The following is a 57,671-nucleotide window of genomic DNA, read 5'->3' on the forward strand; positions in this document are numbered from 1 at the left end:
CCCGAAAGATCGAATCCCGTACGACTTGCATGTATTAGGCCTGCCGCTAGCGTTCATCCTGAGCCAGGATCAAACTCTCCATTGTAAAGTTTGTGTGTGGGCCAATCATCCTTAAAAGAATGATCTTTCCACTGTATTTTCCAGATCGAATTGAATCGATTTGTCAGAATTTAAATTTTGCTATCTTACACTACTTCAAAGAACTTATCAGGTAACTTACTTACCCAATTGCTGAATTTCTTCAGTCATTTCAATAACTTATGCCAAACAGGATTGCAAATGTCGCCTTAAAATCTTGAATTTTCAAATTTAAAAGAGGAAAATTTTGGTATTTTATCGCTTTGTTTTTTCCGGAGAAAACCTAGAAATCAGAGTCTTTTCGCTTTTCCATTCAGGCTTTTCTCAAATGGGAATGCAAACATAGAGCCCTTTTACGAATTCACCAAAGAAGTGTGGGTTTTTATTTAAACAAAACCGTTAATTTCCTCAAAAACAGATGCATTTCTTTCTTAAACCTTCTTTTCTCTTGGCCGCTTGTATACCGGCACCGTGCTACATGGCTCCCCGAACATGATGTTTTTCACTACAGGTAAAATTAAGCGGATGACTTCCCCATAGGCATAATCAGGAACAGGCATTTTGCTGCAACCCTTGATCACCACTGGCCTGTCTTTCAACGCTTCCAAATCCAGGTTTTTAAGGGATTTCGCCATTAAATGAACCTCAAGCTCCTTCAGATCCCCTATAACCACCTCTTTTGCAACTTTCTGAAGATTAACTACAGCCAGCATCAAGGCCCAGGTAGGTACAATGGCATCAGCAGAACAGTGAACGGCTACCAGCTTGTCTTGATAAACAGACCAATCCAGTTCCTTCATTCTTTCCCGGTATTCCACTTCCCTTACCACCAATCCCTGATAAAGAAATGGTGCCAGATCAAATCGTACACGCTCTCCTTTCTCGTAAAAGTGCTCCAGATCTATGGTTACTATTGGACTGTTGGCTACCCGGTTTACAATATCACTCATGACAATAATGGATTTTTCTTTGACTTAAGAACCATAAACTCCTTCAAGTAGTTCGGCTCAAAGTAGGCGATATCTTCCATCAGCCCCAACTCATATTTTTCAAATGCTATTTCCCCTACACTCGTTGCCGAATTCAGTTTGTCTACAAAAATCGCATTGGCGGATTTCAACACCACGCTGGTTTTTTCATTGGCATTGCCTAAAAAATAAACCTTGCCCCGGGATAAATACTCACTAAATGAGTCCGCTTCCAACACCTCTGGTTTCAGGTCAACCAATGTTTGTCCCGAATGATCCAGTACCTTCATGTAAACTTCCATTCGCCTGGCATCAATCATGGGTACAATATAAGCGTCCTCCTCTATCCGGTGCACCAACTGACGGCCAAGTGCATCCAGGCTATCCACGCCAATAAGGGGCAAATCCAGCGCAAATGCCAGCCCTTTAGCTGTAGCCACTCCTATTCTTAAACCGGTATAGGATCCTGGACCCTGGGCCACCGCAATGGCATCAAGGTGCTTCAATTCAAATCCTGATTGCTCTATCAGCGATTTTATACAGGGTACCAATTTGCTCCCATGGACATTGTCCTGAAACAACTCCATCAATGCCAGAAGTTTCCCTTTTTCGTGTAAAGCCAGGGAACAAACGCCAATAGAAGTTTCTATAGAAAGGATTCTACTCATACTTGAAGAAAATTAGACCAGATTATCCGGATAGTAACCAAAAACCAATCCATACGTCCCAAATCCCAAAAATATATTGATCTCCTTAAATACCGGGATCCATTTGACTTTTCCCATGAAACAGGTATTCCGTCCAGACAACCCCTTTCGGCACCTGATTAATCCTATTTAGCAGACAAGATTTGGGTATAACGATCCATATCTCCCAATACTTCCATTGCCTGAAGCAATTCGGGATCATGGTCCAGAGAGGCAGCGATGATGCCTTCCTGATAATAGTACCTGGAAACAATCTCATCCTTCAGGGCATTCTTGATTTCATCCTTAAAGGTGATCAGGTCCTGTTCCTTACTATGGCTGACGCTACTTTTCAAAGAGGCCAATTCGTCTTTGATGTCTTCAAAATACTTCTCACGCTCCGCATACTTTTCCAAATCCTCAATGGTTTTTTCCACCCGCGTGGTGTAGTCATAATCTTTATCCTGAAGCCATGCCACAAATTGATCGTACAACTCATCGCTGACTTCAAACTTCCTGGCATCAGCTATGGATTCATTTTTCAGTGCAAATTCACTGGCAAACTCAAAGATCAGACTTCGGGTAACCAAGCTATAGGTAATCGGCGCAAAAGACCGGGAATCCAATTCAATGTCGGGTTCAATTCCTGCACCATCATAGACCTTCCTTCCATTTCTGGTCTTAAATTCCTTTCTCAGGGAGTCTGCTACATAGCTGCCATTCCCATTTTCATCCTTGGCACTATAATCAATGGCCTGAATACAGCGCCCGCTGGGAATATAATATTTGGCAGTGGTAAGTTTTACCTGAGAATTGTAGGACAGCGGCACGGTACTTTGCACCAAGCCCTTCCCAAACGACTTCCTGCCTACCAAAACCGCCCGGTCATAATCCTGCAATGAACCCGCTACAATTTCCGAAGCGGAAGCACTTCTTTCATTGATCATGACTACCAGTGGAATTTTCCTATCCATGGGAGACAATCTGGTTTTATATTCTGCATTGACATTTTCCAGCTTTCCAATTGTTTTTACCACTTCCCTGCCTTTGGGGATGAAAAGGTTTACAATATCAACGGCCTCATTCAGGATTCCTCCCGGATTATCCCTTACATCCAAGATGATTTTCTGAGCTCCGCCGTCTTTCAAGTTCTGTAAAGCTATGCCCACATCCTTTGAAGCGTTGGTAGTAAAATCTGTCAGCTTGATATATCCGGTCTCACTATCAACCATTCCATGATAGGGAACGTTGCTGATAACAATCTTTTTTCTGGTAAGGTTAAAAGAAAGTGTTTCTTCCCCACGCTTCACCACTACCTCCACTTCCGTATTTGCAGGACCTTTCAATAATTTGGAGATTTCCGCTGTGCTTTTTTCAACCACATCGACTCCATCCACTTTTATCAATTCATCCGCAACCCTCAAGCCGGATGCCTGGGCAGGGAAACCGCTGTAAGGCATCAGGATCATATTCGTACCTAACCTGTTACCGATTAAAGCCCCTACTCCGCCGTACTCACCCGTGGTCATCATCCTGAAATCATCGGATTCTTCTTCTGGAATATATTCGGTATACGGATCCAATTCAGCCAGCATGGCATTGATCCCTACGGTAACCAGCTCGTCAGGATCTATTTCATCCACATAGTAAGAATCCAATTCCCTGACCAATGAAGCAAAAATATCCAGATTTTTGGCTATACTAAAAAGTTTATCATTTTTCGGGTGAAATGAAACCAAAAGGGCTGCAGTTCCCAAGAGGAAGAGCAAGCTTAGGAATACTTTATTTTGAATTAATTTATGCATCTTTTTTTGTTTTTACCTGGAGAATTTTTTTGAGTACCCTTTTCACCTTAGGTTCCATGTCATGGAAACCCATCAAATCCTGAGAAACGTAAACCAGGGCCATAAGTTTCTTTGCTGTCTCATCATTCTCCAACATGCACTTATTCAAGCGGTAGGCTTCCTTCACCCTTCTCTTGATGTGATTCCTGTCTACAGCTTTCTTAAATTTCTTTTTTGAAACAGAAACCAGTAGCTGATTGTTGGAGAGCCCATCTTTTTCAAGGTAAATTACCTTAAAAGGATATAAAAAAAAAGAGGAACCTTTATCAAAAAGTTCCTTTATTAACTTTTTGGAATGTAATCTTTCCTGTTTTGAAAACTTACAATCCATAAAATGATATTTTAATAGCTACCTCATCAGGCCAAAATTAAAACGCATTACTTCTTCAGGGTTTTCTCTGAAGAAACCGATAACTTGTGTCTACCTTTAGCTCTTCTTGCTTTCAGTACTCTCCTGCCATTGGCTGTGGACATTCTCTCTCTGAAACCGTGCTTGTTTCTTCTTTTCCTTCTTGAGGGTTGAAATGTTCTTTTCATTATTGCTATATTTTAATGACTTGACTCTTATTTTAAAAGGAGTGCAAAGATAGATAGGATTTTTTTATTTACAAATCAGTGGCTTACTTTTGTTTAAGAGCTTTGTTATACTACCGATGAAATATACCTTTTCCATACCAAACCCTAGTTCTCAACTACTCCATATACGATTGGAAATTGACTGTGAGAAAGGAGAAAATATCCACCTGCAGCTTCCATCATGGAGACCTGGACGATACGAAATAGCAAACTATGCGCAATATCTGAAAAATATACTCATCACGGGACCCGTGGAACAGGTCTCTTATAAGAAAATAACCAAGGACCTTTGGGTATTCCGGGCAGAGGAAAAGGGTTCATACAAAATCAACTATGCCTACCATGCGGCACAACTGGATGCTGGAGGAAGTTGGGTAGACCCGGAACGTGTTTACATCAATTTCATCAATCTTGCCTTCAGCGTAAAAGGTCGTGAAGAAGAATCAATTGAGATAAAACTAAAACTGCCTTCGGAATACCAACTTGCCTGCGCGCTACCTCAACCAAAAAGACACCAGCTGCAATCCCAAAACTTTCAGGAGTTGGTAGACAGCCCCCTGATTGCTTCGGCCAACTTACAGCATCAAGCTTACAAAATCAACGGTACCAGGTTTCATATATGGATATCAGGACAGGTCAGATTCGACTGGAAACTCCTTATATCTGAATTTAAAAAATTTACTCTCCGGCAGATGCAAGATTTCGGAGAGTTTCCAGCCAACGATTATCATTTTTTGATTCATATACTTCCCTTTCCCCATTATCATGGAGTGGAACACCAATATTCAACGGTTATTACCATAGGACCAGATCATTGGATTGGAAGAAAGGAAGGAATGGACAGACTGATGGGTGTTTGCAGCCACGAATTATACCACTTCTGGAATGTATGCAGGATAAGACCCAAGGCCATACAACCTTATGATTTTTCGGTGGAAGCCTATCTTGCTGAAGGTGTGGTGGCAGAAGGGGTCACCACTTTTATGGGAGATTTCTATTTGCTTAAATCCGGGTATTATGGCATCCCCGAGTATTTGAAATTGTTGGAGAAATTATTTGAAAGGGGCTTTGAAAACCTGGGATGGGAAAATCAATCCATTTCTGATTCCAGTTGGGACCTTTGGCTAGATGGGTATAAAGCCGGTGTTCCGGATAAAAAAGTAAGCATTTACACCCATGGGGCATTGATAACACTGGCTCTTGACCTGATATTAATGAAAAACGGACACCGGATGCATGAAGTAATGAAGCAAATGTGGGTTAATTTTGGCTCTTCCGAAGACGGTTTCGATTTGCGGGATTTCAAAACCATTGTTTCATCGTTTACCTCAGCACCGGATGACATCAGCTCTTTTTTTGATCGTTTTGTCTGGGGAAAAGAAGACCTGTTTCCTGTCCTTGAATCTCTGCTCCCGTCTATAGGTCTGGAAATAAAGAAAGTCCCCAGGGAAAATAAACTGGAAACTGGATTTGGTATAAAAACCAATCAAAAGGGAAAAGTCCTGAGAATCCATCCCAAGGCTGAGGCCTACCAACACCTGATGATTGGGGACAGCATCCTTTACTACCAATACAGGGATAATGGCCTCCGGTTATCTTTTGATCGCTGGAATAAAGAAATGGAAATCTTTCTTCCGAATTCTACTTCGGACACCAGCTATTTTGTGGATTACAAGATTGTTCAATCCGGCCCTTCAGAAGCATTTAGCAGGTTTACCCATAGTTGAGGTATCAGAAAAGAAGCCAATTATAAAGTAAACCAATGGGTCAATTTTGCGTATAAAATACTGAAAACCAAACAGATTACGCTATGGACACCCTACATCAAATCGAACATTGGGCAGACCGGCATCATCCCCGGTGGATTGATTTCATTCGGGTTGCATTGGGCATATTTATCCTCTATAAAGGAATCATGTTCATTTCCAATACCGACGAACTATTGAACCTGATCCGGGAAATGGATATTGGATTTTTCCACATGGCGCTGGCACATTACGTTGCTTTTGCTCATTTGGTAGGGGGAATCCTGATTGCTTTGGGGCTGATCACAAGATGGGCTGTGGTGGTACAGATCCCTATATTGATAGGCGCTGTATTCTTTGCGAACATGGATTCGCAATTCCTTTCCGTAACCAATAGTGGGGAATTTTGGATTTCCCTGACGGTTTTGATTCTCCTGGTTGTATTTTTGATTTATGGATCAGGAAAATTTTCTGTGGATGAGTACATGGAAAATCACGCCAATGCCTGATAAGTAAGATCGACAAAATTTTGCCGATCTTACTTATTCAAACATAGAATTATCCAGGGTAGCATTGATTTGAATGTCAATCAACCTTGTTTCCAGGGGAACCGGAATCATGGGATTCGAAATGTTGATTTTCGTTGGAAAAAGAATGCCTTCGATTTCCTTATAATCCATGAATTCCACATCACCCGCAATATCCGTCATCATTTTTAATTTAAGCCCATTAGCCACGCTGTAATATTCTTTACTCTTCATCCCTTCTCCATTTGTCACGAGCACAGTATGGGCCTCTTCTCCATTGATTTCCTCATTTTCTCCCATGGTCATGGTAAATCCCATCCGTTCATAATGTAGCTCGGGAAAAGCGTAAATATTTGTTTTCAACGTTTCCAGCTGATCTGCCGTCAGATTCTGAACTTGGCCCATGGCACTCATGTAGCCCTCATTGTCTCGCACCACTGTTTTCTGGACCACATTTCCCTGCATGACAATTTGCTGCATCATACGCATACCTTCCATGTCCCGTATGGTGCTCATTTCCACATCCATACCTTGAACTGTAGCTTCCATCACCAGTATAAGAGTTTTAATTTGGTTGATTTTCTCTGCTCCGCCAATGGCCTGCACATAATCTCCGAGCACTTCCCCGGGAGTTTTTTCAAAAGATGTCTTTACAGGTGTCTTTTGTACCTCTCCAACTCTTCCAGCAAAAAGCATCACTCCCGAAAGGAGTAGAAAAACAAGTCTATTCACAGTAACCTTTTAAAATTATAATTTTATTCAAAATCCTGATCGGACAAAGATACATTTAATTCTAAATTATCCACTTTTGAATTCAGCGGAACTGGGATCATGGGACTTTTCAGAGACATTTCAACAGGAAATTTGACCCCTTCAAACTCCTGATAATCCGTATAAGTGGTTTCTCCTGAGATTTGATTTTCGCTTCTCAGCTTAAGTCCCGTATCCATACTGTAATAATTCGTGACCTCCCCTCCGGTTGGGTTTGAAATTACCACCTTGTAGGCTGATTCCCCTTCAATTTCGGATGCCCCGTCTAAAGTCAGGGTATACCCCATGTTTTCGTAATACAACTCGGGTATCAACCATAAGGAAGCCATTTTGACATCTTCATATTGCTCGTCGGAAAGGGTTTGTGACTGCCCCATTGAACTGACAGTTGCTTCTCCGTTTTTCAGTATGGTTTTGGAGGCCTCATTGCCCATCATCAAAACTTTTTGGATCATTCGTTGCCCTTCCATATCGTGTAAGGCCACCATGTCCAGCTTGGTGCCCTGTACTTCTGCCGACATTTCCAATTTGGCAGATTTAATGCTCTCTGCTGCATCCCTGCCTCCTATGGCTGACAGATAATCCCCGATAATGTCTGTGGCTGTTTTATTGGTATCGGACAATTCAATTTGTTGTACCTCATCTCCTGTTTCGTTGTATAGCCTGACTTCCCCAAACTGGGACAAACCTTCCCTGATTTCAGATCCGTTTCCAACTACTGTAATATACAGGTTCTCTGGCATCATGTATTTCTCGGCAACCTTATTGATATCTTCCACGGTCAGGGCATCGAGCCGTTGCAGGTAGTTGCTGTAATAATCATCGGGAAGTCCATACCTGGAAATATTAATGGCAAAAGAAGCGATGTTATTGGGGTTTTCCAGAGATCTCCCAAACCTTCCACTTAAATTGGCTTTTGCCATTTCAAGTTCATCCTCTGTTATCCCATTTTCAGCCAGGTTACGGATTTCATAGAGCATTTCATATACCGAAGAATCGGTAACCGCATTTCTGACAGAGGTATTGGCAGAAAATTTTGCGATCAGTTTATCTGAGCCAAAACTAGATCTGGCCCCATAAGTGTAGCCTTTGGTTTCTCTTAGGTTTCCATTTAATCTGGAGTTAAACCCTTCTCCCAAAATAAAGTTTAAAACTCTTGTAGCCATGTAATCTTCATTGGGAAGATGCATTTCCACAGGATAGGCCAGGTTAATCACAGATTGGACAGCAGATGATCTATCGAGTAAGGCCACATGGTTATCGGCAGGGGCGGATGGGGAGGGGTATTCAAACTCAGGCACATCTCCCCTTTCCCAGGATGCAAAATACTCGTCTACTAATTTCCGGGCCTCCGTTTCATCTATATCACCTACTATGGCCAGATAAGCCACGTTTGGTTTGAAAAAAGTTTCATAGTATTTCTCAACATCTTCCACTGTAACCTGCTCTACCGTCTTTTCCGTGAGGGGCTCCCCATAGGGATGATCCTTGCCAAAAACAAGTGCATTGGAAACGACCCCGGCCAAATAATCAGGGTCATCCTTGGAGGCAGCCAGGTTTGTCAGGGATTGTTTTTTCAGCTTATCCAACTCTTCCTCGGGAAATACCGGGTTATGCAATACGTCAATCATCAAATCCAATATTTTTTCCTGATGCTTTTTCAGTGATGAGGCCGAAATAGAAGTGGAACTCGCACTTAGGGAGGCTCCAATGAAATCTACTGCCTCATCTAGCTCATCCTTTGTTTTGGAGGCGGTACCTGCCATCATCAAATCTCCCACAAAACTGGTAAGCCCAGCTTTATCCCCTTCAAAAAGAGGGTCCCGGTCCAAAATCATATAGAAGGCAACCCTTGGCAGCTTGTCATTGGGAACCACAAAAACTTTCAACCCATTTTCCAGGGTAAAGGTAGCAGGATCCGTAAATTCTATGGTCGGAGCGGGTCCGGGTTTGGGTAAAACACTGCGGTCTACCTGAGCCTGCAGGTGAAAAACGAATAAGCAGGCTAAAAGAGATAAATATAGTTTTTTCATTGTTCTCGGCTTTTTGAATTATTCCTGGCTTGCAGCAGTTTGCTGTGATTTTGGCAAATAATATAGCACCACCCGTCCATCTAAAGTCAGGTATTCCCTGGCTACTCTCTGGATGTCCGCCCTACTCACTTCCCGGTATTTTTCCAATTCCCTGTTAATGTATCCGGTATCTCCATAAAACAATTTGGATTCAGCCAGATTTTGGGCAATACCTTCAATAGAGGAGTTTTTACTTACCAAATCGTTTTCAATAATGTTTTGGAGTTTCTGAAAATCCTGATTTGAAATTCCTTCCTCCTGAACCTTCTGAATCAACAAATCCACCTCCTTTTCCAGGTCTTCGGGTTCAACTCCCATATTGGCAATACCATACATGATAAAAATACCCCCATCTTCCAGGTCCAGTGGAATCGCTGCAATCACCAGGGCCTTTTGCTGCTTGTCTACCAATTCCTTCGTCATCAAAGAGGATTTCCCTCCAGTGAGATAAGTGGATAACATTTCCATCGCATATGCGTCAGGATGGTTTTTGGGAGGCAAATTGTAAGCCTGGATGATGGCAGGAATCTGAATGTTGTCATAAATCACATCCCTAATTTCTTCCGTCTTTCGGGGCTCCTCTATTTTTGGTCTATAGATTTCCTTTTCACCTTTTGGGACTTCAGAAAAATATTTTTTTACCCATGCCTCCGTTTGATCGTAATCAATGTCCCCCGCTATTGTAAGGATAGCATTGTTGGGCACATAAAAATCCTTATAAAATTGCATGAACTCATCCAGACTTGCTGCATTCAGGTGATCCAACGAGCCAATTGGCGCCCATTGATAGGGATGCTTGGTGTAGGCCCTTACCAGTGTTTCTGGTAGAATGGTACCATAGGGCTGATTGTCATATCGCTGTCTTTTTTCTTCCTTTACTACTTCTCTTTGTGTTTCCAAACCCACCTCATCGATTTTGGCATGAAGCATCCGCTCACTTTCCAGGTAAAGGGCCAGTTCCAGGTAGTTGGACGGCATTAATTCGTAATAATAGGTAATGTCATTGCTGGTGAAGGCATTCAATGCACCACCATTTCCTTCCACCAGATCGGTGTATTGACCCCTTTCTATGTTCTCTGAACCTTCAAAAAGCAGGTGTTCAAAGAAATGGGCAAATCCGGTTCGTTCAGGATCCTCATTCTTTGACCCAACATGGTACATTACTGAGGTGACCACTATGGGTGTCTTGTTGTCCTTATGCATGATCACATGAAGACCGTTATCCAGGGAAAATTCCCTGAAATCAATATTGGTCTGACCAAAAGCTGCGGCATGATAGAAAAACACACCGATTAGCCAAATAATATACTTTTTCATAGGCAAGTAAATAACTATAGTTATGGTTTATGCTTTGTGTTGTTTCGTTACCCCCTAATTTAAACGTTTATCCGTTAATATTTTCGTTTAGGGCAAATTTCCTACTATTATAAGCATGAAATTTCAGGACTTGATTCTCCCTAATAACGCTTTAATGGCGGCAAGGTTTTTTTCGTTTTGTTCTTTCAGCAGGGTATAAAAAGTTTCTGAAACCAATTCAGGATTACGAAGTAAAATATCAAATTCCTTGGTTGCTTTTTTTTCTGCATCCAGGCAGTATTTTGCGATTTCTTTCTGATTGTCATGATCCAAAGAGGTTTTAAAGTTTTTCCAGGACCTTTGAAATAAATTCAGAAAACTTCCCTCTTCAATGGGCTTCCCCTCCAATCGGTATATTTCTTCATTGAGGCCATCCCGCAATACCATCTTTTCCTTTGCCCTCTCAATGAAAAAGTCCTTAAGGGAACCCTCCTCTATATTCCTTGCGGCATCTTTATATCCTTTGATTCCGTCATGGGTATGTTTGAGTACTTCGTTTAGATATTTGATTAGCTTTTGTTGGATTGCCATAAATAATTTAGGTCAGCTTGAAAGCCTAAATATACCAAAATGCTTTCATCCTACCTATCTGTGCGGGTATTAGGTTGTGCTGAGATTTGATTTTAAACAGGGTTTCAATATATTCACCACCTCAATCAACATGATATTACCATGCTTCCATTCTTTAAATATTTCACCAAACCATTTCCAGGCCTAAGTGCGACCCTACCGGTCATTTTCTTGATTTTTAGCTGTTCCCAGGGTAATGTCCCTGAGCAGGATAATAAAAATTGGTACAAAGGAAACCTGCATACCCATTCCTATTGGAGCGATGGGGACGAGTTTCCTGAAGTAATCATGGAATGGTACAAAGAAAATGACTACCATTTTGTGGCCTTATCTGACCACAATATTTTTCAGGAGGGAGAAAAGTGGGTCAATATCAGGAAAGACAGTCTATATAGGACCGCCTTTTCGGATTATTTGGAAGCGTACGGTGAGGATTGGGTAGTCTACGAGGAAGATGGAGATGATCTGAAGGTGAAACTTAAAACTTTTGATGAATATTCCCCGCTCTACCATGAAGCAGAGCGATTTATAATGTTGCCAGCTGAGGAAATTTCAGCTGGGTATGATGGCAAACCCCTGCACCTGAATGCTACCAACCTGGACAAACTGATTCAACCAAGGGAGGGCGGAAGTGTAGTAGAAGTATTGCAAAACAACATCAATGCGGTACTGGAGCAACGAGAAGCCTCAGGCAAACCCATGATGGTCCATATCAATCACCCTAATTTCAGATGGGCCATTACCCTGGAAGACATGATCAGGCTGAAGGGAGAACGGTTTTTTGAAGTGTACAATGGGCACCCTGCGGTCAATAACCTGGGGGATTCCTCACGGATAGGTTACGAAGAAATGTGGGACTTTATCAATATCGCTTATTTGGAAAAAGAGCAACCTCTCCTTTTTGGCCTGGCTACCGACGATAGCCATAGCTACCATGAACAGTCTAGCAAACTGGCCAATGCAGGCCGGGGTTGGGTCATGGTCCAAACGGATACGCTCTCTCCTGCCTCTCTGATCCAGGCGCTGGAGCAGGGCGATTTTTATGCCTCTACAGGAATAACCCTGGAAGCGTTGAGCTACAACAACAACAAATTACAAGTGGAAGCCCAAGCCAAAGAGGGCGTAAATTATACCCTTGAGTTTATTGGATGCAAAAAAGGTGACAAAGAAACAAGGGTATTAAAAACGGTTCAGGGGAATTCAGGAGAATTTGAAGTAGGGGAGGACCTGCTTTTTGTCCGGTGTAAAATCACCTCTTCCGAACCCCAACCCAATCCGGTGGAAAACATGACCAATCAACTTGCATGGACCCAACCTGTACAGCCGGAATAACTTTTTCCTTTTTACCGGGGATGGAAAGTTAAGCCTGTCTCCTTACCAGGTCCAAATAATAAAGGCAAAGCCTGTCAGGCAACATTTATGGAATTGATATTCTACTTTTCCATAAAGAACAGACTAAAGCGGCCCATAAACATAACGTTACATGCACCATAATTTAATAAAAGCGGGGCTTTGCACCCTGATCTTTCTGATCCACAGCTTTCTATTTGCCCAGGACGGTAAAAAAATAAGTCTGGAGGATGTGATCAAAAAGCAAATCTTCCTCCCACAAACAGTTCGGGGAATCAACTGGATGAGCGATGGCCAATTTTACAGCTCCCTAAAGGAGGTGGGAGGCCATTCTCAGGTGGTCAAAATCAAGCTGGCCACCGGAGAACAGACTGCTGTATTGATTGATGGACGGGAGCTTGGTCTGAATTTTACTGAATACGCCTTCAATCCAGAAGAAAGCATGGCCCTGCTTGCATCTGAGGTAGAATCCATTTATCGCAGGTCCAGCAAGGCTGTCTATCACCTGTTGGACCTGAAAAGCGGGAAGCTTCGGCAACTGGAAAATGGAGAAAAAATTTCCTATGCCAGCCTTTCTCCCGATAACAAAAAAATAGCCTTTGTCAAAAACAATAATTTGTACTATGAGGACCTGCTCTCGGGAGAAAAAGTCCAGGTTACTCGTGATGGAGAAACTAATGTCATCATCAATGGAGCGGCCGATTGGGTCTATGAAGAAGAATTTTCAATGGCCAAAGCATTTGAATGGTCTCCTGATGGAAATAAGCTTGCCTTTATTCGTTTTGACGAAAGGGAGGTACCTGAATTTAACATGCAAAAATGGGGTAAACTTTATCCTGAGGATTACCATTTTAAGTATCCGAAAGCAGGAGAAAAAAATGCAACGGTAACCATAAAGGTTTATAATTTGGAAAATGCCCAGAGCGAAACCATGAACACAGGCGAAGAAACAGATATTTACCTTCCGAGAATGTACTGGGCCAATGACAGCGAAACCCTGGCCATCATCCGATTAAATCGCCTTCAAAATCAAATGGATATCCTTTTTGCCAAGGTAAACACTGGAAATACAGAAGTGATGTTATCAGAAACGTCAACATCCTATGTAGACCTGAATTACAATGACAATTTTATTTTCCTACCGGAAAACCAAGGTTTCATCACCACGTCGGAGAAGGATGGTTTCAAACACGTTTACCATCACAGTTCAAATGGCGAGCAGATCAGGCAAATTACCCGGGGAGACTGGGAAGTAACCTCATTGGTGGGTGTGGATGTGGAAGATGAGCGGGTGTATTATGTTTCTACAGAACAATCTCCCATAGAACGTCAGTTTTATTCTATAGGCCTTGACGGAAAAAAGAAGAAGTTGCTGAGCCCGCAACCCGGTACCCATAACATCAACATGAGTCCAGACCACCGTTTCTATATAGATACCTACAGTAGGGTGGACAGGCCACTTCAGACTTCCCTGTTTGACCGCAAAGGAAGACAGATAAAAATTCTGGAAGACAATCAGGAGCTTCAGGAAAAGATGCAATCTTTTGATTTCAATGAGAAAACCTTTTTTTCATTTCAAACTCCCGATGGAACCTCGCTTAACGGGTACATGATCAAGCCTCCGGATTTTGATCCCTCCAGAACCTATCCTTTATTGCTTTATGTTTATGGAGGGCCCGGATCTCAGAATGTAATGAACGCCTGGGGTAGTAGCAGAGACTGGTGGCACCAACACCTGGCGGCAGAAGGATTTGTGGTTGCCTGTGTGGATAACAGAGGCACCGGTGGCAGGGGAAAAGCCTTTAAGCACAGCACCTACGCTCAACTAGGAAACCTTGAAACCCAGGACCAAATCGCTGCCGCACAACACCTTGCTTCCATGGCATTTATTGATAAGGAAAGGATTGGCATCTGGGGTTGGTCTTATGGCGGATACATGTCGTCTCTCGCCCTGATGCTCGGACATGATACCTTTAAGATGGCTATAGCCGTGGCCCCGGTAACTACCTGGCGCTACTATGACACCATATATACGGAAAGATACCTCCAAACTCCACAGCTAAACCCTGCCGGCTATGATAATTTTAGCCCTATCAACCATGTAAACCAATTAAAAGGAAATTTCTTGCTTATACATGGTACCGGAGATGACAATGTTCATTTTCAGAATTCAGTTGATTTGGTGGACGCATTGGTTGCAGCGGATAAACAATTTGATTCCTTCTATTATCCAAACCGCAGCCATGGTATCAGTGGTGGTAATACAACCTGGCACCTTTATCAAATGATGACGGAATATATCAAGGAAAAGCTTTAATGAACAATAACATCTTGGCCCGGGCGGGTTTAAAGCAAAGTTATTTTCCTTAAGGCTTTTGGCTTCTGGCGAAATTATTCTAAATTGAAAAAGGCAATAAATCCCGAAATCATGAAAGAAAATATAAATACCACCCTTCACAGTCTGAGCCTGGCTGCTGTCTTTGGTCTACTTGCCTGGTACTATATAGGTTCTGGGAATACTGCTCCGGTAATCTTCACCTGGATGATCGGCATCCTGATTGTGATTGAGATCAGCAGTCTTGCCCTGGTCAGTGGGATTTATCCCGAAAGCCATACCTCGTTTAAAATTGGCATCATCGCAGCACTTTTTATTCTTTTGGGAATCAAGGGTATGTTGCCTTCCTTTTTTGTCCCTTTAACGATCACATTAATGGCAGTTAACTTCCTTTATAACTTTTACACAAACAATAAAAGGAAAAAAGGAGGTTTTAAAAGAAAAAAGAGGCCCTTGCGGTACTGAACTTCTAAGCATATCCTACTTCCATAATTACGCTCAGTTGCACTTTCCGTGCTGCCTTCTTAACCATCTATTGTTCGGATAATGACAAGAAGTCGTTCATTTTCGCACACTTTTCCGTTTGAAAAAAACACTTCTCATTCCTGAGATTTTTATTCAAAAAAAAGCTTTCATTATTTTCTCCCGCTCATAGCACCCATTTCAGGATTGAAATACCTGGTAAAGTGTATTGAAAACAGACATTTTTGTTCATATCTGTCCGCATACCGTACACCTGCCCGTCAAATCATGGGCTTTCTCAGGGTTTAAATTTATTAATTTAATTTTTAAGAAATATCTTTTGGCCGATCCAGGATTTTCATGGTACAGGTTTGGTATGGTATTCTGCAAAAGCAACCAAACAAAACACATAGACCATGAAAACTCTCGTAACATTATTGATGACAATGAGCCTGGCATTGGGAAGCCTTGCCGCAGAAAAAAGCCTTATGGAAGTTTCATCCATAAAAGTAGGTGAACAAAGATTTACGCTAAGCCTATCGGAAGCAATAGGCAGCGTACATGTATCCATCATAAACTCCAATGGAAAGGTAATTGACCGAAACATGTTTATTGTCAAAAGCCCGCTTAACATTCCTTTCAATTTAAGTAAGTTACCTGAAGGAGAATATAAGATCAAACTTAAAACCAGAGAAGAAACCATTGATTTTTTGGTTGAAAACAAAAAAAAGGTGGAGAAAAAACTATTGGCTTACGCAAAGCCCATTGATGATAAGACTTTTTCCCTGAAAGTACTGGGAGTGGAAAAAGCGGGAACGGTAGTCACCATATTTGATAAAAGTGGCAAAAAAATAAAAACTGATAAAATCCAGGCAGTGGGTGGGTTCGTTAAAAACTATCACCTGAAGTTCATGAAATTGGAGGAGGTATACCTGCAGGTCAGGAATGCGGACGGAAAAATAAAATACTTGTATTTTGATTAGTGAAATGGCAAGAAAAGCAAAAGGCCCTGAAGATTATCAGGGCCTTTTGCTTTTATAATTTTCCGATTAGCTGAAATTGGCCAAATCATTCCATTATTTTTCCATTTCCGTTTGAATAAAATAGACAGATTGGGGAATTTGTACGACTGATCGGGACGACTCGTCTTCTATGATCAGGAATTCCGTTCCTGAGGCTTTAGCATGTGCAATAATTCCGGCCACATCGATATCCCCCTTCCCTAAAACCACATTGGTTTCCACATCTCCGGTGCCATCACTACTACCAGGGGTTCCAGGTTTTCGGTCTTTTAAATGCAGCAAGGGGAATTTATCCGGATGAGCTTTCAGGATGGCCAGTGGATCGCCTCCACCCATTTTTACCCAAAAAACATCCATCTCAAAGTCAAAATGTTGGGCATTGTCCAGCATATAATCGAATAAAGTGCCCTGCCCATAAGGCTTAAATTCATATCCATGAGGATGATAGCAATAAGTCAAGCCGGCATCTTTAACCAGTTTTCCAGCCCGGTTAAATACCTCGACAGCCTCTTTTGCTTCATTTTCTCCAAATTCTCCAGAAGTATGGGGAATCCAAAATGTCACAATATACCGGGCTCCAAAGAATTTGGCTTTGTCAATTACAGCTTGTGGATCATCGCGCATTTCTTCATAGGAACCTCCTACGCTCACCAATTGCAGGTCATGTTTATCAAGAAGGGATTTGTATTTCTTATCACTCATTCCATAAGTATCCCCTCCTTCAATGAATTTGATTCCCCATTGGTTGATGATTTCGTGGTATTGTTCCACATCCAATTTCATCTGCTCTCTGAGACTGTAAAGCTGAAGACCTAATTCCTGTGCCTGTATCAAATTAAGCATTGGGGCAGAAAAAAGGATAAATGAAAATACTAAACAGGTTTTAATTCGCATGGTCATAAGGTTTATGTGTAATGATTACCCCAAGCCCAAGATATCAAAAAACTTCGAAAAATACATGCCTAAGAAACCACAGCCATTTCAGTCCTCTTTGAATCTATCCAAAACGTACAGAAAAATGTTGAAGGATAAAGTAGAAACTTCTTCGGAAATGTCCTCATTCTTCCAATCACTTTTTTCGGAATGATCCTTGTACTTTTTTCTTTCATTTATCGCCGCCCCTCCTTCTTTTGAAGAATATCCAGATAAGGTGCTGCGGTTGGCTCTTTTTATTTTCTTTTCTGTGGTGGAAGGATGATAAGCCTTTTCTTTTTTAGGAGGTTCAACAAATTCCACATCCTGCTCAGATTGCCCATAGAGTTTTCCCACAACAAGAAAACAGAACAAACAACCGATAAGGGCGGATTGAAAAAGTATATTCGATATAAAATTTTGTGAACTCATTATGTTTTTCAGTTCATGTATCTCATTAACCTGTTTTTTTATAATAATGTTATAAAAATACAAAAATTTTTATCCTGGAACAAACAATGGTGTTCCCCTTCCTGGCATTCAGGAACTAACTTTGCCAGGTCATTATCCCTGGCAACTGGTATTGTCAATGATATTAATGATAAATTTGCAAGACCAACGAGAAAATTCAGAGTTAGGATGATTCAATCGATAGAGTTTAAAAAATTTGCGTCCAAATACCCCGGAGAATTCATAGTTTCTTCGGCCTGCGACCAAATAAACCAGGTAGCTATTGACTCCAGGAAAATCCATTCAGGAAACCAAACGCTTTTCGTAGCCTTGGATGGTTCCAGACAGAATGGCTCCGATTTTGCAATGGATGCACACGATCTGAAAGTAAGAAATTTTATTCTTCCCCTGTCGGCAAAAAAAGCTACTGAAAAATTAAAAGATTCAAACATTTTAATGGTGGAGAAACCTTTGTATGCCCTGCAGGTATTGGCAATAAAAAACAGGTCGGCATTCCTTGGTCCGGTGGTAGGCATCACAGGGAGCAATGGCAAAACCATTGTTAAAGAGTGGTTGGCCCAGATATTAGGGCAAAAATTCAACACCTATAAAAGCCCCAAGAGCTACAATAGTCAGATTGGTGTAGCATTATCTGCCTTGGGAATTCAAGCCAGACATCAGGTGGCTTTGTTAGAAGCAGGAATCTCCCAACCTGGAGAAATGGATCGTCTGAAACAGATCATTGAACCCCAGCTGGGAATATTTACCAATATTGGAAGTGCACACGATGAAAATTTTGAGGATTTAGAAACAAAAATCGAAGAGAAATGCAAATTATTCAGGGATGTGAATTTCCTGATTTACCGAAAGGATCATTCAAAACTTGGTCAATTCATTAATAAAACCTTCCATCCGGCCATGCTGATTAGTTGGTCTGATGATCCGGGGGCGGATTATACCCTCTCTATTAGGCCTGATTTCAAAGGCTCCAAAATTTTTATGGTAGCCAGAGATTTGAGGACCTTTACCTTTTTTACCAATTTCAGGGATCCCGCATCCCTGGAAAATATCCGTCATGTGATTGTCGCCAGCCTGGTATTGGGGATGAGTCCTGAAAAAATTCAATCCGGCCTGGAAATGCTGCATGCTGTGGACATGAGATTAACCCTGAAATCCGGGATCAAAAGGTGTCTGCTGATTGACGACAGCTATAACAATGACCTGGCAGGCCTGGAAATTGCGTTGGAATTTATGGCCCACCAAAGAAAGTCTGCGGAAAGACGGGTATTAATTTTGTCGGAAATGCTGCAGGAGGGAAATGAAATTGAGGTATTTAGAAAAATTGCAGGTTTAATCATCCATTATGAAATAGATTTTTTTGTGGGTGTAGGCCATCTTTTTTCTCAGTATAAAAGCTTATTCCCCAAACAAAGCAGGTTTTTTTGGGGGACCACCCATTTGCTGGAAAACATTGCGAGTTTGAATCTCTCAAATGATTTGGTTTTAGTAAAAGGTGCCAGGAATTTTCATTTTGAAAATATTATTAAACTTCTGGAAGCTCAGGTGCATGAGACCGTTCTGGAAATCAACCTGAATGCCCTCCGACATAATTTCAATTTTTATAAAAAAAGACTCCAACCGGATACCAGGATAATGGTCATGGTAAAGGCTTTTGCATACGGGGGAGGCTCAGCCGAAATTGCAAACCACCTGCAACAAATCGGGGCCGATTATCTTTCAGTGGCATATATTGACGAGGGGGTTTATCTCAGACAGAAGGGGGTTACCCTGCCCATTATGGTCATGAACCCCGATATGCAGCATTTAAGTTTGATACAGCATTATGAGTTGGAACCTGTAATTTTCAATAATCGAACCCTGCTGCAATTAACCTCAGCCCTTACTAGCCATTCGAAAAACATTTCGATACACCTGGAATTGGACACCGGAATGAGGCGATTGGGTTTAGTGGAAGGTGATCTGGAAGATACCCTTGCCTTGCTCAGAGCGCATTCTGAAATCAAATTGGCAGGACTATTTACACATCTGGCAGGAGCAGATGAAGCCATTCATGAGGATTTTAGCAGGGAGCAGCTGGCTACATTTGATAGAATCAGTCAAGGCATCATGCAAAAACTTTCCTGCAGGCCCATACGGCATGCCCTGAATTCAGCAGGAATTATCCGTTTCCCGGAATATGCCTTTGATATGGTCCGGCTGGGAATCGGACTTCATGGAGTAGAAATCAACCAACTTGAGCCGGAGAAACTTCAACCTGTAGCCACCTTGAAAACCGTAGTGTCCCAGGTGAAGAAATTAGCCAAAGGGGACAGCATCGGATATGGGAGGCATGGGAGGTTGATTCAGGATGGAGAAATCGCAACCCTGGCCATAGGCTATGCCGACGGTTATGACAGGCGTTTCGGGAATGGAAAGGCCTTTGTAATGATACAGGGAAAAAAAGCACCAACAATAGGCAATATCTGTATGGACATGTGCATGATTGACGTTTCGGACCTTCAGGTCAAAGAAGGAGATGAGGTAATCTTGTTCGGCAAAGAACCTTCCCTTCAATATTTAGCAAACCAGATAGGTACCATTCCATACGAATTGCTCACGGGCATTGGCTTGCGTGTCAAAAGGCAATATATTCTGGATTAAATCAATGGGTATTTAGGCCTAAACGAGTGGGGTATTGGATATAATTTTGTTTATTTGTGATTTAATCCTGATGACACATCAGGATTAAGATTGAAAGATTGAACCAAATTCAGACGAGCACACAGGGCTGGGTTTCCAGCGTAATAATTACGGAAATAAAATATGATTTCAACCTAATGTGTTTGGTAATGATTTGGTTATTTCTGGGATTGGTGGGAAAGCCATCCCAATTCATTATTCAGTTTTAAATCAGTTATTCCTATTCATTGTAAAATAAACATCCCTGATGTTACCCTTTTCGATAAAAAATAAACTCCTGTTCCTGATGTTTTGTGCAGGATGCTGCTTTTCATGTGAGACCAGCCTCCTGGAGGAAGTAAAAGTCTATGATAATGATTTTTCTCAAGCCGACTTGCTCTATTTTGAAAGTGGGAGATTGTTCGATTTTAATGGTGATACGGTATTAGGCTATTTCCACAATGAAGAAATCGTGCTGAATCTACCGGACTTACCAGAGCACAATACCATTAAGGTTACCATTGACCTGTTGCTACATGATAGCTGGGACGGAAATCCGGATAATGTGGGCGGTCCTGACTTTTGGTACATGCAATTGAATGGACAAGAAGTAATGCGGACCACCTTCTCCAACAGCCCTTGTGAGTCCACTTATTGCCTGTATCAATCTTTTCCTGATAATTACCCAAGATTTTATGAACCCAAGACTGCTGCAGTGAGCAGCGATCTTCCTGGCCGTTGTCAGTATCAAAACAGCATTGGCTGGACCAGCCGCTATCAAATCACTAAAATCATCAACCATTCTGAAAATCAACTGGAAATCATCTGCGGTGATGAACTGAAACAGGAAAATGCTACTGATCCGGTTTGTGATGAAAGCTGGTCCATTGCAAGGATTCAGGTAAGCACCATGATTCTAAATTGAATTGAAAATGAACAATAAATACTTTCCATCCTATTTCAAAATCTGCTTTATCGTTTTTCTTTGCTGTTTTGGATCACAAAAAGATGTGTTTAGCCAAAGTGTTAGCCTTAATCTACCGGTTTATGGGGACTACATGCGCAGGCAGCAACTTATGGGAAATTTATCAGGAGAAAGCAGCTTTATGATCCGGCCTTTATACCCTACTGAGGTATTTGATACATCAAATGGTCTGGATCTGGATGAAAGCTTTACCGATGAAGATTTATCCGAGTTTAACTTTAGCACCAAAGATAATAAAGGCAGGTTCCAAATACTTCCCCTGATGTTTAGGGGACAGCACAATTCAGCGTACGGTTTTGGGATTAATGATGGCCCCATGATCCCCAATCGGGGCATGCAGTACCTTTTCAATGCAGGTGTTTTCTTCGAGTACGGACCTTTAAGCATACAATTTCAACCCGAGATCTTGCATGCCACAAATCAATATTTTCAAGGATTTCCACTGGACCATTGGGGAAGCACCTGGCTACAGTATTATGAATGGCTCAATACGGTGGATATCCCCGAAAGGTTCGGAGGGTCTCCCTACACCCAACTGGGTCTGGGACAATCCAGCATCCGTCTTAACATAAGGGAGTTTTCATTGGGGATATCCAATGAAAACCTCTGGTGGGGGCCAGGCAGAAGGGCTTCCCTTTTGATGAGCAATAATGCTCCAGGGTTTTTGCACCTGACTTTAAATACCCGAAAACCGGTACAGACGGCTATAGGTAGTTTTGAAGGCCAATTAATTGCCGGGAAATTGCAGGCTTCAGGTTTTGAACCTCCGCACCATAACTATGTGCACGCCAATACTCCCTTATATGTTCCCAAGAGGCCGGACGAAGACTGGCGGTATTTGTCAGGTCTGGTACTGACCTATCAACCCAAATGGCTACCCGGCCTGTTTCTTGGGTTCAGTTCAGTCTCCCAAATGTACCACACAGACCAGGAAAACCTGGCGGATTACCTGCCAGTATTTAACGGTGAAAAGGGACCGGAAAGTATTTCCAGACCAGCTGCAGACCAAAGAAACCAACTCAGCGCAGGGTATTTCAGGTGGATGGATGCCAATGGCCATTTTGAATTCTACGGCGAATATGGGTCGAATGGAAATAGTAGAAGCCTTTCTGATTTTTTAATCAATCCGGATAAAAACCGGGCTTTTTCTTTCGGATTTACCAATCTGATACCCCTGAAAAGAGAGGAAGAATTTTTTCAAATCGGAATGGAGATGACCCAAACGGGGCAAACCATCAGGGAAGTAATCCTGGCCAGAAATAGCTGGTACACTCACCCTCATGTCAGGCATGGCTACACCCACAAAGGGCAAGTGCTTGGTTTTGGTTATGGCCCCGGAAGTAATGTGATTTCCCTGGATGCGTCCTGGGTGAAAAATTTTAACCGGTTGGGCTTTCAGCTGGAGTACATCAATCATAACAATGATTTCTACTACAAGCGTTTTGAAGAAATCAAGGATTGGAGGAGAAAATACGTAGACATTGTCCCTTCCATCCTTGCAGAATGGAGATTTAATAACCTGCTCGTATCCGGAACTTTTCAGTATGTAAGCACCCTGAATTACAAATGGTACCTGGAAAATCATCCCGAAATCTACTTTGTGCCAGGCTTGGATCAAAATACCTTTGTAGCCAACATAGGTGTATCCTACCTGATCAGATAAATCAGGGTATGCTTTGATCGATACCAATAATGGTGTCCAATATCAACTCGCTGGCATGCCGGTAAAAATCCGGTTGTATGTTTTCAAAAGTATCTGTAGGCTGGTGGTAGTCCCGGTGATCATCTACTCCAAAATAAATGAAAGGTACCTGTCTTTCATGGAAGGGCCCATGATCAGAAGCCCTGCTCCAATCTTTTTCACCCGAAGCCCCATCATTTCCCATGACCAAACGAATGGGAGAATTGCCCGCTGCCTTCAGTAGAAAATTCCTAAATTGGGGATAAAATCTGGTTCCAACCGCATACAGGGTATTGTCATCACTTCTACTGATCATGTCCATATTGATAACCACCCGGATCTGCTCCAAAGGAAACGGGAAATCCCTGACCAGCGCCTTTGCCCCTAAAAGACCCTTTTCTTCTGCATCAGTAGCCACAAACATTACTGAATGCCTGGGTGGATTTTCTGCAAAATGCGCTGCGATACTTAAGAGAGCCGCCGCACCTGAAGCATTGTCATCGGCGCCATTGTAAATTACATCTCCTTTTTTCCCCAAATGGTCATAATGCGCCATGATCAGCAATATTTCTGAAGAGGAAGTGCCGGGAATGAAGGCGATGATATTTGAACCTTGTGCCTTATCGCTACCAGCTCCTTCCAGACTGAATTTTTGCATATAACCGGGAAATTGACTGCTTAAGCTCAAGGTTTCGAAACGGTCTGCTATGAACTTGCCTGCTTTTACATTGCCTTCGCTCAAGGCGGCTCTGCCTTCAAGCGCATCAGAAGAAAGATATTGAATATCTTCGGTTAGGATCTGATAATCAATATTTTGGCTCCATACCTCACAGGGGCTAAACCAAAAAAATAATAAAATGAACGGTGTAATCGTTTTCATATCAAAAGATTTTACAGAGGCTTGTGTATATTCGTGAAAATACTAAACTTTAACGTGTGGATTTGATTTTGTTTATGAAAAATATTTCTCTGGCAGGTCTATTTGTCTTTTTTTCCCTGCAAAGTTTTGGCCAATCCACTACTATCGATGAATTTTTAAATGGAAAATCGGTTGTTTTTATCTCTGCTTCCGGTACCGCCGAGCCTGCCATGAGCTGGAAAGGCCTTGCGGAGGAAGTGCATCCCGCTCTTATAGCCGCCGGAGGAGATCCCATCGCCTATTATGAATTGGAAGAGGTCATTTTATCGGATGCCATCAAGAATACCTATGCCGGTTTTTTTAATCAAAGGCTGGTAAAAAATATCGTCCTGCTCATTAGAAAAAATGACGGTAGTTTTTACAGCCATATTTTCCCCTTTTCAGGCAATGCCAATATCATCTCGCCTGGAAACAACTGGTCCGGCACTTCTACAAGTCTGGAACAGCTCAAAGAGGAATTGGCCTCCATAGGCTCTGGAAAAAGAAGTGAAAATTTTTTGGTCATTGAGGTGCCTGAATACCCCGCAGTGCCTGGCCTTGAAGAAAATGCTATGGGGAGTACCTATATACGCAGGGCTCCCTTAAATCTGGATGCTTTTAAGCTAGGCATTCTGCTTTCAGGTGCCTCTGGAAATGAAGGTTTCCTGACTACTTTCAGACATGATATTTATGGAAAGCCTGAGAATCAGGTAGAAGCAGAACAAAGGGCCGAAAGAGAGGGATTGGAATCCATATTTTCCACCAATTATCCCTATGAGGTAGCATTCCTGACGAGCGCAAAATCCAACCAGGAATTGATTGGAGAAGGAATACAGTTTATCCTGATGAAACAAGAGGGAAGGGAAGCTGATTTGATGCAAAGCATGGGAGTTCCCATTGAAGGCCTGGAAAACCCTGAAAGAATTGTGGTAAAGTATTATATCCGATTTTTGGTTAGGAATGAGCTGTATATAGGGGAATCCTGGGATGCAGATCCCGACTGGAGTACCGCCCTGAGGAGTTTTTTAAAACAAATCGTTCCATAAAAAAGGGTATGCCACGATGGACATACCCCACACTTCGTTTCAGTAGATTAATTTATGGGTGATAAACAACTTTCCTACCTTTTCAAAGTGCATTTATTTATCAATTGAACCAACCACCCTCTTCATAAAAGTGTTCATGGCTTCTTTTTTATCTGTGCCTTCTTTGATCATTTGGTTTACCTCAAGTGTACCGTAAAGATTAGAAAGTAATTCTCCCATTACATCCAGTTCTTCATCCTTCAGGTTACTGATTTCAGTCATCGACTCCAACAATTCAATGGTCTCAACCACCCAATCTTCGTCATTTTCCTCAATAAATTGTAATACGTGTTTAATTATCGGTAATCTCATCAATCAGTGTTTTTAAAACTTCTTCCTTATTGGTCTGTACCTGGTTTACTATTGCTCCCTTAGCAAAAGCCGCAAAAGTAGGTAAATTGGTTACCTGGGCAAGCTTTCTGGATTCAGGCAATTTTTCTGCATCTACATAAAGAAAAGTGATATCCTCAAAATTTTTGCTCAATCTTTTCATTTTCGGCTTCATGATCCTGCAGTTGCCACACCAGGTCGCACCATATTGTACCACTACTTTCTCATTATCCTGAATGATTTGCGCTAAATTATCTGATTCTAGTTCTTGTAGCATATAATATTTGGTTTAAAATAAGCTGCAAATATAGTAACTATTATTTTTAAATTCCAATAGATTATATCTATGAGTCATGCACTGCATCTAATAGATGCTTTTATTCACAAAAGGGATGAGAGCCAGGGTGACGGCTTGTTGGTAATATTCCATTCGGTTGACAATGCCGTTGGTCAAAATACCCACTGCCCCGCTGTTCTGCTTAGAGTTGGTCCGATTGAATACCCGGTCATCAGCTTCCCCCAATTCCATACCGTCCCTGATCAATTTTGATAAAGCTTCTGGCAAAAAGAAAGTAGCGGTCTTGGCTTTTCCGATCTGGTTGTTGCCGTCCATCACTACCATCCAGGCAAAGGCCACCATTTGTTCTCCCACCTCATCTACCCCCCCTTCAATTCCAACCCAATAATCGGCTTCGGGAAATGCTTTTTTGGATTCAAAAGCCCGGTTGTAAGCACCGGTATAGGTTTCTACATCTCCCATGGGTTGGGCACTCACGTTCGGATCTGCATTGAGACCCTGAACGATAAAAGAATCTTCGAAAATGGATTGAAATGCGTTTTCTGTACTTTTAATTTTTACAGGATTCTTGCTGCCAACAATAACTAATTTTTGCCTTTTCTGATCTTGAAGGTTTCTTCTCTTAGGGAATGCCATTGGGTGAATTAAAGTTGAAAATTAATGTTTTTAGGCCATGTTGTGGTACACCTGATTGACATCGTCATCCTCCTCTATCCGCTCTATCATTTTATTGATGTCCTCTTCCTGTTCGGGTGCTATTTCTGTGGTAGACATGGGAAAGCGTTGCATGTCTGCACTAATCGTTTCTATGCCTTTGTCTTCCAGCGCTTTTTGCATGTTACCAAAATCTTCAAAGGCAGTATATACGAAGATTTCTCCTTCGTTTTCGTCAATGTCTTCCAGGCCAAAATCTATCAATTCCAATTCCAGCTCTTCCAAATCCCAATCCCCTTTTGCAAAACGAAACACCGCTTTCCTTTCAAACATAAAGCTCACAGATCCAGTCGTACCCAGGGAGCCCCCGGCTTTGGTAAAATAATGCCTGATATTGGCCACCGTCCGGTTGATATTATCGGTGGAGGTCTCTACGATCACCGCTATACCATGAGGACCATAACCCTCATATACGACCTCTTCATAATCTTTTTCATCTTTATTGCTTGCCCTGGCGATCGCAGCTTCAATTCTATCCTTGGGCATGGAAGCCCCCTTGGCATTTTGAATCACCGTCCTTAATTTGGCGTTGTTGGCGGGATCAGGCCCTCCTGCTTTCACAGCCATTACGATCTCTTTACCCAGACGGGTAAAAACCTTGGACATCTGACTCCATCTTTTGAATTTTCTTTCTTTTCTAAATTCAAATGCTCTTCCCATATATTTTTTATTTCAGGTTTGTAAAAATAATTAAAAATTTGAATAGCACTATCATTAAAGCCAACAAAGAACTTTTCCCGGAAAATCATTTCATTTCCTTACAATTCCCGAACTCTAAACCAATTGTTTCGTTTAAGAATGCAATAAGTATCCCAATTCAACTCAGCGCCATGCAAGAACCGATACCAAATCTCCCTGAATCACCCTATCCAAGAATCGTTGTTATTGGGGCGGGTTTTGCAGGTTTGAAGTTAGCCAGGATTTTAAAGAACAAAGCTTTTCAGGTAATCTTATTGGATAAGAACAATTACCACCAATTTCAACCCCTTTTTTATCAGGTAGCTACCGCAGGTTTGGAGCCCAGTGCCATATCCTTTCCCTTAAGAAAGATCTTCCATAACACCCCAAATGTAACCTTTAGGCTCGCCGAAGCAAAAAAAATTGACCAAAACCAAAATCGCTTGTATACGAATATTGGTTATTTGGATTACGACTTCCTGGTTTTGGCTATGGGTGCAGATACCAATTACTTCGGCCTGTTAAACATCATGGAAAACAGCATCCCCATGAAATCGGTATCTGAAGCTTTATTCATCCGAAATAAAATCATATCCAATTATGAACGGGCCATAAATATTACCGAACTGGAAGATAGAAAAGCCCTGATGAATGTGGTAATAGTAGGTGGTGGTCCTACCGGTGTTGAGCTGGCAGGGGCCATGGCAGAGTTGCGCAATGAAGTATTTCCCAAAGACTATCCTCAGCTCAACTTTAAGAACATGAAAGTGGTCCTGATGGAAGCCGGAGACCGTTTACTACCCGGCATGTCTGCCACCTCAGGTAATAAAGCCAAAGAATACCTGGAAAACCTAAAGGTAGTTGTCATGTTGGAAACTGCTGTGGAAGATTATGACGGTTTAAATGTGATCATTAACGGGCAGACAGCCATAAAAACACAAACACTGCTTTGGGCAGCAGGCATCAAACCCAATGGTATTGAAGGGTTAACAGACCAGCAAACCTTCAAAAATGGCCGTTTATTGGTTGATCCTTTCAACAAGTTACAAGGCAGTGAGCGCATCTATGCCCTCGGAGACCTCTGCCTGCAAATGACCGATAATTTCCCCAAAGGTCATCCGCAGGTAGCTCAGGTGGCCATACAGCAGGCTAAAAATCTTGCCCATAATTTCCTGATCCAATCCAATGGAGGGGCCCTTAAACCTTTTACCTATAAAGACCTGGGAAGCATGGCCACGGTGGGCCGAAGGTTGGCCGTGGTGGAATTGCCTTTCATTAAATTTCAGGGCATATTGGCTTGGTTGACCTGGCTTTTTGTACACCTGATGGCCATTGTGGGGGTAAAAAACCGGATTTTTATTTTTTTGGACTGGGCGTGGAATTACCTTTCCTTCGACCCTTCATTGCGCTTGCTGATCCGCCCTACCTATGTAAAACCCAAAGACAGGGAAAAATTGGTGGAAGTAGGAAAAAAATAAATCCAATTTAACGTTTGTTAACATCTATGCCATTAAACCCTCGCAGCCCGTCAGTGTCTAAGCTATATAAACCAATTATTAGATAGACGATGAAAAAGTTAATAGTGATTTCCGCAGTAATAATGGCTACTCTCATTCAGACACATGCGCAAAGTGAGCGAGGGGAGCGTGGCAGGGATTTTTCACCTGAAAAACATGCCGAAAGAATGACCGAAAGGATGACCGAAAAGTTGGATTTAAATGAAGAACAGCAAAAAGAAATCCATGCTTTGCACCTGGAACAAGCTCAGAAAAGGAAAACAGAAATGGAAGCCAGAAGAGAAGCCATGAAAGTGGAAAGAGAGGCCCGGGAAGCCAAAATTGCAGGCATACTCAGTCCTGAACAGAAAGAAAAATGGGAAACCATGCGGGAAGAAAACCGCCAAAATATAAAGGAGGGTCGCAAAGGTCCTGGCAAAAGAATGATGAACCGGGGTGCTCGCGGAGCCAATAGACCCGGCTAAAGATTATAGATTGAATGCAATCTATTTTTGGGTTTAATTAATGGATAAAATGCCGGCGGTCAATGACCCCGGTTTTTTTTTGCCTTAACATATTTTAGGTTACTTTAAGGCGATTATGAAAAAAGCCATCATCGTATTTCAAAAATACCCGGAACCAGGAAAGGTAAAAACAAGGTTGGCCGAAAGCATTGGGGCAGAAAAAGCCGCAAATATCTATGCCTTCCTGATAAGGCATACCCACCAGCAACTTCAGGATGTCAATGCGGCCATTTTTGTCTTCTACCAGGGTCCCATTGACAGCCATGATTATCCAAAACAGGACTATTTCTTCCATCCCCAAAAAGGTAAGGACCTGGGGGATAAGATGAGCCAGGCATTTCAGGAAGTATTCGAAAAAGGTTTTGATCAGGTCCTGATAATCGGAACGGATTGTTATGAGCTGAAGAGCAAACACCTGCAAGAGGCATTTACTGCCATTAAAAAGAATGATGTGGTCATCGGTCCGGCCCGGGATGGAGGGTATTATTTATTGGGCATGCGGGAATTCAGCCCCAATTTGTTCCGGGGAATTGCCTGGAGTTCAGAATCGGTACTTCGTGCTACCCTGAAAAATGCAGCAGATGCAGGAATGTCCTCCCAGCTGCTCGAGATGCTCAACGACGTGGACCGGTATGAGGATTTAGGAAAATTGAAGGATAAGCTGGAACAGTTTTAACCGGAAACAGGCAAGAGAAATGCCACGGCCCATAACAGTTAAATCACTACCCCTTTTTAAAAGCGATATACAGAAGTACCAAACTATCCATAGCTACTCCATTAATCTTTAGCGGAACCCACTCGTCAGGCATCAAACCGATCACTCTCAGTGCCTCCTCATCCATGTTTGGTCGTTTGATCTTCCAGGACATGGTAAGTGGCTACTTTCGATGGGTTTTTGGTCTTTACCGTAATTTTATCCAGGCTCTGACACAGGCCTGCCGAATAAACAAATCCGATCAGGATTAAGGTTAGTATAGATTTATTCATTTTTTTTTAATTCGACATTAAAAAAGACAGCTTTCTCAAACTGTCTTTTTTATTCTTTTCATAAAATCTGAATATATATTTTCAGGCTTCGGCTTCACTTTCCTCATAAGAATAGAAGGATTGATCCCTTCTGGCCAGGGAGGATTTACCTCCACTGAGGAATTTATCCACTTCCACGGCACATTCCCTTCCTTCTGCTATAGCCCATACCACCAGAGATTGTCCCCTTCGCATGTCTCCCGCAAGGAATACTTTGGGAACAGAACTTTGGTAATTTTTTGATTTGGGAAGACCATTCTCCAACAAATCCACATCAAAGGCTTCCAGCAGGCCGGATTTTGGGCCCAGGTAACCTATCGCCAGCAAAGCGAGGTCACACGGCAGGGTTTTTTGGGTTCCCTCCACTTCAAAGAACTGCATTCTTCCGTTTTCTTCCTTCCATTCTATTTCCACCACGGTAAGGCCAGTGACATTTCCTTTATCATCTTTGGTAAATTCCTTGGTTAGCACAGACCATACCCTGTCTGCCCCTTCCTCATGAGAACTGGACGTTCTCAGGGTCATGGGCCATTCCGGCCAGGGGTTTAGGGTAGTTCTGGATTGAGGAGGTTTTGGCAGCAGTTCCAATTGGGTGACAGATGCCGCCCCATGTCTATTGGAAGTACCTATGCAATCGCTTCCAGTATCTCCACCACCTATGACGATTACGTGCTTGTCCTTTGCACTTATCGGGTTTTCTTCTAATTCGCCGGAAATCACCTGATTTTGCCTTCCCAGAAATTCCATGGCAAAGTGAACTCCTTTGGCATCCCGGTTATTGATTTTAAGGTCTCTGGGATGCTGGGCACCTGTAGAAAGGACTACGGCATCGTAATTTTGCAGGATATTGTCCGCTTTGATATTGAATCCCACCTCGGTATCCTTGCTGAAAATCACGCCTTCCTCATTCATCACATCCACCCTGCGGTCGATGACCCATTTTTCCAATTTGAAATCGGGAATTCCATAGCGTAAGAGGCCTCCGACTTCCTTGTCCTTTTCGAAGAGTGTCACCTCGTGACCTGCCTGGTTTAGTTGATCCGCTGCGGCCAGTCCTGCTGGACCGGAACCGATCACGGCGACTTTTTTACCTGTCCTATGGGCTGGAATTTTGGGTTTGACCAGGTTGAGTTCGAATGCTTTTTCGGCAATACTTTTCTCTATCAACTCTATGGCTACCGGATCTTTATTAATCCCCAGGACACAACTTGCCTCACAGGGGGCAGGACAAATCCTTCCGGTAAATTCGGGGAAATTATTGGTACCCCTGAGTATCTGGTATGCCAATTCCCATTCCTTATGGTAAACCGCATCATTAAAATCTGGTATCACATTCCCCAAAGGGCATCCATTATGACAAAATGGTATGCCACAGTCCATACACCGTGCTGCCTGTTGGTTCAGCACCTTAGGATCCAAAGGTTTATAAATCTCTTTGTAATCGTGTTTTCTCTCCTTTGGGGATCTTGAGCTTTCCAGCTGTCTTTTATATTTTAAGAAACCTTCCTTATCCGCCATCTTATACTAATGTTTTTGAATTTTCCAATGCTCTTTTTCTCAGTACCTCCTTGTAGTCTCTAGGAATGACTTTGACAAACCGCTGCTTGCTGTTTTCCCAATCTTCCAATATCCTGCTTCCAATATTACTGGAGGTCAAATCCACATGATCTTGAAGTGAAGTTTTTATGGTTGCAAAATCATCTTCATTAAGCGGATCTATATCTACCATTTCTTTATTGATATTACCCAGATTTTCTTTGAAAATATAGGCAATACCACCACTCATACCGGCCGCAAAGTTTCTGCCGATTTCACCTAGGATGATAGCAAGACCACCGGTCATGTATTCGCAACCATGATCTCCAATACCTTCAACAACAGCTTCAACGCCTGAGTTTCTTACACAGAAACGCTCCCCTGCTTTTCCTTTAATAAAAGCCTTACCGGAGGTGGCTCCATAAAAGGCTACGTTGCCGATAATGATGTTGTCTTCTGCGATAAAGTTGGCGTTACGGTTGGGGAAAATGACAAGCTTCCCTCCAGATAATCCCTTACCAAAGTAGTCATTTGCTTCGCCTTCCAGTTCAAAGGTTATTCCTTTGGCCAGGAAGCCACCGAAAGTCTGGCCGGCAGATCCCTTGAATTTAAAATGAATGGTATTATCCGGCAGTCCCGGGCTTCCAAAAAACTTGGACACTTCATTGGAGAGCATGGCTCCTACGGTTCTGTCCACGTTTTTGATTTCAAAACTTCCCCTGACGGGATTGGCTTGTTCCAAAGCAGGTGTGGCTACCTGGATCAGCTTTCTGTCCAGAACCTTTTTCAACCTGAAATCCTGATCAATCTGCTTATAAATCCCAACATGGTCAGGCACCTCTACTTTATGAAAAATAGGACTCAGGTCCAGTTTTTCCCATTTCCAATGGTTCATTTGGCCATTGGCCGCCTTGAGTACATCACTTTGACCCACCATTTCATTGACGGTTCTAAAGCCGAGGGATGCCATGATTTCTCTAAGGTCCTCAGCAAGAAAACGGAAATAGTTGACCACATGATCCGGGTCTCCTGTAAACAATTTCCTAAGTTCCGGATTCTGGGTAGCGATACCCACAGGACAGGTATTGAGATGACATTTTCTCATCATGATACAGCCTTCCACCACCAGGGCACCGGTAGAAATGCCCCATTCCTCTGCTCCCAATAGGGCTGCAATGGCCAGGTCCCTACCTGTTCTTAGCTGTCCGTCTGTCTGCAGGGTCACCCTGCTTCTCAAATTATTTTTTACCAGGGTCTGATGCGCCTCTGAAAGCCCCAGCTCCCAGGGCAAACCGGCATGCCTGATGGAACTCAGAGGCGAAGCTCCTGTTCCTCCATCCGCACCGGAAATAAGGATCACATCTGATTGGGCTTTGGCCACTCCTGCTGCTACGGTCCCCACCCCAGCCTGAGAAACCAGTTTCACATTGATTCTGGCCTTCCTATTGGCATTTTTCAGGTCATAAATAAGTTGTGCCAGGTCTTCAATGGAATAAATATCATGGTGAGGAGGCGGGGAAATCAAGCCTACCCCGGGGGTAGAATGCCTCACTCTTCCAATCCAGTCATCTACCTTGTGTCCGGGAAGTTGCCCGCCTTCACCCGGCTTGGCCCCCTGAGCCATCTTGATCTGTAATTCAGAGGCATTGGTCAGGTAATTACTGGTCACTCCAAACCTTCCTGAAGCCACTTGTTTGATTGCTGACCTTTCCCAATCCCCATTAGGTTTTTTCTCAAACCTGATTTCGTCTTCTCCACCTTCTCCGCTATTGCTCTTGGCTCCAATCCGGTTCATGGCTATGGCCAAAGTAGAATGTGCTTCATGAGAAATGGAGCCAAAGGACATGGCACCGGTAGCAAAACGCTTCATGATCTCTTCTGCAGGCTCTACCTCATCCAAGGGTATGGATATCCTTTTCTTAAACTCCAAAAGGCCTCTCAGTGTCAAGGCATCCTTGGTCTGATCGTTGATCTTTTGGGCAAACTTTTTATACAGGTAAAAATCTCCCAGTCGGGTAGACTTTTGCAACAGGTGTATGGTCTCAGGGTTAAACAGGTGTTTTTCCCCTCTTCTTTTCCATTGGTAAATGCCACCCGCTTCCAATAATGGGCTTTCGGTCTCATAAGCGGCATGGTGTCTTACCAACACTTCATCTGCCAACTCATCAAAAGAAACACCGCTGATTCGGCTAACGGTTCCTTTGAAACACCTTTCTATTACTTCAGGGCCCAGTCCGATGGCTTCAAATATCTGTGCACTCTGGTAGGACTGCAGGGTGCTGATACCCATTTTGGACAACACCTTCAACAAGCCCTTCCCGATGGCCTCCTTGTAATTTTCAAACAATTTTTTCTGAGGGATCTTTTTGGAAAGCATCTCATTATCATTGAGATAAAGCAGGGTTTCCAGGGCAAGATATGGATTGATGGCACTGGCACCATACCCAATGACTGTCGCAAAATGATGGGTCTCCCGAATGTCTCCGGCTTCTACTACTATGCCTGCTTTCGTACGGATTTTTTGATTTACCAGGTGATGGTGAACTGCACCGACCGCTAACAACGAAGGAATGGGAGCAGTCGATGACTGGCAATTCCTATCCGAGATAATGAGTATATTCTTACCTTCCTTAATGGCATTTTCTGCTTCCTGACATAATTTGTTCAGGGCTTCCAGCAAACGACCCGGCTGGCGGTCAGCTACAAAATGAGAGGGCAATGTCACGGCCCGGTAACCCTTGTTTTCCAGATTTCTTAATTTTTCCAGGTCTTCATTGAGCAGAACCGGTTGTGAAATATGGATTTGACGGGTATGGGTGGGACTTTCTTCCAAAATATTATAACTCTCACCAATCCTGGTAAACAAAGACATGACCAATCTTTCCCTAATGGGATCAATAGGAGGATTACTTACCTGGGCAAAAAGTTGCTTAAAATAATTTGATATGTGCTGACTTTGCTTGGACAAAACGGCCAATGGAGTATCTGCGCCCATGGAGCCAATGGGCTCATAGGCAGTATCAGCCATTGGTGCCAGCAACACCTTGAGGTCTTCCTGACTGTACCCGAATATGGTCTGTCTTTTTCTGATCTCTTCCGTACTGTATGGAAAAGACAGTTTATCAGGTGAAGGAATCAACCTTAATTTTAGCCTTTCCTTCCTGATCCAGGCATCATAGGGCTTGCGGTTGCAAACTTCTTCTTTTACTTCCTCATCAAATGCTACCTTACCTTTGGCCAAATCAGCCAGAAGCATTCTGCCAGGGCTTACCCTTCCTTTCTCTACGATGGTAGCATCGCGAATGGGCAAAGCACCAGCCTCCGATGATAGGATCAACCGGTCATCGGAAGTGACAAAATACCTCAAGGGACGCAATCCATTTCGGTCCAAAGTGGCTCCGAGAGATTTTCCATCGGTAAAAAGCAGGGCAGCGGGTCCATCCCAGGGCTCCACCAGGGAAGCATGGAATTTATAGAAGGCCTTCTTCTTTTTACCCATGGTTTTGTTGTCCTGCCAGGCCTCCGGAACCAACATCATCATGACATGGGGCAAGCTTCTTCCACTTAAGGTAAGTAATTCCACCATGGCATCCAGATTGGCTGAATCCGAATGCTTGGCATTGGTGATCGGCATCAGCATCTGAAGTTCCTCATCAGTAAAAAGGCCTGTCTTCATCAGGGTCTCTTTGGACCGCATTTTATTCAGGTTACCCCTAATGGTGTTGATTTCACCATTATGAGAAAGAAACCTGAATGGCTGGGCAAGCCGCCAATTGGGAAAAGTATTGGTAGAAAACCTGGAATGCACCAATGCAATCGCAGAGGTTAATTTATTGTTTTGCAAGTCTTTGTAGAAAGTCAACACCTGATCTGTTCTCAGCTGACCTTTATAGATTACGGTCTGGCTACTGAAACTCGCAAAGTAGAAGGCATCATTCACGCCGGGAATAGTGGCATTGATGATTCTGGTGGCATAGTTTCTCAATACATATAATTTCCTTTCCAGATCCAGACCAGAAAGGTTATTGGAATGACGAACAAAAACCTGTTCTATGTTGGGCATCACTTCCAGAGCCCCTGATCCGGGAATGGTTTCATCGGTTGGAACGGCCCTGTAGCCCAGGAGCTCGAATCCCAAATCCTTTATTATCGAATTTAAACTTGCTTTACTTTTCTTATATAACTGTTTATTTCTGGGAAAAAAAACCATGCCTACGCCATAGCTTCCCTCCTCAGGCAACTCAAAACCAAGCCTTAAAGTGATTTCTTTCAGGAAAATATGGGGAAGTTGGATCAAAATACCTGCACCATCGCCGGTCTTGGGATCACTTCCTCTTCCTCCCCTGTGTTCCATATTGCTCAACATCAGCAAAGCATCACTTATCGTCTCATGGCTTTTCTGCCCTTTCACGTTAACAACAGCCCCAATTCCGCAGGCATCATGTTCGAATTGTGAACGATATAATCCTTGATTCATTCTATTATATTTATTTGTAATTGGTACTGAATTCAGTTTGAAAAATTCATAATAAATTTTTCATTTTTTAAATTCAAGACAATAAAGGTAATACAAAAATGAAATAATAGTTGAAAACTAAATAAAAAATTATGATTTAGAGAATAAGAGTTTACCCTTAATTTTTAAGCTGTTTACGCTTTTTTTATGTTAATATTGAATTTTTTGGCTTAAATTAACACCGATTTTGATAAAGACTACCTCCCAGTTTAAACCTTTACGTTTGAATTACGCAATTTTAAAACTACGAAAAAAAATTAGAAAAATAAACCTCTCCGACAAAAATTAAATTCAATCTTATAATAGTCCGATCCACCAAGCCAATTCAATCTGCCTGATCCGGAATGTTTTTATCTAAAGGCTCGTCCATCACCACTTTAACCTTCTTAATTTTCCTGGTATCCACTGCCATAATGGTAAATTCAAAATTCTCGAACCTGATCTTGGTTCCGTTTTTGGGAAGGTTGGAATTAAGCTCAAGCAATAAGCCTCCAAGGGATTCACTTTCCCCTTTTACTTCATCAAACAGTTGAATATCCAATTCCAGCTTCTTGCAAAAATCGTTTAAAGAAATCTTCCCCTCAAATATATAGGTCCTGTCATCGAGCTTTTTAAACAGGTATTCCTCCACTTCATCAAACTCGTCATTGATATCCCCAATTATTTCCTCGATCAGGTCTTCCAATGTAACCAGGCCTGAGGTGCCACCATATTCATCTACAACGATGGCCATGTGAACCCGCTTGTTTTTAAAATTTTTAAGCAAATCTGCCAGCTTTTTATTTTCTGGTATAAAATACCCCTTTCTGATCAGATGCTGCCATTCAAAATGCTCATCCTTTTCAATGTGTTCTAAAAGGTCTTTGATATAAAGTATTCCTTTGATATGGTCAATGGTATCCTCATACACCGGAATCCTCGAATAGCCACTTTTATTAATCTTGTCCATTAATTCGTGAAAATCCATCTCCAGATCTACGGCTGTCAGATCCATCCGGGATTTCATTACCTGCTTTACGGATAATGTGCCAAAATTTACGATCCCTTTAAGGATATCCCTTTCACTGTTACTGGTGTCCACTGAAGTCATTTCCAATGCCTGATGCAATTCATCCACAGAAAGCGAATATCCCCTTCTTTCTATGCGTTTTTCGATCACATTACTCATGGCCATCAGCAGGTAAGAAAGGGGGCTCAGTATTATTGAAAAATAATAAATAAAACTTCCCGTAAGCCTGGAGAATGCCACCCGGGCGGAATTGGCATAAACTTTTGGTATAATCTCACCTACAAAAACAATAGCAAAGGTGACACCAATGGTTTGAAACAGAATAATGATGATTCCCGAAGTATCTGTTCCGAATACGGTCCAGGTGAAAAAAGTAGTTAAGGTGACAATACTGATATTGATCAGGTTATTGAGAATCAAGATGGTACTCAATAACTTCTGGGGGTTTTCGATCAGGGCAATAACCTTTCCTGAACGCTCATCCGACATCTCCTGGATCGATTCTACATCTTCGTGATCCAGGGAAAAAAATGCTACTTCAGATCCGGAGACCAAGGCTGATAAAACCAATAATACGATAAACAAAATCGCATTGGCTACCAGGTAAACCGGTGAAACAGCCAAAATATCGGCCAACAGCAGCAAACTCGGGTAGGGGTCGTCCATTAATACATTAATCTTATTTTCTGCAAAGCTAAGGATTTAAACCGGAACCCTTTCTTATTAAAAAGGTAAATCATCTGTTCCATCCTCCTCACTATCAACAGCGGGCCCTGAGGCGACCTGGTTTCGGTTTCCCCCACCTGAATTTCCAGCCGAATTTTCCATACCTGACGGGCCCTCATCCTGAGCTGCATTTCTGGATCCCAGCATGGTGAAACTCAACACCCTGATTCTAATCTTTTTCCGATTATTTCCCTGGTCATCCTGCCAGGTATCCGACTTGATTTTTCCTTCTACATAGATTTGGCTTCCCTTCTTCAGGTATTGCTCGGCCACCCTGGCCTGCCCATCCCAAAGTTCCAGATCATGCCATTCTGTATTTTCTACCCGGTTACCGGATCGGTCTTTGTAAGCTTCCGTAGTCGCTAGCCGGAGGTTGGCCACTACTTTGTCTCCTTCAAGGTGCTTGACTTCAGGGTCCGCCCCCAGGTTACCTATCAAAATAACTTTGTTAACTCCTGCCATGATTATATTTTTGGATTTTTGTTGATATAGAAAGCTTAATAAAAGTAATCAATTATTTTTTTTGATTCAAATACCTAAGGATCAATTTCGGCTTGCCCATTCCTTCCAGTCTATCTTCGTCCGCCAGTGCATAGTCTTTACTCCTGGCCCATGATTCCAATGCTTCTTTTTGGCTGGACCTAAAAGAAATTTTTACAAAGGAAGCAAAAATTCTCTGATGGGTAAGAATGTGCTTTAATGGTTTCTCATCAATTTCACCAAAAACCGGTCCAAGTGGGGAAAGTTCATTGAATAGTGTCAGATTTTCAGGTTGCAGGGATTGGATTTCATCTTTGGACTGACATTCTTCCATTGGAAAATCCACCAGGCCCTGCCAGATATCATTGGCACCCCTCCTGTTGATTACTGTAAATTCGCCCACCTGAATGTGGTAATAGATAAAATACCGCGATCTCACCTTGACTTTTTTCACTTTTACCGGCAATTTCGACACCAGGTCGTTTTGCCAGGCAAAGCAATTTTCCATCAGCGGGCATCCAGGGCAGTCTGGATTTTTGGGTACACATTGCAGGGCACCAAATTCCATGATAGCCTGGTTGTAATGGTCCGGTTGTCCCTGAGGTATAATTTGGTTGGCCAGGCTTTCAAATGCTTTTTTGCCGGCATGGGAGCCTATATCATGAGCCATACCAAAAACCCGTGAAAGCACCCGGTAAACATTTCCATCGACTACCGCTACCGGCTCCCGGTAGGAAAAGGAAGCAATAGCTGCTGCGGTGTACGGACCCACTCCTTTAAGCTCTAAAAGCTTATCGTACTTGTCTGGAAATTGGCCTTCCCATTTGTTGACGATCTCCTGCGCACAAGCGTGGAGGTTTCGTGCCCTGCTGTAATAACCCAGCCCCTGCCAGGTCCGCAGGATTTCATCCTCGGGAGCTGTGGCTAATTGTGTCACGGTGGGAAATTTTTCTACAAATGCATAAAAATAGGGCAAGCCTTGCGCCACCCTTGTCTGTTGCAAAATAATTTCAGACAACCAAATGATATATGGATCCCTTGTGGCTCTCCAAGGCAAATCCCGACGATGAATGGGATACCAACGAAGAAGTTTTTCAGTGAAATGGTTAAAATTCAAAATTATTAAATCTTGGTGAATTGATTTTAATTTAGCAAAACAAGCTAATTTTATTGATTTTATTTTTTAATTGGAATGGTTATTGTAAATTTGCACTCCCAAAATTACTTGGTTAATAGGAGGTTAAGCCTCTATTGAATTACACAATAAAATTTAAAGACAGTGACTAAAGCAGAGGTAATCACAAAGATTTCAGAGAAGACAGGAATTCAAAAGGACGATGTTACACAAACCGTTGAAGCGTTCTTTAAAGTTGTAAAGGATTCAATGGCAGAAGGAGATAACATTTATGTCAGAGGTTTTGGCAGTTTTATCAACAAAAAAAGGGCTAAAAAGATAGCGAGAAACATCTCCAAAAACACAGCTATCGTCATAGATGAGCACTATGTTCCAGCTTTTAAGCCTTCCAAATCTTTTATTGAAAAAATCAAGAACAGCCAAAGTGTTAAAGAATTGGCTCCCCAGGAGTAATTACCTGGAAATTTAAACCTATGAAAAGATCCCAAATTATTTTCGTGCTGGCAGGATTGCTACTTACTTATCTGCTTTACAGATTGCCCATGGTAGTCGTAGACAATGAGGAACAGCCCCTTGCTGAAGGCGGAAGTGGTTTGGGATCTGATTTTAGCACCGAAGAAGATTCACACAACAGTTCCCTGGAAGCGCGTGACCTGGAGGTCATCGAAAATCTCATGGCAGAAATGGATGGTGAACCTGATGACGAAAATTTTGTTATATTTGCAGATTCCATCGCTAAAGTTTATGAAAACGGTGGTAAAATTGATAGTGCCGCCTACTACTATAGCTTAATTGCTGAAAAGGCTCCAAATATAGAAAACTGGGAAAAAGCCGGAAATACTTATTACGAAGCTTTTGGCTTTTCCATGGATGATAACAAAACCAGAAGGTTGGCGGATAAAGCCAGGCAATACCTGGGAAAAGTTCTGGAAGACCAGCCTGAAAGGCTTGACCTGAAAACTAAAATTGCCATGACCTACGTGTCTACTTCGAATCCCATGCAGGGGATAACCATGCTCAGGGAAATACTTGAAGAAGACCCGGATAATGAAGAAGCGCTGTTTAACATGGGAATCCTTTCCATGCAAAGTGGGCAGTACAAAAGGGCTGTGGAACGTTTTGATCAATTGGTCGCCAGTCACCCTGACAACATTCAGGGTCAATTTTATTTGGGAGTGAGTTTGTTTGAGTCCAACCAAAAAAAGAGGGCCCGGGAACAACTGCAGTCCTTAAAGGAAAAAACGGATGATCCGCAGATCCTTTCTGGAATAGAAAATTATTTAGATAGATTATAGTTAAAATATTGTTAAACTTTAAACCATAAAATTATGCCTTGCGGTAAAAAAAGGAAGAGACATAAGATTGCTACGCACAAGCGTAAGAAAAGATTGAGAAAAAACAGACACAAGAAGAAGTAATGTTACTTCTTTGAATCATTTAACACGTTCTTTTATTTTATATAACAGAGACACAATTTGAGTTCAGAATTATTAATTGATTCCTCTCAAAATGGTAGTCGCATTGCCTTGTTGAAAAACAAAAGCTTGATTGAGCTTCACGTAGAAGAAGAAGACAACAAGTTTAAGGTTGGAGATATTTATCTTGGCACAGTAAAAAAAATCGTCAATGGCTTAAATGCCGCATTTATAGACGTTGGTTTTGAAAAAGACGCTTTTTTACACTATCAAGATCTTGGCCCCCGGGTAAACAGCCTAAACAAGCTGGTAAAACTAATCCGGAATAAAAACCGAAAGGAATTAAACCTGAAAGGTTTTGAAAATGAACCTGAAATAGACAAGCTGGGTAAGATCTCCCAGGTATTGTCTAAAAACAATCAGGTCCTGGTTCAGGTGGTCAAAGAACCGATTTCAACCAAAGGCCCGCGATTATCCTGTGAGCTCTCCCTTGCTGGTCGATACCTGGTTTTGGTTCCTTTTTCTGACACAGTCAACGTATCCAAAAAAATACGAAGTGCTGAGGAAAGAAGGAGATTAGCCAGGCTTATCACATCCATCAAACCCGTAAATTTCGGGGTTATCATCCGAACAGTGGCAGAAGGACAATCTGTCACAGAACTGGATAAAGACCTCAGAAACCTCCTGGAGGCCTGGGAAGAAGGAATGAGTAAGCTTCAAAAAGCCAAGGTAAAAGACAAAATCATCGGAGAAATGAGTCTGGCCTCTTCCATCATAAGAGACCTGCTCAACGAATCTTTCGACGCAATCACAGTAGAAGACGAAGTAATCTACGATCAGATGCGATCTTATATAAGATCCATTGCTCCAGAAAAAGAAAAAATTGTTAAGCTTTTCAACGGAAAAGCAAAGCTCTTTGAAAGTTTTGGTATTGAAAAACAGATCAAAAGCCTGTTTGGATCTGCAGTCAGTCTGCCTCAGGGCGGTTACCTCATTATTGAGCATACCGAAGCCCTACATGTGGTGGACGTAAATAGTGGCAACAAGTCCAACCAGGAAAGTGATCAGGAGAATACAGGCCTGAAAACAAATTTAGTGGCTGTAAAAGAAATTGCAAGACAATTGAGGCTTCGCGATATGGGGGGCATCATCGTTATCGATTTTATCGACATGAAAAAAGCCGAAAATAAACGGGCGATTTTCGAAGCGATGAAGGAAGCCATGCGAGATGATCGCTCCAAAAATACGGTGCTTCCGCTTACCAAATTCGGATTGATGCAAATCACCCGACAGCGAGTCAGACCCGAAATGAACATCGTTACCAAAGAGACCTGCCCCTCCTGTAATGGAACCGGAAAAATTCAGGCTTCCATTTTGGTGGCTGACAAATTGGAAAAAGATTTAGAACATCTTGCAACACACCAAAACGAATCAAAGATTAAAATAGCCTTGCATCCCTATTTGTATGCCTACTTTACGCATGGCATCATTTCTAAAAGGGTACATTGGTTTTTTAAATATTACAAATGGATCAGTCTGATAAAAGATTCTTCACTACCGGTGACGGAGTACAAATTCCTGGATAATTCAGGAGAACCTATAGAAGTAATTGTTAAAAGCGAGTCTGAATAAGACCCGCTTTTTTTATTTTAAAACTATAAAACCGCTGCTTTTGGATTGGGACCGTACTGGTTATCCGGTTTGCTGTCTTCGACCATAAATACGATAAGCACAATCAATCCCAGCACCGGTATAAGCCCTATCAGGATCCATAATCCTGATCTTCCTGTATCATGAAGCCTCCGTACCGCCGCTGCGATCCCGGGAACAAATACTGCCAGATTGTAGATCATACTGAGGAAGTTGCTGTCCACAAAAGTGCCTACAATACCTAAACCTATACTAATCAAAAGATTGAACAATACGAAGTACCAATATTCACGTCTTCTGGCCCGACCATTGAATTGGGCATATTTATTTTTTAAAACATCCAGGTAATAATCAAAGGGTTGTGGTTGGGGATTCATGGTTACTGGTTTTAAATTTTGAAAATGGAAAAAATTAAACTAAACCTTTCCATAATAATTTCCAAATTCAAACCCTTAAAGTTTGCCAAAAGTCATTATTTGCTCCGGTTCATTCTCGTAATCTGATATATTCCTTTTAATGTAAGCTGCATGTCCACCAGGTCAAAGGCACCTTCCAGGTGCTGCATTACCGCAGACAAGCCTCCGGTAGCAATGACTTTAAAATTCATTTGAGTTTCTGCGGTGATGGATGACAGCATTCCTTTAACCAATCCCGTGTATCCATAGAATATCCCGGCCTGAATAGCGTGAACAGTATCCTTTCCCAATACTGATTCCGGCATTTCCAGGCTAACTTTTGGGAGCCTGGCCGTACCGGTAAACAAAGCATTGACAGCTTTCCTGAGACCCGGCACAATATTAATTCCAATAACCTGGCCCCTATCATCTACAATACTAAAAGTGAGGGCTGTACCAAAATCTACAATGATACAGGCTTGTCCAAAGATGTCGTAAGCGGCCGTAATATTGGCCATCAGGTCAGTCCCGATTTCTTCCGGATTAGCCGTACTGACCCGGAGCTTTCCGTAACTGCCTCCATCGAGGATATAAGGCTGCCGACCGAAGAAATTGCTGCAACAGCGCATTAAGACAGGCTTTAAATCGGGAACTACCGTACTCAAACCAATCTCCCTTATGCTTTCCGGATCCAGGCCCTTTTCCAGAAAAAAAACACCCAGGGATTTTTCCAATTGCAGGATGGATAGTTTTTTAGAAGTCTCTATTCGCAGCTCATGAAGCCAGGCATTGCTGCTTTCCTCATAGATACCAAAAACGATATTTGAATTTCCTGCGTCTACGGATAAAAACATGGTCTAAAAGCATTCGTTTTCGAATATAAAAAACTGATAAGCATTTCCCTTGCTGGAGGTAAACATTTATTTTTTTGAATGTCTTACCATATAACGGGTAAAGTGGTTCATTTTTATTAATTTCAAATCATGTACACTGTTAGAGAAGGAAAAAAAGAGGACCTGCCTGCGGTTTTTAACCTGATAAAAGAGCTGGCCCTGTATGAGAAAGCTCCGGAAGAAGTTACCAATACCGTTCAAATGATGGAAACTGATGGTTTTGGTCCTCATCCTGTTTTCGGATTTTTCGTAGTAGTAAGGGAGGAAGATCAATCCATCATCGGTACGGCTATTTTTTATTACCGGTACAGTACCTGGAAAGGGAAAAGGCTTTACCTGGAAGATTATATCATCACTGAGAAGGAAAGGGGAAAAGGAGCGGGCAAACTGCTTTTTGAAAAGGTTTTGGCCAAATCCCTGGAAGAAAATTGTACGGGTATGATGTGGCAGGTTTTGGATTGGAATGAACCGGCCATTAAGTTTTACGAAAAATATGGGGCCAGCTTTGAAGAAGAATGGCTCAATTGTCACCTTCAGGCAGATGAAATCGCCTCCCTCATCCAATCCTGAAAAGGTATTTGGAAAAGTTAAAACCCAAGGAGCTTAATTCTTGTTGTATAGGTATGAAAGGTTTCAGATTCACCAAATTCGTTCCTCAAAAAGATCCGGATAAAAATTCCTTCGAACAGCTGTTGGATATATTTCTCCAGCTGATCACCATGACAGGGGGAGATGTAGCAGAGGCCCTCAGCTGGCTTACCAATCTGGATAAGCGCTATAACATGACCAAACCCGGTTACGGCATTGGTGATTTTATTGAAGATTTGAAAAGTAAGGGCTATCTGGATGAAAAACAGGGCAAGGGCGAACTAAAAATAACTGGAAAATCTGAACAGACGATCCGGAAAAGTGCCCTGGAAGAAATTTTTGGAAAGTTAAAAAAGGGAAAAGGGGGGCAGCACAAAACCACCCATACGGGGCCCGGGGAGGAAAGGGGTTCCGACCGCAGGCCTTTTCAGTTCGGTGATAACCTGGATCAAATTGCCCTGACAGAGTCCTTGCGAAATGCCCAAGCCAATCATGGTTTTTCAGGAGACTATCTCTTGACAGAAGAGGATCTGGAAGTAGTGGAGAGCGAAATGCGTACCCAGACATCTACGGTATTGATGATAGACATTTCCCACTCCATGATCCTCTATGGCGAAGACCGGATTACTCCCGCCAAAAAAGTAGCCATGGCTTTGGCAGAATTGATCAAAACGCGTTATCCCAAAGACACGCTGGATATCATTGTGTTTGGAAATGATGCCTGGCAAATTGAAATAAAAGACTTACCCTACCTCCAAGTAGGCCCTTATCATACCAATACAGTGGCCGGTTTGGAATTGGCCATGGACCTGTTAAGGAGAAGAAAAAATCCCAATAAGCAGATTTTTATGATCACGGATGGAAAACCCACCTGTCTGAAGGTGGGCATCAAATATTATAAAAATAGCTTTGGAATAGATAGTAAAATCCTCAAAGAAACCCTGAAGCTGGCTGCCCAATGTAGAAAATTGAAAATTCCTGTTACCACTTTTATGATTGCTTCAGACCCTTATCTCAAAGAATTTGTTAAGGAATTTACTACTGTCAATAATGGAAATGCCTATTACAGTAACCTTAAAGGCCTGGGTCATTTGATTTTCGAAGATTACAGGAGAAACCGAACCAAACGTTTTTAAAGCATGGAATACACAAAAATGACCAACAAAGAAATACTGAAAATAAAAACTTTAGGACAGCTGAAGGCCGCTGGCTATTCCTGGAAAACCATCAAAGAAGAACTCAGAAGTAACCTGATTAAAAAAATAAAAAACAAAGAAAACGTTTTTGAGGGCATTTGGGGATATGAGGATACGGTAATCCCTGACATAGAACGGGCCATTTTGTCCAGACATAACATCAATCTGCTCGGTCTGAGAGGACAGGCCAAAACCAGGATTGCCAGAATGATGACCCTGCTCCTGGATGATTATGTCCCCGTAGTAAAAGGTGCGGAACTGAATGATGATCCGCTAATGCCCATCTCCACTTTTGCCAGACAGTTGATTGCGGAAAAAGGAGACGATACACCCATTACCTGGTGGGCTAAAGAAGACCGGTACACTGAAAAACTGGCCACCCCGGATGTTTCCGTAGCCGATTTAATCGGAGATGTGGACCCCATCAAAGCAGCCACGATGAAACTTTCCTACAATGACGAAAGGGTCATCCATTTTGGTTTGGTTCCCCGGTCCCACCGCTCAATATTCGTGATCAATGAGCTGCCCGATTTGCAGGCCAGGATTCAGGTAGCTTTATTCAATATCCTTCAGGAAGGGGATATTCAGATCCGGGGATTCAAACTCAGGTTGCCGCTGGACATCCAATTTGTTTTTACAGCTAATCCGGAAGACTATACCAACCGCGGAAGCATTGTCACACCACTTAAGGACAGGATAGAAAGCCAAATCATCACCCACTATCCGAAAAGTATTGAGGTGGGCAGGAAAATTACTGAACAAGAAGCCAGACTGAAGGGCAGGCCTTTGGAAAAAATCCATGTTCCTGAACTCATGAAGGACCTGATCGAGCAGATTGCGGTAGAAGCCCGGGAAAGTGAATATGTAGACGAAAAAAGTGGCGTATCTGCCAGGCTAACCATATCGGCCTATGAAAACCTGATTTCTGCAGCTGAAAGAAGGCTTTACCTCAATGGTGAAAACAACACCATGGTCAGGATTGTGGACCTTATAGGGGTAATCCCGGCCATTACCGGTAAGGTGGAGCTGGTGTATGAAGGGGAACAGGAAGGCGCCGGATTGGTGGCCTACAACCTGATCGGAAAAGCCATAAGAAATCTATTTGTACAATATTTCCCATCCCCCGAACAAAAGAAAAAAGATAAGGAGAAAGAAGGCAACCCCTATGTTTTGCCGTTGTCCTGGTTTGGCGAAGGCAACACCCTGGATATTTTGGCTTCCCACAGCGACAAAGCCTATAAAAAAGCCCTTCATGATGTCCCCGGATTGGAAAAGATAACCACTCAATTTGTGGAAATGCTGCCAGAAAAAGAAAAAGAATTCTACATGGAATTTGCCTTGCATGGCCTGGCAGAATACAGTCAATTAAGTAAAAAGTTGCTGGACACAGGAATGCAGTTTAAGGATCTTTTCAGCAGCATGTTCGATCTCGGCTCACCAGGGCTAGATGAAGATGAGGAGGAAGATTTCAATTGATGACAACGCACCATTTACCAAAAAAAGGGAAGCCCATGTTTGGCTTCCCTTTTTCCATTATTCATCAATAATACCTTCCAATCATGGGATGATCAACGATGGTTTTTTTAAGGGCCAGGGGACTGATGGTTCCCGGAACCTTATAATGCACCTTTCCACCCGGTTCTATCAATAAGGTCAGTGGAAGACTACCATCCCAATCATTTTGGACCACATCAATGACAGCATACTTGTCATCTGTATCGACCAGGTAATTGGTGGTAGCTGAATATTTTTTCTCAAGAAACTTTAACGCCTTATCGGCGGATTCCGGATTGTCCAGGCTTACCGATACAAATTCAAAATCCCTGTCTCCATACATTCGTTGGATTTCAATAAACTCAGGGTATTCGACTATACAAGGACCACACCAGGTAGCCCAAAAATTTACCAAACGCAATTGCTCAGTGTCATTCTGCAACAATTTCTCCAAATCTTCCAGGTTGATTTTATTCAGTTCTACGGGCTTTTTCTTCCAATCTTCATTGACTTTAAGGGTATATTCATTTTTCCATGCCCATTTGATAGAGCAACCAAAGGCCGGGGTAGTGGCTTTGTCTTCCGCCAGGGCTTCTCCTTTCAAAGTTTGTTCAATGGCATATCTGGCATCTTCTGCCTGTCCCGTTCCGGGTTTTTCGGAGGCATCTATTCTGCCCTGATAGGTCAATTTTCGGTTTTTATCAAAAACAAAAATATGTGGTGTCGCCGTAGGGCCATAGGCTGTTGAAAAATGATGCTCATCCCCATCATAGAGGTACGGGAAATCATAATCCATTTCCTTTGCTCTGACTTTCATGCTTTCAAAATCATCGTTCAGGTCGGTATAACCAAGCTCTTCAGGAAGTACCGCAATGGGTGAATTGGGAGAGATGGCAATGAACTGCACGCCCTGATCGCTGTAAGTGCTTACCAACTCGTTAAACCTCTCTTCATAGGCCTGAGCAGTGGGGCAGTGGTTGCAGGTGAAATTTATTACCAATATCTCCTTGTCATCATAGTCGGACAATTCGTGGTACTTACCATCCACTCCCGGCAATCTAAAATCAGGAGCCTCCTCCCCAATAGCCAGTGTAGTCACCGGCTTCTCTTCCACTACCTTTGGATTTGGAGTGAAAAAAGAAGCCTCAGTGGTAGCAGCTGCTTCATTTTCCTCTGATGATGTATTTTTCTCAGCCCCACAGGCAAAGCACATGGAAACCATAAAGGCGCAGGTGAAATATTGCGTCAATTGTGTCAGGGATTTGAAATAGGTCATTTCGGCATAGGTTTAAATTAAAATCCATTTTGAACGGAATTAAATTTAATCAATAAAAACATCAAAATAAAACCGGTAGTGTTTTAACGCTGAGCCACGATCCATGGAAATTTTGTTCCAGCCCATAATTTCACGCATGCCTGATGGCCTATAACAAAGTTACTTTCAGGAAAAAGCACTAATAAGCTTCTTCAGCTTTAAAGGACCTGATGGTAAAAAATACACTGCTTCCAATGATGAAATGTCGGGTTGGGCTGGCCCTCACATAAATACACCTACCAGCCTCGTCACTCAACTTTACCATTTGGTGATCGCCGAAATAGGCGCAATGGAGTACTATTCCAATCAATGCCTGCTTCAAGCTTTTTTTAAACTTTATTTCCTCAGGGCGAAAAAGTATCCTTACTTTATTCTGAAACCCCCTGGATCTTTCGTCTGCGATAAAACCAAAAGGGGTATAGAAACCATCTTCAGTAGCAGTGGCCAAAATTTGATTTCTTCGTCCAAAAAAGTTGGCTACATAGGAATTTGCAGGGGACTCGTATAAATTTCTGGGCGTATCCAATTGCTGCAGGTGACCTTTATGAAGAATGGCTACCCGATCCGCTGTAGACAAAGCATCTCTGGTATCGTGGGTAACAAAAATGGCAGTTATTCCCGTTCGTTTAATGATTTGTCTCATTTCCTCCCTGACCTGATCCTTCAGCATGGCATCCAGGTTGCTAAACGGCTCGTCCAAAAGCAATATAGTCGGGTTTGGTGCCAGGGCTCTGGCCAGTGCTACCCGCTGTTGCTGACCACCAGAAAGCTGATGCGGGTACTTGGCGAAGTTTTCTGAAAGGCCTACCAGGTGCAGGGTTTCCCGGGCCAACTTATCTGCATCATTTTTGGGATCTCTGATGCCAAATGTTACGTTTTCGAGGATATTCAAGTGGGGAAAAAGGGCATAATCCTGAAAAACCATACCCACCTTCCTTTCATTTGCCGGAACAGATCGGCTATTTTTCACCAATATTTTATCGGATAAAATAATGCTTCCACTATCCGGATGCTCCAGCCCGGAAATCAACCTGAGTAGGGTGGTTTTACCTGATCCACTTGCCCCCACCAGTGCCAGGATCTCCCCCTGCTTTACCTGGAAGGAAATATTTTTTACCGCATAATCTTCAGTTGTAGAATATTGTTTATCTATGCCTTGCAGCCTGAGTATACTCATTCAAAAATTTCTGGTTTTGTCTAAATGTTCACTTTGCGAATCATCCTGTTGAGGAATATGATGGGCAATATTCCAGTAAGGATAATGATCAGAGCGGAATTGGCCGATTCTGCTATCATTTCATTGGTGGCCATATCAAAAGCTTTGGTCGCCAGGGTATGATAGTTAAACGGTCTCAGAATCAAAGTTAACGGTAATTCTTTTAAAACGTCTACAAAAACAAGCAAGATGGCACTAAAAAAACTTGCCTTGACTAAAGGCAGTTCGATCTTCCAAAGTGTTTTCCAGGAATTTTGGCCCAGGAGCCGGCTGGCCTCATTGACCTGAATACCTGTTTTCTGAAACCCGGCATCAAGTGGATGGTAGCCTACCGCCATAAACCGAACCATGTAGGCAAACAACAGTACGGAAACGGTTCCCAAAACAATCATCTGCCCATTATTTGAAAACAAATATTCCCTCAACCAGTGATCCAAACCTATTACAGGGATCATGATTCCTATTGCTATAACCGCCCCTGGAATCGCATATCCCAGGGTAGCTATTTTGGTTAAATTCTTCAGCCAATGGTAGGGACTAAGCCGCAAACTGTACAATAAAACCACGGAGATGACAGCCACCACTAAACCAGATCCCGCTGCCAGGCCAAAACTTCTCAGGATCAGGTAAAAAAAGTCCGCATTCATTGCCCTTTCGTAGGTTAACCAAACCCAATGCAGGATTTGCAAAAAGGGAATAAAAAAACTGATCATAAAAACAAGGGAGCAGGCTGTTGCCAGCATGACTCTTTTTCTCCTTGAAAGCCTCACCCTTACCAGAGGTTTGCTCATAAAATGAATGGGTGCAAAACGCTTTTTCCCCCGCTGCAATACTTCTAATGATAAAATGGCAAATACCAACAGCATGAGTATAGCCGCCAAATAAATGGCAGTGGTAACATCTCCCATTGAAAACCAGGAGCGAAAGATTCCGGTAGTAAAAGTGCCTACACCGAAATACTTTACAGTACCATAATCGTTCAATACTTCCATGGAAGCCAGGGCAATGCCTCCCACAATGGCCGGGCGTGCCATGGGTAAAGCTACCTTAAAAAAAGTGTACCAATCATTCCTTCCCAACAATGCTGATGCCTCCTGAAACGTTCGGGATTGCTGTAAAAACGATGCCCTTGACAAAAGGAAAACATAAGGGAAAAGTGTGATGGAAAGAATAAAAACAGCACCTGGTAGGTTCATGATATCCACCAAACTTCCTACCACCTGAATATCCAGCTGGTTCCTTAAAAAAGCCTGCAAAGGACCAGCATAATCAAGTAGTCCCGTGTAAGTGTAAGCCATGATATACCCAGGAAACCCCAATGGCAAAATCAACAGCCATTCAAAATGGTTTCTCCAGGGAAACTCGTAGTTGGTAACGATCCAGGCCATTGAGACTCCCAGAAAAAAAGTAATGCCGGCTACTCCAATCAGTAAAACCAGGGTATTTTGAAGATAACCAGCCAGCAGGTTTTCTGTTAAATGCGTCCAGCTGCTTCCCGGAGAAGTAAAAAGTTTGAACAAAATGGTAAGTAAAGGGGTCGCAATCAATAACAGCACCAACAAAGTACCCGTCATCCAATTATTCCACCAATAAAACCTTCGCCTGGCTAATCTCACAAACTAAATCCTGCCTCCTACTGCAGTATCGATCAATTCCACCCTACTTTATCAAAAATCATCACTGCCTGGCTGTTGTTTTCACCCAGCTGGGAAAGATTTATTTCATCTGCCTTAAAATCTCCCCAGCTCTGAAGCAATTTGCTTGGAGCCACCTTTGGATTGACCGGATATTCATAATTTACATTCGCCAATACTTCCTGGGCCCTTTCTTCAGATAAAAATTCAATCAGTCTGATAGCATTTTCTTTATTGGGCGCATACCGGGTCACACCAGCACCGGATACATTAATATGGGTACCTCTGTCATTCTGGTTGGGGAAGAATATGCCTACCTGCCTGGCAGCCTTTACAGTTTCTTCGTTGGCATCATTCAACATGATGCCTATGTAATAGCTGTTCACTATCGCTACGTCACCCTCCCCGGAAGCCACAGCTTTCACCTGATCCCGGTCACTGCCTTTAGGATCTCTTGCCATATTGGCCAATAAGCCTGCTGCCCACTCCTCTGCCGCTTCGGCTCCATGTGCCACAATAAGGGAGGCAAGTAATGATTGATTGTAAATGTTTTCTGAAGACCGGGTCAGCACCCTTCCTTTCCATTGCTCCTCCGTAAGGCTTTCATAGCTGTCCAGCTCGTCAGAATTTACCCGCTCTTTGTGGTAAGCAAGAATTCTTGCCCTATAAGTCAATCCAAACCACATGCCTTCGGGGTTACGAAATTTAGACGGTATATTGGCATGCAGAACTTCCGAATCAACAGCTTGAAACAAATTTTTCTCCTTTGCCCGGTGAAGCCTGCCGGCATCCACTGTAATAAGCACATCCGCCGGAGATCCCTCCCCTTCCAATTCGAGTTTCTGAATAAGCTCATCCGCACTGGCGCTGACTACATTTACCTTGATTCCTGTTTCTTCAGTAAAGGCATCAAACAATTGCTGATCTGCATCATAGTGTCTGTGGGTGTAAACATTTACAGATTCACCTGAGTTTTCTCCGCAAGAGAGCATTCCCAGTAAACCGATTGAAGCAAATAATAAATTTTTGAATCTGTCCATATTAGAGCTGCATTTTGGGGCAAAATTAGGTATTATTTAAAACAAATCTAAATAAAAGGAAAAAGATTTTTATATTTACGCCACTAAATCAGAAGTAAGGTTTTATCAGTCCGGGCAAGGAAAATGACCATACAACAATTGGAATACATATTGGCGGTAGAAAAATTTCGCCATTTTGGCCAGGCAGCAGAGGCATGTTTTGTAACCCAGCCTACCCTCAGTGCCCAGGTCAGCAAATTGGAAAAAGAATTAGACATCATCATCTTCGACCGGTCGAAAATGCCTGTTATCCCAACAGAAATTGGGGAAATGATCATCGTACAAGCCAAAAAAGTAGTCTCTGAAAGTAAAGGGATATTCGAGCTGGTATACCAATTAAAGGGAGATGTTAGCGGTTTGATAAAAATGGGGGTGATTCCTACCCTGGCTCCTTACCTCTTGCCCTTATTTATCCAGAATTTCATTCAAAAATACCCCAAAGTGCAGCTACAAGTTCAGGAAATGGTGACTGAAGATGTCCTGAAAAAGCTTAAAAACGACGAGTTGGATATTGGCCTGGTAGTCACTCCCTTGCAAGAGCCTGGAATTCTGGAGAAACCCATATTTTATGAAAAATTTTTTGCCTACCTGTCAAAAAATCACCCCTTGCTGAAGCAGTCCGAGGTATCTGTGGCAAATATAATGGCCGAGGATTTATGGGTTCTGCAGCAGGGACATTGTTTCCGGGACCAGGTACTCAACCTCTGCGATCAAAACAAATTCAAGCGGATGAATTTCCACTATGAAAGTGGGTCCCTTGAAGGTCTGAAAAACATGGTCAATCGGTATAAAGGCATTACCCTCCTACCAGAACTGGCCACGGAGGGGTTAAGCGAAGAAGAATTCAGCCGTTTGAGGCCCTTTAAAGGCGATGCCCCCATCAGAGAAGTCAGCCTAATCCTGACCCGAAGTTTTTTAAAGCAGAAATTGGTAAATCTGCTCTTTGAGGAAATCCAGTATGTAATACCCAAACACATGCTCACCAATAAGAATGGTAAACTTGTTAATTTTAAATTATAAGGAGAAATCCTTCAAAAAGTTTTAATTTCGGTCTTTAAATCAAGCAAATTGAAGGCATGTCATTAAAACAATATATCGCATCAAATTCAGAAAGATTTCTGGAAGAATTGGTGGATTTGTTAAAAATCCCCTCGGTCAGTGCAGACCCCGCCTATAAAAGTGAAGTATTCAAGGCAGCAGATTTTGTAAAAAATAGCCTGGAAGCTGCGGGGGTTGACCAGGCAGAAATATGCCCTACTGCAGGTTATCCCATCGTTTACGGCGAAAAAATCATAGATCCTGATGCCCCTACGGTACTGGTATACGGCCATTATGATGTGCAGCCCGCCGATCCCCTGGAATTGTGGGATTCTCCCCCCTTCGAGCCTGTAATCAAAAAAACCAGCCTTCATCCCAATGGGGCTATTTTTGCAAGAGGATCAGCCGATGACAAAGGTCAGTTTTTTATGCATGTGAAGGCCTTTGAAGCCATGCTTGCCAGTGGGGAACTCTCCTGCAATGTAAAATTCATGATTGAAGGAGAAGAAGAGGTAGGATCTGAAAACCTGGATATCTACGTTCAGGCCAACAGGAAAAAACTTGAAGCCGATGTTGTCCTGATATCTGATACTTCCATGATCTCCCTGGAACATCCCTCCGTAACCGTAGGCTTAAGAGGACTGGCCTACATGCAGGTGGAAGTTACCGGGCCCGACAAGGACCTGCATAGCGGCACCTTCGGCGGAGCTGTGGCCAATCCCATCAACGTGCTGTGTAAGATGATCGCCTCCCTGCACGATGAAAACAACCACATCACCATTCCCGGCTTTTATGATCAGGTGCAGGAGTATGGGAAAGAATACCGGGATCAATTGAATAAAGCCCCTTTTGATGAAGGTGAATTCAAAAAGAAGCTGGATATCAAAGAAACTTATGGGGAAAAAGGATACACCACCATTGAGCGGGTAGGCATTCGACCCACCCTGGATGTCAACGGCATATGGGGAGGGTATATCGGAGAAGGGGCCAAGACGGTGCTTCCCTCCAAAGCCTCTGCTAAGATTTCCATGCGACTGGTGCCTGATCAGGAGCACAAAAGCATTGCCCGGCTTTTTGAAAATCATTTTAAAAGCATTGCCCCTCCGGCTGTAAAAGTAAAGGTCACACCCCATCACGGAGGACAGGCAGCGGTGGTTCCTACAGATTCTCCCGGTTACAGGGCTGCAGAGGCGGCTATTCAGGAGGCTTTTGGCAAAAAAGCCATTCCTACCAGGGAAGGGGGATCCATTCCCATCACGGCCTTGTTTCAAAAAGTGCTTGGCCTGGATCCGATTTTACTTGGCTTCGGTTTGGACACAGACGCCATTCATTCTCCCAATGAACATTACGGGCTTGATAATTATTTCAAGGGCATTGAAACCATAGCCTTATTCTTCAAACACTTTCACCTTCAGGGGAAGAAAAAGTAAGGTTTTGTGCTTAATGGGGGAAAGCCGGAACTTATCAGCAGGATTTTTAATTAGAAAATGGTACCGGTCCATTGAGGAATTAATATATCACCCATGCAATTGAAAAATATAGTCTTCTTATTCGCCTTCTTATTTTCCTATGGCCTGCAGGCTCAGGTCATCTCTCCACCAGATTGGGATATTTCGCTGGAAAACCCAAACCCAAAGGCAGGAGATGAGGTGAGCCTTATTTTTAAAGCAGATATCCCAATCAATTGGTACATCTATTCCAATGATTTTGATCCTGACCTTGGCCCTATCCTGACAGCAATCGATTGGGAAGACACCACCGGGATCAGCCCGCTTGGTAAGCTGCAGGCCATTGACCCAAAGGCAAAATATGATGAAACATGGGAAGGTGATATTACTTATTTCGAAAAAGAGGGCGAATTCCGGCAAACCTTACTGATTGAAGATGAGAACGCACTGATCCAGGGTACCCTGGAATACCAAATGTGTTCTGACATTACCAACCAGTGCATCAATTATCAGGAAGAATTCAGCATTGCGCTGGGCAATGCACAGGCCTCCGGGCCCGATTCAGATGAAGCGGATACCGGGGTTTCTAACAATCAATCAGATGTTGACAGTTCTTCCGCAACCATTTCTCTGGAGAGACCGGAGGAGTCTCTAATAGGCTTTCTGGTCATTGCCTTTTTGGCAGGGCTGGCTGCCTTGCTTACACCCTGTGTGTTTCCCATGATACCTATGACGGTAACTTTTTTTACCGGCAGGGCCAAATCCAAAGTTCAGGGATTTAGAAATGCCTTTATTTATGGTTTTTCCATCATTGCCATTTATACCATAGCAGGCACCATCGTAGCTGCGGTGCAGGGACCGGAATTTGCCAATTGGCTGTCCACCCACTGGGTCCCCAATGTTTTCTTTTTTGCTGTATTCATCTTCTTCGCCCTGGCTTTTCTTGGTCTTTTCGAAATCACTCTTCCTTCGGGATTTGTAAATAAAATGGATGCCAAAGCGGATAAAGGAGGCATGGTGGGAATTTTCTTTATGGCTTTTACGCTGGTGCTTGTATCCTTTTCCTGTACCGGACCGATTGTAGGATCCATACTGATCAGCTCTGCCGGAGGCGCCTTGCTAAAACCTATTTTGGGCATGTTTGCTTTTTCACTGGCTTTTGCCCTGCCATTTACCTTATTTGCTATTTTCCCGGAATGGTTAAACTCCCTGCCAAAATCAGGAGGCTGGCTCAATTCCGTCAAAGTAGTTTTAGGCTTTCTTGAACTTGCACTGGCATTTAAATTTCTGAGTATTGCCGATCAGGTGTATCATTGGGGCATGCTGGACAGGGAAATTTACCTGGCCATCTGGATCGTTATTTTTGCCCTCCTTGGCATTTACCTGCTCGGCAAATTGCGCCTTCCCCATGATAGTCCCATGGAGTATCTGGGCGTGCCTAGACTACTTCTGGCCATGGTTACTTTTGTGTTTGTGGTCTATATGATACCCGGTTTGTGGGGAGCCCCGCTAAAAGCGCTGAGCGGCTACCTGCCTCCCTTGTCCTCCCATGATTTCGACCTGGTGAAAATCAGCAGGGAAAATGCCTCCTCCCAGGACCAAGCCATGGACGAGGTGCCCAAATACGCCGATTTCCTTCATTTTCCTCATGGGATACAAGGTTATTTTGATTATGATCAAGCCCTTGCGGCCGCCAAAAGACAAGGCAAACCATTGTTTATTGATTTTACCGGACATGGTTGTGTAAACTGCAGGGAAATGGAAGCACGGGTCTGGTCCGACCCTAGGGTATTGAGAAGGCTCAAAGAGGATTTTGTGATGGTAGCCCTGTACATTGACGAACGCTTTACCTTACCCGAATCGGAATGGTACATTTCCACTTACGACAATAAAGAAAAAACTACGATCGGAAAGCAAAATGCCGATTTTCAGATAACCCGTTTCAACAACAATGCACAGCCCTATTATGTGATTCTGGACCATGATGAAGAATTGTTGGTAAGTCCGATTGCCTATGAGACGGATATTCAAAAATTTATCGATTTTCTGGATGCCGCTAAATCTGAATTTCCCAAAAGGCAATAGGAAATAAACGGTTTTTACCAAAATAATGGTTCTTGCTTTTTTGAACCATATAAGGCATAGAAGAACATATAAGGGTTTTAGATTTACCTGATGACATGTTTTTTAAATGGACCTTCTTCCTGATTTTGGTTACACTTGACCAAGAAAAAAAGAATCGTTTTGCTAATGCAAGCCCGCTTCAATGCCCTTATATTCCTTATATGGTTCCTATTTTTTTAAACCATATATGGATTATGGAATTTGTATTCTCTGAAACAAGCGAAATCAGGTTTAGAAAACCAGTTTAGCGGATCTTTACGCTGTCAGGCAAAAAAAAAAGGGTTTCTTATGAAACCGCTTTTTTAAACCAATTGGCAAACAAATAAATTTACTCCTTCTCAAATACCCGCACATAGTCCACGGCCAGTTGCTGGGGAAAGCGGGTGCTGGCATCGGGATTTCCAGGCCAGTTTCCCCCCACTGCCATATTGATCAGCAGAAAGAAGGGTTCTCTGAACTCGTCCATAGCAGCCGGTGAAATGTCCATGGAATGAAACACCTCATCGTCCAGTAGCCAGGTAATCCGGTCTTCTTCCCAGATCAGGGAGTAAACATGAAAATTATCCTTCAAAATGGCCCCATCAGATAAGGATCGCTTTCCCCCATCAGAGGCGTAGCTGCCATTATTATCCCAGTGCAGGGTGCCATGTACGGTATTGTCCCTCC

51 protein-coding genes and 1 rRNA gene (1 of these 52 running past the window's edge) are annotated in these 57,671 nt (G+C 42.7%); 22 read left to right on the plus strand and 30 right to left on the minus strand.

Annotated elements, in window-relative coordinates:
• The 6 genes from GL182_RS21725 to rpmH form a co-directional block, all read right to left on the minus strand.
• Positions 1–85, minus strand: a 16S ribosomal RNA gene (locus GL182_RS21725); the annotation flags it as partial.
• 424 nt (positions 86–509) lie between these two features.
• Positions 510–1,028: a DUF2480 family protein gene (locus GL182_RS21730; RefSeq protein ID WP_163381907.1), complete on the minus strand. Its 519-nt coding sequence runs from the start codon at positions 1,026–1,028 to the stop codon at positions 510–512.
• Positions 1,025–1,714 carry a tRNA (adenosine(37)-N6)-threonylcarbamoyltransferase complex dimerization subunit type 1 TsaB gene (gene tsaB / locus GL182_RS21735; RefSeq protein WP_163381908.1) on the minus strand — a complete coding sequence of 230 codons (690 nt, stop codon included), beginning with the start codon at positions 1,712–1,714 and terminating at the stop codon, positions 1,025–1,027. The genes GL182_RS21730 and tsaB overlap by 4 nt, the downstream gene beginning before the upstream one ends.
• 164 nt (positions 1,715–1,878) lie before the next feature.
• Entirely contained in the window at positions 1,879–3,537 is a 1,659-nt protein-coding gene (locus GL182_RS21740) for a S41 family peptidase (protein ID WP_163381909.1), read from the minus strand.
• On the minus strand, positions 3,530–3,907 hold the full coding sequence (gene rnpA, locus GL182_RS21745) for a ribonuclease P protein component (protein ID WP_163381910.1): 378 nt from the start codon (positions 3,905–3,907) through the stop codon (positions 3,530–3,532). Before rnpA ends, GL182_RS21740 begins: the two co-directional genes overlap by 8 nt.
• Before the next feature lie 47 nt (positions 3,908–3,954).
• Positions 3,955–4,113 carry a 50S ribosomal protein L34 gene (rpmH, locus tag GL182_RS21750; protein WP_092170336.1) on the minus strand — a complete coding sequence of 53 codons (159 nt, stop codon included), beginning with the start codon at positions 4,111–4,113 and terminating at the stop codon, positions 3,955–3,957.
• A gap of 116 nt (positions 4,114–4,229) precedes the next feature.
• On the opposite strand from rpmH, the gene GL182_RS21755 reads away from it, so the two are divergent.
• Complete coding sequence (locus GL182_RS21755) at positions 4,230–5,879, plus strand: M61 family metallopeptidase (protein ID WP_163381911.1); 1,650 nt, start codon at positions 4,230–4,232, stop codon at positions 5,877–5,879.
• An 83-nt stretch (positions 5,880–5,962) separates the two neighbouring features.
• Positions 5,963–6,406, plus strand: coding sequence for a DoxX family protein (locus GL182_RS21760; RefSeq protein WP_163381912.1), 444 nt, complete (start codon positions 5,963–5,965; stop codon positions 6,404–6,406).
• 33 nt (positions 6,407–6,439) lie between these two features.
• Here GL182_RS21760 and GL182_RS21765 read toward each other — a convergent pair whose 3' ends face one another.
• From GL182_RS21765 to GL182_RS21780, 4 genes are all read right to left on the minus strand, one after another.
• A complete protein-coding gene (locus tag GL182_RS21765; protein WP_163381913.1) occupies positions 6,440–7,156 on the minus strand; it encodes a peptidase, M16 family protein in 717 nt (238 codons plus the stop codon).
• A gap of 23 nt (positions 7,157–7,179) precedes the next feature.
• Entirely contained in the window at positions 7,180–9,228 is a 2,049-nt protein-coding gene (locus tag GL182_RS21770; RefSeq protein WP_163381914.1) for a M16 family metallopeptidase, read from the minus strand.
• Between the two features lie 18 nt (positions 9,229–9,246).
• Complete coding sequence (locus GL182_RS21775; protein ID WP_163381915.1) at positions 9,247–10,584, minus strand: M16 family metallopeptidase; 1,338 nt, start codon at positions 10,582–10,584, stop codon at positions 9,247–9,249.
• A gap of 123 nt (positions 10,585–10,707) precedes the next feature.
• Positions 10,708–11,154 carry a PA2169 family four-helix-bundle protein gene (locus GL182_RS21780; protein WP_163381916.1) on the minus strand — a complete coding sequence of 149 codons (447 nt, stop codon included), beginning with the start codon at positions 11,152–11,154 and terminating at the stop codon, positions 10,708–10,710.
• Positions 11,155–11,295: 141 nt separating this feature from the next.
• On the opposite strand from GL182_RS21780, the gene GL182_RS21785 reads away from it, so the two are divergent.
• The 4 genes from GL182_RS21785 to GL182_RS21800 all read left to right on the plus strand — a co-directional run bounded on the left by GL182_RS21785 (position 11,296) and on the right by GL182_RS21800 (position 16,323).
• The gene (locus GL182_RS21785) at positions 11,296–12,525 is read left to right on the plus strand and encodes a PHP domain-containing protein (protein ID WP_163381917.1); all 1,230 of its coding nucleotides are present in this window, start codon (positions 11,296–11,298) and stop codon (positions 12,523–12,525) included.
• A 151-nt stretch (positions 12,526–12,676) separates the two neighbouring features.
• Positions 12,677–14,860 carry a S9 family peptidase gene (locus GL182_RS21790; protein ID WP_163381918.1) on the plus strand — a complete coding sequence of 728 codons (2,184 nt, stop codon included), beginning with the start codon at positions 12,677–12,679 and terminating at the stop codon, positions 14,858–14,860.
• Positions 14,861–14,971: 111 nt separating this feature from the next.
• Positions 14,972–15,343 (plus strand): hypothetical protein, encoded by a 372-nt coding sequence (locus tag GL182_RS21795; RefSeq protein WP_163381919.1) that lies wholly within the window; start codon positions 14,972–14,974, stop codon positions 15,341–15,343.
• A gap of 413 nt (positions 15,344–15,756) precedes the next feature.
• Complete coding sequence (locus GL182_RS21800) at positions 15,757–16,323, plus strand: DUF3244 domain-containing protein (RefSeq protein WP_163381920.1); 567 nt, start codon at positions 15,757–15,759, stop codon at positions 16,321–16,323.
• Between the two features lie 93 nt (positions 16,324–16,416).
• Here the strand turns inward: GL182_RS21800 and GL182_RS21805 are convergent, their stop codons facing one another.
• Together GL182_RS21805 and GL182_RS21810 are read right to left on the minus strand one after the other, a co-directional pair.
• Entirely contained in the window at positions 16,417–17,205 is a 789-nt protein-coding gene (locus GL182_RS21805) for a sugar phosphate isomerase/epimerase family protein (RefSeq protein ID WP_240469923.1), read from the minus strand.
• Positions 17,206–17,343: 138 nt separating this feature from the next.
• Positions 17,344–17,706, minus strand: coding sequence for a hypothetical protein (locus GL182_RS21810; protein WP_163381922.1), 363 nt, complete (start codon positions 17,704–17,706; stop codon positions 17,344–17,346).
• A gap of 207 nt (positions 17,707–17,913) precedes the next feature.
• Here GL182_RS21810 and GL182_RS21815 point away from each other — a divergent pair, with 207 nt between their 5' ends.
• From GL182_RS21815 to GL182_RS21825, 3 genes are all read left to right on the plus strand, one after another.
• Positions 17,914–20,385, plus strand: a complete 2,472-nt coding sequence (locus tag GL182_RS21815) for a bifunctional UDP-N-acetylmuramoyl-tripeptide:D-alanyl-D-alanine ligase/alanine racemase (RefSeq protein ID WP_163381923.1) — start codon at positions 17,914–17,916, stop codon at positions 20,383–20,385.
• Between the two features lie 325 nt (positions 20,386–20,710).
• Complete coding sequence (locus GL182_RS21820; protein ID WP_240469924.1) at positions 20,711–21,328, plus strand: hypothetical protein; 618 nt, start codon at positions 20,711–20,713, stop codon at positions 21,326–21,328.
• A 7-nt stretch (positions 21,329–21,335) separates the two neighbouring features.
• Entirely contained in the window at positions 21,336–23,051 is a 1,716-nt protein-coding gene (locus tag GL182_RS21825) for a capsule assembly Wzi family protein (protein ID WP_163381925.1), read from the plus strand.
• 1 nt (position 23,052) lies between these two features.
• On the opposite strand, the gene GL182_RS21830 is transcribed toward GL182_RS21825, so the two are convergent.
• The gene (locus GL182_RS21830) at positions 23,053–23,949 is read right to left on the minus strand and encodes a M20/M25/M40 family metallo-hydrolase (protein WP_163381926.1); all 897 of its coding nucleotides are present in this window, start codon (positions 23,947–23,949) and stop codon (positions 23,053–23,055) included.
• Between the two features lie 74 nt (positions 23,950–24,023).
• Between GL182_RS21830 and GL182_RS21835 the strand changes: the two genes are divergently transcribed.
• Positions 24,024–25,013 carry an NTPase gene (locus GL182_RS21835; protein WP_163381927.1) on the plus strand — a complete coding sequence of 330 codons (990 nt, stop codon included), beginning with the start codon at positions 24,024–24,026 and terminating at the stop codon, positions 25,011–25,013.
• 93 nt (positions 25,014–25,106) lie between these two features.
• Here the strand turns inward: GL182_RS21835 and GL182_RS21840 are convergent, their stop codons facing one another.
• From GL182_RS21840 to GL182_RS21855, 4 genes are all read right to left on the minus strand, one after another.
• Entirely contained in the window at positions 25,107–25,364 is a 258-nt protein-coding gene (locus tag GL182_RS21840) for a DUF6952 family protein (protein ID WP_163381928.1), read from the minus strand.
• Positions 25,345–25,659: a thioredoxin family protein gene (locus GL182_RS21845; RefSeq protein ID WP_163381929.1), complete on the minus strand. Its 315-nt coding sequence runs from the start codon at positions 25,657–25,659 to the stop codon at positions 25,345–25,347. Before GL182_RS21845 ends, GL182_RS21840 begins: the two co-directional genes overlap by 20 nt.
• Before the next feature lie 87 nt (positions 25,660–25,746).
• On the minus strand, positions 25,747–26,316 hold the full coding sequence (yjjX, locus tag GL182_RS21850) for an inosine/xanthosine triphosphatase (RefSeq protein ID WP_163381930.1): 570 nt from the start codon (positions 26,314–26,316) through the stop codon (positions 25,747–25,749).
• Positions 26,317–26,346: 30 nt separating this feature from the next.
• Positions 26,347–27,054 carry a YebC/PmpR family DNA-binding transcriptional regulator gene (locus GL182_RS21855; RefSeq protein ID WP_163381931.1) on the minus strand — a complete coding sequence of 236 codons (708 nt, stop codon included), beginning with the start codon at positions 27,052–27,054 and terminating at the stop codon, positions 26,347–26,349.
• Between the two features lie 170 nt (positions 27,055–27,224).
• On the opposite strand from GL182_RS21855, the gene GL182_RS21860 reads away from it, so the two are divergent.
• The 3 genes from GL182_RS21860 to GL182_RS21870 all read left to right on the plus strand — a co-directional run bounded on the left by GL182_RS21860 (position 27,225) and on the right by GL182_RS21870 (position 29,768).
• Positions 27,225–28,550 (plus strand): NAD(P)/FAD-dependent oxidoreductase, encoded by a 1,326-nt coding sequence (locus GL182_RS21860; protein ID WP_163381932.1) that lies wholly within the window; start codon positions 27,225–27,227, stop codon positions 28,548–28,550.
• Between the two features lie 89 nt (positions 28,551–28,639).
• The gene (locus GL182_RS21865) at positions 28,640–29,053 is read left to right on the plus strand and encodes a DUF4890 domain-containing protein (protein WP_163381933.1); all 414 of its coding nucleotides are present in this window, start codon (positions 28,640–28,642) and stop codon (positions 29,051–29,053) included.
• Positions 29,054–29,168: 115 nt separating this feature from the next.
• Positions 29,169–29,768, plus strand: coding sequence for a TIGR04282 family arsenosugar biosynthesis glycosyltransferase (locus GL182_RS21870; RefSeq protein WP_163381934.1), 600 nt, complete (start codon positions 29,169–29,171; stop codon positions 29,766–29,768).
• A 158-nt stretch (positions 29,769–29,926) separates the two neighbouring features.
• On the opposite strand, the gene GL182_RS21875 is transcribed toward GL182_RS21870, so the two are convergent.
• The 6 genes from GL182_RS21875 to mutY all read right to left on the minus strand — a co-directional run bounded on the left by GL182_RS21875 (position 29,927) and on the right by mutY (position 39,502).
• Entirely contained in the window at positions 29,927–30,079 is a 153-nt protein-coding gene (locus GL182_RS21875; protein ID WP_163381935.1) for a hypothetical protein, read from the minus strand.
• Between the two features lie 81 nt (positions 30,080–30,160).
• Positions 30,161–31,636, minus strand: coding sequence for a glutamate synthase subunit beta (locus tag GL182_RS21880; RefSeq protein WP_163381936.1), 1,476 nt, complete (start codon positions 31,634–31,636; stop codon positions 30,161–30,163).
• Between the two features lies 1 nt (position 31,637).
• On the minus strand, positions 31,638–36,131 hold the full coding sequence (gene gltB, locus GL182_RS21885; RefSeq protein WP_163381937.1) for a glutamate synthase large subunit: 4,494 nt from the start codon (positions 36,129–36,131) through the stop codon (positions 31,638–31,640).
• Between the two features lie 364 nt (positions 36,132–36,495).
• Entirely contained in the window at positions 36,496–37,845 is a 1,350-nt protein-coding gene (gene gldE, locus GL182_RS21890; RefSeq protein ID WP_163381938.1) for a gliding motility-associated protein GldE, read from the minus strand.
• A 57-nt stretch (positions 37,846–37,902) separates the two neighbouring features.
• Positions 37,903–38,367 (minus strand): single-stranded DNA-binding protein, encoded by a 465-nt coding sequence (gene ssb, locus GL182_RS21895; RefSeq protein WP_163381939.1) that lies wholly within the window; start codon positions 38,365–38,367, stop codon positions 37,903–37,905.
• A gap of 52 nt (positions 38,368–38,419) precedes the next feature.
• Positions 38,420–39,502 (minus strand): A/G-specific adenine glycosylase, encoded by a 1,083-nt coding sequence (gene mutY / locus GL182_RS21900; RefSeq protein ID WP_163381940.1) that lies wholly within the window; start codon positions 39,500–39,502, stop codon positions 38,420–38,422.
• A gap of 162 nt (positions 39,503–39,664) precedes the next feature.
• Between mutY and GL182_RS21905 the strand changes: the two genes are divergently transcribed.
• The 3 genes from GL182_RS21905 to GL182_RS21915 all read left to right on the plus strand — a co-directional run bounded on the left by GL182_RS21905 (position 39,665) and on the right by GL182_RS21915 (position 42,567).
• On the plus strand, positions 39,665–39,973 hold the full coding sequence (locus GL182_RS21905; protein WP_163381941.1) for an HU family DNA-binding protein: 309 nt from the start codon (positions 39,665–39,667) through the stop codon (positions 39,971–39,973).
• Positions 39,974–39,993: 20 nt separating this feature from the next.
• The gene (locus tag GL182_RS21910) at positions 39,994–40,815 is read left to right on the plus strand and encodes a tetratricopeptide repeat protein (RefSeq protein ID WP_163381942.1); all 822 of its coding nucleotides are present in this window, start codon (positions 39,994–39,996) and stop codon (positions 40,813–40,815) included.
• 180 nt (positions 40,816–40,995) lie between these two features.
• A complete protein-coding gene (locus GL182_RS21915) occupies positions 40,996–42,567 on the plus strand; it encodes a ribonuclease E/G (protein ID WP_163381943.1) in 1,572 nt (523 codons plus the stop codon).
• Between the two features lie 23 nt (positions 42,568–42,590).
• Here the strand turns inward: GL182_RS21915 and GL182_RS21920 are convergent, their stop codons facing one another.
• Both GL182_RS21920 and GL182_RS21925 read right to left on the minus strand, forming a co-directional pair.
• Positions 42,591–42,962, minus strand: a complete 372-nt coding sequence (locus tag GL182_RS21920) for a DUF805 domain-containing protein (RefSeq protein WP_163381944.1) — start codon at positions 42,960–42,962, stop codon at positions 42,591–42,593.
• A gap of 95 nt (positions 42,963–43,057) precedes the next feature.
• Positions 43,058–43,834: a type III pantothenate kinase gene (locus GL182_RS21925; RefSeq protein WP_163381945.1), complete on the minus strand. Its 777-nt coding sequence runs from the start codon at positions 43,832–43,834 to the stop codon at positions 43,058–43,060.
• Positions 43,835–43,963: 129 nt separating this feature from the next.
• On the opposite strand from GL182_RS21925, the gene GL182_RS21930 reads away from it, so the two are divergent.
• Genes GL182_RS21930 through GL182_RS21940 form a run of 3 tightly spaced genes read left to right on the plus strand, consistent with a single transcriptional unit; the run spans position 43,964 to position 47,133 of the window.
• Positions 43,964–44,443, plus strand: a complete 480-nt coding sequence (locus GL182_RS21930) for a GNAT family N-acetyltransferase (protein WP_163381946.1) — start codon at positions 43,964–43,966, stop codon at positions 44,441–44,443.
• Between the two features lie 53 nt (positions 44,444–44,496).
• Positions 44,497–45,597 (plus strand): vWA domain-containing protein, encoded by a 1,101-nt coding sequence (locus GL182_RS21935; RefSeq protein WP_163381947.1) that lies wholly within the window; start codon positions 44,497–44,499, stop codon positions 45,595–45,597.
• 3 nt (positions 45,598–45,600) lie between these two features.
• A complete protein-coding gene (locus tag GL182_RS21940) occupies positions 45,601–47,133 on the plus strand; it encodes a magnesium chelatase (protein WP_163381948.1) in 1,533 nt (510 codons plus the stop codon).
• A gap of 64 nt (positions 47,134–47,197) precedes the next feature.
• Here the strand turns inward: GL182_RS21940 and GL182_RS21945 are convergent, their stop codons facing one another.
• The 4 genes from GL182_RS21945 to GL182_RS21960 form a co-directional block, all read right to left on the minus strand.
• Positions 47,198–48,427, minus strand: a complete 1,230-nt coding sequence (locus tag GL182_RS21945) for a redoxin domain-containing protein (protein ID WP_240469925.1) — start codon at positions 48,425–48,427, stop codon at positions 47,198–47,200.
• 178 nt (positions 48,428–48,605) lie between these two features.
• A complete protein-coding gene (locus GL182_RS21950; RefSeq protein ID WP_163381949.1) occupies positions 48,606–49,643 on the minus strand; it encodes an ABC transporter ATP-binding protein in 1,038 nt (345 codons plus the stop codon).
• Between the two features lie 20 nt (positions 49,644–49,663).
• A complete protein-coding gene (locus tag GL182_RS21955) occupies positions 49,664–51,256 on the minus strand; it encodes an ABC transporter permease (RefSeq protein WP_240469926.1) in 1,593 nt (530 codons plus the stop codon).
• 74 nt (positions 51,257–51,330) lie between these two features.
• On the minus strand, positions 51,331–52,356 hold the full coding sequence (locus tag GL182_RS21960; protein WP_163381951.1) for a Fe(3+) ABC transporter substrate-binding protein: 1,026 nt from the start codon (positions 52,354–52,356) through the stop codon (positions 51,331–51,333).
• A 123-nt stretch (positions 52,357–52,479) separates the two neighbouring features.
• Between GL182_RS21960 and GL182_RS21965 the strand changes: the two genes are divergently transcribed.
• The 3 genes from GL182_RS21965 to GL182_RS21975 all read left to right on the plus strand — a co-directional run bounded on the left by GL182_RS21965 (position 52,480) and on the right by GL182_RS21975 (position 56,966).
• The gene (locus tag GL182_RS21965; RefSeq protein ID WP_163381952.1) at positions 52,480–53,415 is read left to right on the plus strand and encodes a hydrogen peroxide-inducible genes activator; all 936 of its coding nucleotides are present in this window, start codon (positions 52,480–52,482) and stop codon (positions 53,413–53,415) included.
• A 56-nt stretch (positions 53,416–53,471) separates the two neighbouring features.
• Positions 53,472–54,863 (plus strand): dipeptidase, encoded by a 1,392-nt coding sequence (locus tag GL182_RS21970; protein ID WP_163381953.1) that lies wholly within the window; start codon positions 53,472–53,474, stop codon positions 54,861–54,863.
• A 93-nt stretch (positions 54,864–54,956) separates the two neighbouring features.
• On the plus strand, positions 54,957–56,966 hold the full coding sequence (locus tag GL182_RS21975) for a protein-disulfide reductase DsbD family protein (protein ID WP_163381954.1): 2,010 nt from the start codon (positions 54,957–54,959) through the stop codon (positions 56,964–56,966).
• A 367-nt stretch (positions 56,967–57,333) separates the two neighbouring features.
• Here GL182_RS21975 and GL182_RS21980 read toward each other — a convergent pair whose 3' ends face one another.
• Positions 57,334–57,671, minus strand: partial view of a glycoside hydrolase family 16 protein gene (locus GL182_RS21980; protein ID WP_317167825.1) — the 3' portion only. Its footprint extends 787 nt past the window's final position; only the last 338 of its 1,125 coding nucleotides appear in the window; the start codon falls outside the window, past its right edge; its stop codon occupies positions 57,334–57,336.

It is taken from the genome of Cyclobacterium sp. SYSU L10401 (assembly GCF_010993705.1).
In the GTDB taxonomy this organism is placed as follows: domain Bacteria; phylum Bacteroidota; class Bacteroidia; order Cytophagales; family Cyclobacteriaceae; genus Cyclobacterium.

Bases quoted from the DNA above. Each gene is read 5' to 3' on its own strand.
- GL182_RS21730 (WP_163381907.1), bottom strand. From the start codon at position 1,028: ATGAGTGATATTGTAAACCGGGTAGCCAACAGTCCAATAGTAACCATA.
- tsaB (WP_163381908.1), bottom strand. From the start codon at position 1,714: ATGAGTAGAATCCTTTCTATAGAAACTTCTATTGGCGTTTGTTCCCTG.
- GL182_RS21740 (WP_163381909.1), bottom strand. From the start codon at position 3,537: ATGCATAAATTAATTCAAAATAAAGTATTCCTAAGCTTGCTCTTCCTC.
- rnpA (WP_163381910.1), bottom strand. From the start codon at position 3,907: ATGGATTGTAAGTTTTCAAAACAGGAAAGATTACATTCCAAAAAGTTA.
- rpmH (WP_092170336.1), bottom strand. From the start codon at position 4,113: ATGAAAAGAACATTTCAACCCTCAAGAAGGAAAAGAAGAAACAAGCAC.
- GL182_RS21755 (WP_163381911.1), top strand. From the start codon at position 4,230: ATGAAATATACCTTTTCCATACCAAACCCTAGTTCTCAACTACTCCAT.
- GL182_RS21760 (WP_163381912.1), top strand. From the start codon at position 5,963: ATGGACACCCTACATCAAATCGAACATTGGGCAGACCGGCATCATCCC.
- GL182_RS21770 (WP_163381914.1), bottom strand. From the start codon at position 9,228: ATGAAAAAACTATATTTATCTCTTTTAGCCTGCTTATTCGTTTTTCAC.
- GL182_RS21775 (WP_163381915.1), bottom strand. From the start codon at position 10,584: ATGAAAAAGTATATTATTTGGCTAATCGGTGTGTTTTTCTATCATGCC.
- GL182_RS21780 (WP_163381916.1), bottom strand. From the start codon at position 11,154: ATGGCAATCCAACAAAAGCTAATCAAATATCTAAACGAAGTACTCAAA.
- GL182_RS21785 (WP_163381917.1), top strand. From the start codon at position 11,296: ATGCTTCCATTCTTTAAATATTTCACCAAACCATTTCCAGGCCTAAGT.
- GL182_RS21790 (WP_163381918.1), top strand. From the start codon at position 12,677: ATGCACCATAATTTAATAAAAGCGGGGCTTTGCACCCTGATCTTTCTG.
- GL182_RS21795 (WP_163381919.1), top strand. From the start codon at position 14,972: ATGAAAGAAAATATAAATACCACCCTTCACAGTCTGAGCCTGGCTGCT.
- GL182_RS21800 (WP_163381920.1), top strand. From the start codon at position 15,757: ATGAAAACTCTCGTAACATTATTGATGACAATGAGCCTGGCATTGGGA.
- GL182_RS21805 (WP_240469923.1), bottom strand. From the start codon at position 17,205: ATGCTTAATTTGATACAGGCACAGGAATTAGGTCTTCAGCTTTACAGT.
- GL182_RS21810 (WP_163381922.1), bottom strand. From the start codon at position 17,706: ATGAGTTCACAAAATTTTATATCGAATATACTTTTTCAATCCGCCCTT.
- GL182_RS21815 (WP_163381923.1), top strand. From the start codon at position 17,914: ATGATTCAATCGATAGAGTTTAAAAAATTTGCGTCCAAATACCCCGGA.
- GL182_RS21820 (WP_240469924.1), top strand. From the start codon at position 20,711: ATGTTTTGTGCAGGATGCTGCTTTTCATGTGAGACCAGCCTCCTGGAG.
- GL182_RS21825 (WP_163381925.1), top strand. From the start codon at position 21,336: ATGAACAATAAATACTTTCCATCCTATTTCAAAATCTGCTTTATCGTT.
- GL182_RS21830 (WP_163381926.1), bottom strand. From the start codon at position 23,949: ATGAAAACGATTACACCGTTCATTTTATTATTTTTTTGGTTTAGCCCC.
- GL182_RS21835 (WP_163381927.1), top strand. From the start codon at position 24,024: ATGAAAAATATTTCTCTGGCAGGTCTATTTGTCTTTTTTTCCCTGCAA.
- GL182_RS21840 (WP_163381928.1), bottom strand. From the start codon at position 25,364: ATGAGATTACCGATAATTAAACACGTATTACAATTTATTGAGGAAAAT.
- GL182_RS21845 (WP_163381929.1), bottom strand. From the start codon at position 25,659: ATGCTACAAGAACTAGAATCAGATAATTTAGCGCAAATCATTCAGGAT.
- yjjX (WP_163381930.1), bottom strand. From the start codon at position 26,316: ATGGCATTCCCTAAGAGAAGAAACCTTCAAGATCAGAAAAGGCAAAAA.
- GL182_RS21855 (WP_163381931.1), bottom strand. From the start codon at position 27,054: ATGGGAAGAGCATTTGAATTTAGAAAAGAAAGAAAATTCAAAAGATGG.
- GL182_RS21860 (WP_163381932.1), top strand. From the start codon at position 27,225: ATGCAAGAACCGATACCAAATCTCCCTGAATCACCCTATCCAAGAATC.
- GL182_RS21865 (WP_163381933.1), top strand. From the start codon at position 28,640: ATGAAAAAGTTAATAGTGATTTCCGCAGTAATAATGGCTACTCTCATT.
- GL182_RS21870 (WP_163381934.1), top strand. From the start codon at position 29,169: ATGAAAAAAGCCATCATCGTATTTCAAAAATACCCGGAACCAGGAAAG.
- GL182_RS21875 (WP_163381935.1), bottom strand. From the start codon at position 30,079: ATGAATAAATCTATACTAACCTTAATCCTGATCGGATTTGTTTATTCG.
- GL182_RS21880 (WP_163381936.1), bottom strand. From the start codon at position 31,636: ATGGCGGATAAGGAAGGTTTCTTAAAATATAAAAGACAGCTGGAAAGC.
- gltB (WP_163381937.1), bottom strand. From the start codon at position 36,131: ATGAATCAAGGATTATATCGTTCACAATTCGAACATGATGCCTGCGGA.
- gldE (WP_163381938.1), bottom strand. From the start codon at position 37,845: ATGGACGACCCCTACCCGAGTTTGCTGCTGTTGGCCGATATTTTGGCT.
- ssb (WP_163381939.1), bottom strand. From the start codon at position 38,367: ATGGCAGGAGTTAACAAAGTTATTTTGATAGGTAACCTGGGGGCGGAC.
- GL182_RS21910 (WP_163381942.1), top strand. From the start codon at position 39,994: ATGAAAAGATCCCAAATTATTTTCGTGCTGGCAGGATTGCTACTTACT.
- GL182_RS21920 (WP_163381944.1), bottom strand. From the start codon at position 42,962: ATGAATCCCCAACCACAACCCTTTGATTATTACCTGGATGTTTTAAAA.
- GL182_RS21925 (WP_163381945.1), bottom strand. From the start codon at position 43,834: ATGTTTTTATCCGTAGACGCAGGAAATTCAAATATCGTTTTTGGTATC.
- GL182_RS21930 (WP_163381946.1), top strand. From the start codon at position 43,964: ATGTACACTGTTAGAGAAGGAAAAAAAGAGGACCTGCCTGCGGTTTTT.
- GL182_RS21935 (WP_163381947.1), top strand. From the start codon at position 44,497: ATGAAAGGTTTCAGATTCACCAAATTCGTTCCTCAAAAAGATCCGGAT.
- GL182_RS21940 (WP_163381948.1), top strand. From the start codon at position 45,601: ATGGAATACACAAAAATGACCAACAAAGAAATACTGAAAATAAAAACT.
- GL182_RS21945 (WP_240469925.1), bottom strand. From the start codon at position 48,427: ATGACCTATTTCAAATCCCTGACACAATTGACGCAATATTTCACCTGC.
- GL182_RS21950 (WP_163381949.1), bottom strand. From the start codon at position 49,643: ATGAGTATACTCAGGCTGCAAGGCATAGATAAACAATATTCTACAACT.
- GL182_RS21955 (WP_240469926.1), bottom strand. From the start codon at position 51,256: ATGACGGGTACTTTGTTGGTGCTGTTATTGATTGCGACCCCTTTACTT.
- GL182_RS21960 (WP_163381951.1), bottom strand. From the start codon at position 52,356: ATGGACAGATTCAAAAATTTATTATTTGCTTCAATCGGTTTACTGGGA.
- GL182_RS21965 (WP_163381952.1), top strand. From the start codon at position 52,480: ATGACCATACAACAATTGGAATACATATTGGCGGTAGAAAAATTTCGC.
- GL182_RS21970 (WP_163381953.1), top strand. From the start codon at position 53,472: ATGTCATTAAAACAATATATCGCATCAAATTCAGAAAGATTTCTGGAA.
- GL182_RS21975 (WP_163381954.1), top strand. From the start codon at position 54,957: ATGCAATTGAAAAATATAGTCTTCTTATTCGCCTTCTTATTTTCCTAT.